The organism is Peribacillus sp. YIM B13472, from assembly GCF_042788005.1.
Taxonomy (GTDB): domain Bacteria; phylum Bacillota; class Bacilli; order Bacillales; family DSM-1321; genus Peribacillus; species Peribacillus simplex_E.
In genome coordinates, this window is the sequence record NZ_JBHZPG010000014.1 from 1 (window position 1) to 57,671 (window position 57,671).

The 57,671-nt window shown below is 39.9% G+C and carries 55 protein-coding genes and 1 riboswitch (1 of these 56 running past the window's edge); of the genes, 8 read left to right on the forward strand and 47 right to left on the reverse strand.

Going from position 1 to position 57,671, the window contains the following annotated elements:
* Positions 1-234 precede the first annotated feature (234 nt).
* A complete protein-coding gene (locus tag ACFX4I_RS12665; RefSeq protein WP_377421020.1) occupies positions 235-2,025 on the reverse strand; it encodes a M3 family oligoendopeptidase in 1,791 nt (596 codons plus the stop codon).
* Positions 2,026-2,186: 161 nt separating this feature from the next.
* Between ACFX4I_RS12665 and ACFX4I_RS12670 the strand changes: the two genes are divergently transcribed.
* Positions 2,187-2,489 (forward strand): hypothetical protein, encoded by a 303-nt coding sequence (locus tag ACFX4I_RS12670; protein WP_230303718.1) that lies wholly within the window; start codon positions 2,187-2,189, stop codon positions 2,487-2,489.
* Positions 2,490-2,684: 195 nt separating this feature from the next.
* Here ACFX4I_RS12670 and sigK read toward each other — a convergent pair whose 3' ends face one another.
* Positions 2,685-3,407, reverse strand: a complete 723-nt coding sequence (sigK, locus tag ACFX4I_RS12675) for an RNA polymerase sporulation sigma factor SigK (RefSeq protein ID WP_034308596.1) — start codon at positions 3,405-3,407, stop codon at positions 2,685-2,687.
* A gap of 190 nt (positions 3,408-3,597) precedes the next feature.
* Here sigK and ACFX4I_RS12680 point away from each other — a divergent pair, with 190 nt between their 5' ends.
* Both ACFX4I_RS12680 and ACFX4I_RS12685 read left to right on the forward strand, forming a co-directional pair.
* Positions 3,598-3,786, forward strand: a complete 189-nt coding sequence (locus ACFX4I_RS12680) for a sporulation protein YjcZ (RefSeq protein WP_377421022.1) — start codon at positions 3,598-3,600, stop codon at positions 3,784-3,786.
* Positions 3,761-4,036: a hypothetical protein gene (locus ACFX4I_RS12685; RefSeq protein ID WP_230303717.1), complete on the forward strand. Its 276-nt coding sequence runs from the start codon at positions 3,761-3,763 to the stop codon at positions 4,034-4,036. The genes ACFX4I_RS12680 and ACFX4I_RS12685 overlap by 26 nt, the downstream gene beginning before the upstream one ends.
* Before the next feature lie 68 nt (positions 4,037-4,104).
* Here the strand turns inward: ACFX4I_RS12685 and ACFX4I_RS12690 are convergent, their stop codons facing one another.
* The 6 genes from ACFX4I_RS12690 to ACFX4I_RS12715 all read right to left on the reverse strand — a co-directional run bounded on the left by ACFX4I_RS12690 (position 4,105) and on the right by ACFX4I_RS12715 (position 8,616).
* Positions 4,105-4,245, reverse strand: a complete 141-nt coding sequence (locus tag ACFX4I_RS12690) for a YrzI family small protein (protein WP_076365157.1) — start codon at positions 4,243-4,245, stop codon at positions 4,105-4,107.
* Between the two features lie 484 nt (positions 4,246-4,729).
* Positions 4,730-4,996 carry a YrhC family protein gene (locus ACFX4I_RS12695; protein WP_230303716.1) on the reverse strand — a complete coding sequence of 89 codons (267 nt, stop codon included), beginning with the start codon at positions 4,994-4,996 and terminating at the stop codon, positions 4,730-4,732.
* Between the two features lie 113 nt (positions 4,997-5,109).
* Positions 5,110-6,246 (reverse strand): bifunctional cystathionine gamma-lyase/homocysteine desulfhydrase, encoded by a 1,137-nt coding sequence (locus ACFX4I_RS12700; protein ID WP_377421024.1) that lies wholly within the window; start codon positions 6,244-6,246, stop codon positions 5,110-5,112.
* 1 nt (position 6,247) lies between these two features.
* Positions 6,248-7,171, reverse strand: a complete 924-nt coding sequence (locus tag ACFX4I_RS12705; RefSeq protein ID WP_377421026.1) for a PLP-dependent cysteine synthase family protein — start codon at positions 7,169-7,171, stop codon at positions 6,248-6,250.
* A gap of 94 nt (positions 7,172-7,265) precedes the next feature.
* Positions 7,266-7,961: a 5'-methylthioadenosine/S-adenosylhomocysteine nucleosidase gene (gene mtnN / locus ACFX4I_RS12710; RefSeq protein WP_214789870.1), complete on the reverse strand. Its 696-nt coding sequence runs from the start codon at positions 7,959-7,961 to the stop codon at positions 7,266-7,268.
* A gap of 16 nt (positions 7,962-7,977) precedes the next feature.
* Positions 7,978-8,616, reverse strand: coding sequence for a class I SAM-dependent DNA methyltransferase (locus tag ACFX4I_RS12715; protein WP_377421028.1), 639 nt, complete (start codon positions 8,614-8,616; stop codon positions 7,978-7,980).
* Positions 8,617-8,773: 157 nt separating this feature from the next.
* On the opposite strand from ACFX4I_RS12715, the gene ACFX4I_RS12720 reads away from it, so the two are divergent.
* Positions 8,774-8,986, forward strand: a complete 213-nt coding sequence (locus tag ACFX4I_RS12720; RefSeq protein ID WP_048682770.1) for a DUF2536 family protein — start codon at positions 8,774-8,776, stop codon at positions 8,984-8,986.
* 67 nt (positions 8,987-9,053) lie between these two features.
* Here ACFX4I_RS12720 and ACFX4I_RS12725 read toward each other — a convergent pair whose 3' ends face one another.
* The 22 genes from ACFX4I_RS12725 to cymR all read right to left on the reverse strand — a co-directional run bounded on the left by ACFX4I_RS12725 (position 9,054) and on the right by cymR (position 31,760).
* Positions 9,054-9,761: a YrrS family protein gene (locus ACFX4I_RS12725; protein ID WP_230303713.1), complete on the reverse strand. Its 708-nt coding sequence runs from the start codon at positions 9,759-9,761 to the stop codon at positions 9,054-9,056.
* Positions 9,762-9,848: 87 nt separating this feature from the next.
* On the reverse strand, positions 9,849-11,600 hold the full coding sequence (locus tag ACFX4I_RS12730; protein ID WP_377421030.1) for a peptidoglycan D,D-transpeptidase FtsI family protein: 1,752 nt from the start codon (positions 11,598-11,600) through the stop codon (positions 9,849-9,851).
* A 122-nt stretch (positions 11,601-11,722) separates the two neighbouring features.
* A complete protein-coding gene (greA, locus tag ACFX4I_RS12735; protein ID WP_230301261.1) occupies positions 11,723-12,199 on the reverse strand; it encodes a transcription elongation factor GreA in 477 nt (158 codons plus the stop codon).
* A 305-nt stretch (positions 12,200-12,504) separates the two neighbouring features.
* On the reverse strand, positions 12,505-13,143 hold the full coding sequence (gene udk / locus ACFX4I_RS12740) for a uridine kinase (RefSeq protein ID WP_034308619.1): 639 nt from the start codon (positions 13,141-13,143) through the stop codon (positions 12,505-12,507).
* Between the two features lies 1 nt (position 13,144).
* The gene (locus tag ACFX4I_RS12745; protein WP_230301259.1) at positions 13,145-14,416 is read right to left on the reverse strand and encodes a peptidase U32 family protein; all 1,272 of its coding nucleotides are present in this window, start codon (positions 14,414-14,416) and stop codon (positions 13,145-13,147) included.
* 32 nt (positions 14,417-14,448) lie between these two features.
* On the reverse strand, positions 14,449-15,378 hold the full coding sequence (locus ACFX4I_RS12750) for a peptidase U32 family protein (protein ID WP_214789882.1): 930 nt from the start codon (positions 15,376-15,378) through the stop codon (positions 14,449-14,451).
* Positions 15,365-16,030 carry an O-methyltransferase gene (locus tag ACFX4I_RS12755; protein ID WP_081395487.1) on the reverse strand — a complete coding sequence of 222 codons (666 nt, stop codon included), beginning with the start codon at positions 16,028-16,030 and terminating at the stop codon, positions 15,365-15,367. Before ACFX4I_RS12755 ends, ACFX4I_RS12750 begins: the two co-directional genes overlap by 14 nt.
* 257 nt (positions 16,031-16,287) lie before the next feature.
* Positions 16,288-17,424, reverse strand: a complete 1,137-nt coding sequence (gene mltG, locus ACFX4I_RS12760) for an endolytic transglycosylase MltG (protein WP_230301257.1) — start codon at positions 17,422-17,424, stop codon at positions 16,288-16,290.
* A gap of 785 nt (positions 17,425-18,209) precedes the next feature.
* Positions 18,210-18,500, reverse strand: coding sequence for a DUF1292 domain-containing protein (locus tag ACFX4I_RS12765; RefSeq protein WP_063232962.1), 291 nt, complete (start codon positions 18,498-18,500; stop codon positions 18,210-18,212).
* 11 nt (positions 18,501-18,511) lie between these two features.
* Complete coding sequence (gene ruvX / locus ACFX4I_RS12770; RefSeq protein WP_034308633.1) at positions 18,512-18,937, reverse strand: Holliday junction resolvase RuvX; 426 nt, start codon at positions 18,935-18,937, stop codon at positions 18,512-18,514.
* Positions 18,937-19,206, reverse strand: coding sequence for an IreB family regulatory phosphoprotein (locus ACFX4I_RS12775; protein ID WP_034311358.1), 270 nt, complete (start codon positions 19,204-19,206; stop codon positions 18,937-18,939). Before ACFX4I_RS12775 ends, ruvX begins: the two co-directional genes overlap by 1 nt.
* A gap of 66 nt (positions 19,207-19,272) precedes the next feature.
* Positions 19,273-21,909, reverse strand: coding sequence for an alanine--tRNA ligase (alaS, locus tag ACFX4I_RS12780; protein ID WP_377421034.1), 2,637 nt, complete (start codon positions 21,907-21,909; stop codon positions 19,273-19,275).
* A gap of 309 nt (positions 21,910-22,218) precedes the next feature.
* Complete coding sequence (locus ACFX4I_RS12785) at positions 22,219-23,295, reverse strand: AI-2E family transporter (RefSeq protein ID WP_283931953.1); 1,077 nt, start codon at positions 23,293-23,295, stop codon at positions 22,219-22,221.
* Positions 23,296-23,522: 227 nt separating this feature from the next.
* Complete coding sequence (locus ACFX4I_RS12790) at positions 23,523-23,738, reverse strand: hypothetical protein (protein ID WP_063233024.1); 216 nt, start codon at positions 23,736-23,738, stop codon at positions 23,523-23,525.
* Entirely contained in the window at positions 23,728-24,186 is a 459-nt protein-coding gene (locus tag ACFX4I_RS12795; RefSeq protein WP_377421036.1) for a PRC-barrel domain-containing protein, read from the reverse strand. The genes ACFX4I_RS12790 and ACFX4I_RS12795 overlap by 11 nt, the downstream gene beginning before the upstream one ends.
* Before the next feature lie 147 nt (positions 24,187-24,333).
* Positions 24,334-25,104, reverse strand: a complete 771-nt coding sequence (locus tag ACFX4I_RS12800; protein WP_283931955.1) for a TPM domain-containing protein — start codon at positions 25,102-25,104, stop codon at positions 24,334-24,336.
* Positions 25,104-25,670 (reverse strand): LemA family protein, encoded by a 567-nt coding sequence (locus tag ACFX4I_RS12805; protein WP_098369726.1) that lies wholly within the window; start codon positions 25,668-25,670, stop codon positions 25,104-25,106. Before ACFX4I_RS12805 ends, ACFX4I_RS12800 begins: the two co-directional genes overlap by 1 nt.
* 90 nt (positions 25,671-25,760) lie before the next feature.
* Entirely contained in the window at positions 25,761-28,166 is a 2,406-nt protein-coding gene (recD2, locus tag ACFX4I_RS12810; protein WP_377421038.1) for an SF1B family DNA helicase RecD2, read from the reverse strand.
* A 36-nt stretch (positions 28,167-28,202) separates the two neighbouring features.
* Complete coding sequence (locus ACFX4I_RS12815) at positions 28,203-28,868, reverse strand: tetratricopeptide repeat protein (RefSeq protein WP_230301251.1); 666 nt, start codon at positions 28,866-28,868, stop codon at positions 28,203-28,205.
* 121 nt (positions 28,869-28,989) lie between these two features.
* On the reverse strand, positions 28,990-30,105 hold the full coding sequence (gene mnmA, locus ACFX4I_RS12820; protein WP_377421040.1) for a tRNA 2-thiouridine(34) synthase MnmA: 1,116 nt from the start codon (positions 30,103-30,105) through the stop codon (positions 28,990-28,992).
* Between the two features lie 29 nt (positions 30,106-30,134).
* Positions 30,135-31,280 (reverse strand): cysteine desulfurase family protein, encoded by a 1,146-nt coding sequence (locus tag ACFX4I_RS12825; RefSeq protein WP_377421042.1) that lies wholly within the window; start codon positions 31,278-31,280, stop codon positions 30,135-30,137.
* A gap of 60 nt (positions 31,281-31,340) precedes the next feature.
* Positions 31,341-31,760, reverse strand: a complete 420-nt coding sequence (gene cymR, locus ACFX4I_RS12830) for a cysteine metabolism transcriptional regulator CymR (protein WP_034308657.1) — start codon at positions 31,758-31,760, stop codon at positions 31,341-31,343.
* A gap of 644 nt (positions 31,761-32,404) precedes the next feature.
* Between cymR and ACFX4I_RS12835 the strand changes: the two genes are divergently transcribed.
* Positions 32,405-33,676, forward strand: coding sequence for a replication-associated recombination protein A (locus tag ACFX4I_RS12835; RefSeq protein ID WP_377421044.1), 1,272 nt, complete (start codon positions 32,405-32,407; stop codon positions 33,674-33,676).
* Between the two features lie 764 nt (positions 33,677-34,440).
* On the opposite strand, the gene ACFX4I_RS12840 is transcribed toward ACFX4I_RS12835, so the two are convergent.
* The 3 genes from ACFX4I_RS12840 to ACFX4I_RS12850 all read right to left on the reverse strand — a co-directional run bounded on the left by ACFX4I_RS12840 (position 34,441) and on the right by ACFX4I_RS12850 (position 35,675).
* Complete coding sequence (locus ACFX4I_RS12840) at positions 34,441-34,782, reverse strand: hypothetical protein (RefSeq protein WP_230301247.1); 342 nt, start codon at positions 34,780-34,782, stop codon at positions 34,441-34,443.
* A 116-nt stretch (positions 34,783-34,898) separates the two neighbouring features.
* Positions 34,899-35,144: a hypothetical protein gene (locus tag ACFX4I_RS12845; protein ID WP_377421046.1), complete on the reverse strand. Its 246-nt coding sequence runs from the start codon at positions 35,142-35,144 to the stop codon at positions 34,899-34,901.
* Between the two features lie 357 nt (positions 35,145-35,501).
* A complete protein-coding gene (locus ACFX4I_RS12850; protein WP_377421048.1) occupies positions 35,502-35,675 on the reverse strand; it encodes a hypothetical protein in 174 nt (57 codons plus the stop codon).
* 418 nt (positions 35,676-36,093) lie between these two features.
* Between ACFX4I_RS12850 and tagU the strand changes: the two genes are divergently transcribed.
* Positions 36,094-37,023: a polyisoprenyl-teichoic acid--peptidoglycan teichoic acid transferase TagU gene (tagU, locus tag ACFX4I_RS12855; RefSeq protein WP_377421050.1), complete on the forward strand. Its 930-nt coding sequence runs from the start codon at positions 36,094-36,096 to the stop codon at positions 37,021-37,023.
* A gap of 949 nt (positions 37,024-37,972) precedes the next feature.
* Here the strand turns inward: tagU and ACFX4I_RS12860 are convergent.
* The 4 genes from ACFX4I_RS12860 to ACFX4I_RS12875 form a co-directional block, all read right to left on the reverse strand.
* Positions 37,973-38,068: a VanZ family protein gene (locus tag ACFX4I_RS12860; RefSeq protein WP_377421128.1), complete on the reverse strand. Its 96-nt coding sequence runs from the start codon at positions 38,066-38,068 to the stop codon at positions 37,973-37,975.
* Positions 38,069-38,133: 65 nt separating this feature from the next.
* Positions 38,134-38,265, reverse strand: a complete 132-nt coding sequence (locus ACFX4I_RS12865) for a YwzD family small protein (protein WP_309518703.1) — start codon at positions 38,263-38,265, stop codon at positions 38,134-38,136.
* A gap of 273 nt (positions 38,266-38,538) precedes the next feature.
* Positions 38,539-38,676 carry a hypothetical protein gene (locus tag ACFX4I_RS12870; protein ID WP_179890977.1) on the reverse strand — a complete coding sequence of 46 codons (138 nt, stop codon included), beginning with the start codon at positions 38,674-38,676 and terminating at the stop codon, positions 38,539-38,541.
* Between the two features lie 489 nt (positions 38,677-39,165).
* Positions 39,166-39,270 (reverse strand): anti-repressor SinI family protein, encoded by a 105-nt coding sequence (locus tag ACFX4I_RS12875; protein ID WP_230155129.1) that lies wholly within the window; start codon positions 39,268-39,270, stop codon positions 39,166-39,168.
* 18 nt (positions 39,271-39,288) lie between these two features.
* Positions 39,289-39,372: riboswitch (cyclic di-GMP riboswitch) on the reverse strand.
* Positions 39,373-40,395: 1,023 nt separating this feature from the next.
* On the opposite strand from ACFX4I_RS12875, the gene purF reads away from it, so the two are divergent.
* Complete coding sequence (gene purF, locus ACFX4I_RS12880; protein ID WP_377421052.1) at positions 40,396-41,766, forward strand: amidophosphoribosyltransferase; 1,371 nt, start codon at positions 40,396-40,398, stop codon at positions 41,764-41,766.
* 1,128 nt (positions 41,767-42,894) lie between these two features.
* Here the strand turns inward: purF and ACFX4I_RS12885 are convergent.
* The 6 genes from ACFX4I_RS12885 to ACFX4I_RS12910 all read right to left on the reverse strand — a co-directional run bounded on the left by ACFX4I_RS12885 (position 42,895) and on the right by ACFX4I_RS12910 (position 48,863).
* Positions 42,895-44,694 (reverse strand): ABC transporter ATP-binding protein, encoded by a 1,800-nt coding sequence (locus tag ACFX4I_RS12885; RefSeq protein WP_377421054.1) that lies wholly within the window; start codon positions 44,692-44,694, stop codon positions 42,895-42,897.
* Positions 44,695-44,917: 223 nt separating this feature from the next.
* Positions 44,918-45,400 carry a lasso peptide biosynthesis B2 protein gene (locus ACFX4I_RS12890; RefSeq protein ID WP_377421056.1) on the reverse strand — a complete coding sequence of 161 codons (483 nt, stop codon included), beginning with the start codon at positions 45,398-45,400 and terminating at the stop codon, positions 44,918-44,920.
* Positions 45,401-45,431: 31 nt separating this feature from the next.
* Positions 45,432-45,716, reverse strand: coding sequence for a lasso peptide biosynthesis PqqD family chaperone (locus tag ACFX4I_RS12895; RefSeq protein WP_377421058.1), 285 nt, complete (start codon positions 45,714-45,716; stop codon positions 45,432-45,434).
* Positions 45,713-46,648 carry an HPr kinase/phosphorylase gene (locus ACFX4I_RS12900; RefSeq protein ID WP_377421060.1) on the reverse strand — a complete coding sequence of 312 codons (936 nt, stop codon included), beginning with the start codon at positions 46,646-46,648 and terminating at the stop codon, positions 45,713-45,715. The genes ACFX4I_RS12895 and ACFX4I_RS12900 overlap by 4 nt, the downstream gene beginning before the upstream one ends.
* Positions 46,649-46,775: 127 nt before the next feature.
* Positions 46,776-46,907: a paeninodin family lasso peptide gene (locus ACFX4I_RS12905; protein ID WP_141489635.1), complete on the reverse strand. Its 132-nt coding sequence runs from the start codon at positions 46,905-46,907 to the stop codon at positions 46,776-46,778.
* A 15-nt stretch (positions 46,908-46,922) separates the two neighbouring features.
* Positions 46,923-48,863: a lasso peptide isopeptide bond-forming cyclase gene (locus tag ACFX4I_RS12910; protein ID WP_377421062.1), complete on the reverse strand. Its 1,941-nt coding sequence runs from the start codon at positions 48,861-48,863 to the stop codon at positions 46,923-46,925.
* Between the two features lie 1,076 nt (positions 48,864-49,939).
* Here ACFX4I_RS12910 and ACFX4I_RS12915 point away from each other — a divergent pair.
* Positions 49,940-51,082, forward strand: a complete 1,143-nt coding sequence (locus tag ACFX4I_RS12915) for a nucleotidyltransferase domain-containing protein (protein ID WP_377421064.1) — start codon at positions 49,940-49,942, stop codon at positions 51,080-51,082.
* A gap of 1,598 nt (positions 51,083-52,680) precedes the next feature.
* On the opposite strand, the gene ACFX4I_RS12920 is transcribed toward ACFX4I_RS12915, so the two are convergent.
* The 4 genes from ACFX4I_RS12920 to ACFX4I_RS12935 all read right to left on the reverse strand — a co-directional run.
* Positions 52,681-54,015 (reverse strand): UDP-glucose dehydrogenase family protein, encoded by a 1,335-nt coding sequence (locus ACFX4I_RS12920; RefSeq protein ID WP_377421066.1) that lies wholly within the window; start codon positions 54,013-54,015, stop codon positions 52,681-52,683.
* A 422-nt stretch (positions 54,016-54,437) separates the two neighbouring features.
* Complete coding sequence (locus ACFX4I_RS12925) at positions 54,438-55,760, reverse strand: lipopolysaccharide biosynthesis protein (protein WP_377421068.1); 1,323 nt, start codon at positions 55,758-55,760, stop codon at positions 54,438-54,440.
* A gap of 240 nt (positions 55,761-56,000) precedes the next feature.
* Positions 56,001-57,035 carry a glycosyltransferase family 2 protein gene (locus ACFX4I_RS12930; protein WP_377421070.1) on the reverse strand — a complete coding sequence of 345 codons (1,035 nt, stop codon included), beginning with the start codon at positions 57,033-57,035 and terminating at the stop codon, positions 56,001-56,003.
* Positions 57,036-57,140: 105 nt separating this feature from the next.
* Positions 57,141-57,671, reverse strand: partial view of an O-antigen ligase family protein gene (locus ACFX4I_RS12935; RefSeq protein ID WP_377421072.1) — the final stretch only. It continues 801 nt past the right edge of the window; 531 of the gene's 1,332 nt are visible here — the last part of the coding sequence; its start codon lies beyond the right edge, outside the window — the gene reads right to left on this strand; its stop codon occupies positions 57,141-57,143.

Genomic DNA, 57,671 nt, shown 5'->3' on the forward strand with positions numbered 1-57,671 from the left:
TTTCGCTGCCATTAATTTAAAGAAGATGGCCAATTGGACATGGCGAGGTCCAAAAATGGCCTAACATAGTGGGCTCGCAGAGCCCCAATCTCTTAACTTTAGCCGAAAATTCAAAGGGAATTTCAAAAGGGTTTCAGAATTTTTTAATTCCGAACCCCTTTTGTCTACAAACTGAAGCGGATGTCCTATACCGACATCCGCTTTTTTCGTTCATATTCCATCCGAAATCCCATCTTAAGCTTTTCGGACCAGAGGGTCGGTCAAACGCATGAATTCTTCTACATCCTCCATACAGGCATTGACCGCTTCTTCCCAAAAATCCCGGGTCTTCAAATCGACGCCTAAATGTTTCTCCGCCAAATCCTCGACCTTCATGGAACCGGTATCCTTTAACAAAGCAATATATTTTTCTTCGAATCCTGCTGGTTCTTTCAGGGCATTCGCGTATATGCCTAATGAGAATAAGTATCCGAATGTATACGGAAAATTATAAAATGGTACACCTGTTATATAAAAATGGAGCTTTGAAGCCCAGAACGTTGGATTATAATCACTTAAAGCATCGCCATAAGCTTCTTTTTGTGCATCGATCATCAGTTCATTCAACCGTTCGGCACTGACATAACCTTGTTTCCTCTCATCATAAAACCTTGTTTCGAATAAGTAGCGGGCATGGATATTCATCAATAATGCCACGGAACGCTGAATTTTATCTTCTAAAAGCACCAGCTTTTCTTCCTCACTTGCCGCTTCCTTCACAGCTGCATCCGCTACGACCATTTCAGCAAAAGTAGAGGCCGTTTCCGCCACATTCATGGCATATGACCGATTCAATGGATGGATATCCCTCATCGCATATGAATGGAATGCATGTCCCAATTCATGGGCCAATGTCGATACATTGGATGGGGTGCCCGAATACGTCATGAAAATTCTTGACTGCTTATTTAATGGAAAGCCCGTGCAAAAACCGCCTGGTCTCTTACCTGGCCTGTCCTCCGCTTCAATCCAGCTGTCTTCAAAAGCTTTTTGGGTGAAGTTTGCTAATTGAGACCCGAACTTAGAGAATTGCTGTATGATGAAGTCTGCACCTTCTTGATAATCCATTACTTTGGACTCTGCTGTAACAGCGAGCGGCGCATCCAAATCCGCCCAACTTAATTTATCCAAATCCAGTAACTCCGCTTTCCTTTCCAAAAACCTCACAAGCGGTTCCTTATGATCGGCAATTACATTCCACATGCTTTCGAGGGTTTCTTTTTTCATCCTCCCTATTTCAAGAGGCTCTTTCAAAATATCATCCCAGCCCCTTTTTTCATTCACACTGAGACGGAATCCAGCCAAGTGGTTCAAAGTCCGGGCAAAAAGGTCACTTTTTTCCTCCCAAGCCTGTTCCCAGGCCGTAAATAATTCTTTCCGGTTCCTTTCATCAGGCTCAGAAAATTTATTCGCCGCTTGGCCTACAGAAAGCTTTTCACCCTTATAAGGGATAGTCATTGAACCGACGATCGTATCATACATTTGGCTCCAACCTTCGAAACCGTCCATGGCCAATTGGGTGATTAATGATTCTTCCTTCACGGAAAGCTTTTCCTTTGCCTTTTCCCGACGTTCATTCAATACGAATTTCAATTCATTCAATGGTTCTTTTTCGAGGATTCTTTTAAAAAAAGCATCATCAAGCTGTATCAACTTTTCATCCAGCTTGCTTAACACCATTTTTAGTGATGCGACTATCTTCATTTGTTTGATCCGCAGCTGACCAGCCTTTTTATCCTGCGCATTTTGAGCTTCCAGGCATCCAATGAATGCACGGGCCTGCGTGGATTTCATATTTGTATTTTTAAAAAGATCAAATGCCTGGATTAAACCGCTCTCATCATTTCCTTCTGGATTGATATTGCTTACAAGTCGATCTAATTCTTTTACCTCGTCGTTAATTTCATCTAAAAAAACCAGGAACTCCTTAGAAGAGCTTCCTCCTTTAAAAAAGATATCCAAATCCCACGTCAAAGAATATCCCATACTAAATTGCCCCCTTTTTATCACTAATCCCATTATAGTGGTAAATTCGATATTTTTCTAATTAAAATGAATTTTCAGTATTTTTCAGAACATTTTTCTATATCCCAGATTAAAAGCATGTTATGATGAATATATTCTAGGGAAAGGGGTGGTTGATTCATATGAAATTCTTTATTCACATGTCTGCCATCATCCTGCTCCTTTGGACACTGCCCATACAGTTCCATCATGATGCACAGCAGCTAACCATTGAAGAACATACCGATGTTCACCATTGGGATAAGGCCGACAAGAAACAGCCTTTCGTGCCTTCCTTTAGTTCCTGGCAGTCTCTTATCATTATTCTCTTTTTCGAATTTTCCATTTTAAGTTTTCTTTATTTTCACTCAGATCTTCGCCGACGATATCTCGGCCCGGTTTTTTTTCAGGCGAATTACGTAGCCTTACGCTCTGACATTTTATAAAAAAATAAAATGGAGGAGTGATTCATATGTGGTTCCGATTAATTATGGTAGGGGTCTTTTCTTTAACCGCTTCACGCCTGTTCCTTTTTCAGGGAATCGAGATTTATCACGCATTTGCAGATATGATCAGAAATAAATATTAAAAAAAAAGAGTGCGGGGAAATTTCCCCGCACTCTCTTTGCCTTTTACCATTCCTATCCTTTGGCCTTCTTTTCCTTCTCTTTTTCTGCTCTGTAAAATTCGTGGAACATCTTCATTAAAGCACGTTTTTCGATCCTTGATACATAACTGCGGGAAATGCCAAGCTCTTTAGCGATTTCCCTCTGGGTTTTTTCCTTTTTCAAATCCAGTCCGAACCTGCCTACAATGACTTCCTTTTCGCGTTCATCCAAAATATCAATATACTTTTTCACTTTTTCAATTTCCATATTGAGCTGAATCGTATCGATGACATCTTCCGATTCCGATTTCAGAACATCGATTAAACTGATCTCATTTCCTTCTTTATCTTGACCGATCGGATCATGCAGGGAAATATCTTTCTTCGTTTTCTTTGTCGCCCTTAAATGCATCAAGATCTCATTCTCAATACATCGCGCCGCATATGTGGCCAGCTTCGTACCCTTCCCATCCGAATAACTCTCAATGGCCTTTATCAAACCAATTGTCCCAATCGAAATCAAATCCTCTGTATCTTCGCCCGTATTCTCGAATTTCTTGACGATATGGGCAACAAGCCTGAGATTATGCTCGATCAGGATGTTACGGGCATCACCGTCTCCCTCACTCATAAGCTTCAGATATTTCTTTTCATCCTGAGATGACAAGGGCTGGGGAAAAGCATTGTTTTTCACATAGGAAACGAATAAGTAAAATTCTTTGATAATATAACCGACAACTGTAAGTATTCCGGGCATTGGTTTCATCCCCCGTTTCTTTGGCTTCCCTATTCATACCTATGCAACAGTGGGCTTGTTCGTGCCTGTCCCACTAAAAGAAATCATGAAAGTGTTAAATGTTCAAATCAGTCTGGATGAATTCCCAAACGAACGAAGGCAAATATTCATATAATGATAGGGAATTTTTTAGGGAAAGGGGGTTTTTACGATGGGATATAACTATGGACCATACGGATGCAGCTATGGTTATCCGGCTCCTGCGCCTTGTTATGCAGGGTCCGGTTACGGCTTTGGTTATGGCCTGTTTATTGTCCTCTTGATACTATTGCTCATTTTCGGGTTTTGCTGGTTGCCGGGATGTGGATTTGGTTATGGAGGATCAGGTCCGTGCTGCTGATTCAGGCAAAGAAAAAAACTCGGCCCGAGTGCCGAGTTTTCCCATTTTACATATTCATTTCAAACGTTGCAGTTCCGAGTTAAGCAGCGTCATAACCATTAATCACCATATCTTCACTTTATCATGTTTCCAATGGCCTGTTGCGCTGTACATATATACAAACCATGACAATGCTCGAGATACACCGGCAGATCCGTTAGCCGGTATCCTTCTCCTGCCAATAGCAACGCTTCTCTCCTTTTACGTATAACAAGTTCAACATATTAACCTCCACCTTTCTTATTTTTTTATGAACGGGATACCAACCTCGTATATTTTTTAGAAAAAAGGACGATGCTTCAACGCTTTATCTAGATGTTCTTCTCGTATCTTGTGGATTCTCTCCTGTTGCAAACATTCCTCGGCAGTCATTTTTTTCATTTTAATCGTGATTGTGAAAAAAAGCATATTCAGTGTCATAATATCACCTCCTTTAAGGGAGCGGCCCAACAAAAAGGCATAAAAAGGCCGCAGAAAGTTACGTCCTCCTGCGGGATTTTTTAGAAAATATAAAAAGGCCGCAGGATAAAACACTTCTCCCTGCGGCCGCTATGTCTGAATGATTAATAAAGCCAAATTGCTTTAGAAATATTCCGCTTGGCACAGGTCGAATGTTATGTGATTGTCAATTGAAACGGACCGGCTAATAGTGACGACTCCATATAGATACAATGTCATTTTCCTCGACCTCCTTTGGAATATTTTTTATTACTTGGTAAGTATATCCATAAACCGGATATTTGTAAACGGTTTTTGCCTATTTTTTTGAAATTTCCATCTTTTCCCCCATTTTCAAGGGCTATTATTACCTAAAGAGGCAAGTAGTATGATTAATCTGCCCCTATTGGGCAACAACGTTAAAAAAACAAAAAAACCTGATTCCATTAAAGAATCAGGTTTGCTTCTATTGGTGTAAAGAGTCCTGGTCATCCATTTCGGCCAAGATCTTTTTGTATTTTTTGGATAATGAGAAAAATACGATCGACATGCCCAGGAACATTATTGTCGCTCCCATATAGACAAATGTGTCAATCATCGCTTTGTCGCCAGAGGGAAGGATGGTTCCTAAATAGAAGAACGAACCCACACATAACAAAGTGATCGCAAATTGTTTAAAATCGACCATTTTCGAACGCAGCAATGCAACCGTTTGTTTTTTGCGGTTTTTCATGCCATTCCACCTTCTTTCAAGCTAATAAGATATCGATATCTCATTCTACCATATTTATTCCAAATGACAGGGTGTAAATAATGGCAGTCAGCTATGAAGCGGTCCCTCTCCGATTATCCTTGCAGCGCTTGTTCCAAGTCTTCCAATAAGTCTTCAACATCTTCCAGACCTACTGAAATACGAATTAACCCATCCGTTATTCCAAGCTCTGCACGGCGCTCAGCCGGAATCGAAGCATGTGTCATCAATGCCGGAATGGAAATTAAGCTCTCCACTGCCCCCAGACTTTCCGCAAGTGTAAAGAATTTCACTTTATTCAAAACGGATTCTGCTTTTTCGGCACTGCCGACATCAAATGAAACCATACCACCGAATCCACGCGATTGTTTTTTGGCAATATCATGATTTGGGTGGTTTTCAAGACCTGGGTAATAGATTTTCGAAACGTCTTTATGCCCGGATAGGAAACGGACGATTTCAGATGTATTTTTTTCATGCTCTTCCATCCTGATTCCCAGCGTTTTAATGCCTCGCATAAGCAGCCATGAATCCTGGGGCCCTAGCACGCCTCCTGTAGAGTTTTGGATGAAATGAAGGTCATTGCCAAGATTTTCATCATTCACCACGGCAAGACCCGCTACAACATCGCTGTGTCCCCCCAGGTACTTCGTAGCGCTATGAAGCACGATATCGGCTCCAAGTGAAAGCGGATTTTGCCAGTATGGCGTACTGAAGGTATTATCCACAATGGTGAGGATGCCGTTTTCTTTAGCTATTTTCGATACTTCTTCCAAATCGGTGATTTTCAATAATGGATTCGTCGGGGTTTCAATGAACAATGCCTTCGTATTGTCCTTTATCTCTTTTTCGATCGAGTGTATGTCACTCGTATTGATGAACGTAGCTTCCACCCCGAAGCGGTTAAGCACTTTAGTGATGACCCGGAAAGACCCTCCATAAACGTCATCGGTCATCAATACATGATCACCTTGACTGAACAGCATCATAACCGCGGTCATCGCTGCCATTCCTGATCCGAAGGCGAAACCTCTTTTTCCTTCTTCGAGATCTTTGATCAATTCTTCGAGAGCATGTCGGGTTGGGTTGCCCGTACGGGAATATTCATATCCCCGATGGTTCCCCGGACCATCCTGTTTATAGGTGCTCACTTGATAAATCGGCACCGAAACCGCTCCTGTTTTTTCATCACCAAAAATGCCGCCATGGATCAATTGTGTTTTTTTTCTCATTTTATATACCTCCCTGATAAATTTTTTTACTTAAGTATCGTTCACTGGAATCCGGAAATATGACGACGATATTCGACCCACGGGGAGCCTTTGCTACTTCTTTCATGGCCGCTGCAAATGCCGCACCGGAAGAACTGCCGACAAGGAGGCCTTCTTTAATCGCCAATTCCTTTACCATATGGAAAGCGTCAAGATCGCTTACCGTATGGATTTGGTCAAAATACGTTTCATCCATATAGGCAGGTAAAAATTCCATCCCGATCCCCTCTGTTTTATGGGATCCTGCTTTGCCGCCGTTTAAAATCGATCCTTCTGGCTCGACAATGACCGTTTTGACAGCAGCGTCCTTTTCTTTTAAATATCGCGATGTTCCCATGAATGTCCCGCCCGTCCCGGCACCGGCTACAAACACATCCACATCGCCTTCCATCTGTTCCCATATTTCAGGTCCCAGCGTTTTATAATATGCATCAGGATTGGATGGGTTGGCGAACTGCTGGGGACAATATGATCCCGGAATTTCAGCCAGCAGCGCCTTAGCCTTGGCGATTGCTCCTGTCATTCCTTCCTCTGTCGGGGTCTGGATCACATTCGCTCCAAGGGCACGCATCAATTCCTGTTTCTCGGCACTGAATTTCTCCGGAACACAAAATATCACGTCCACTCCACTGTTTATCGCAGCCAACGCCAAGCCAATCCCAGTATTTCCGGCAGTCGGTTCGATGATCGTCCCGCCCTTTTTCACCTTCCCAGTCTGTAACGCTTGGGCTAACAGTTCTTGACCAAGCCGATCCTTCACACTGCCTCCCGGATTAAAGTATTCCAGTTTGGCAAAGATACGGACCTCATCCGGAAGCGGGAAATGGGTGATTTCCATCATCGGCGTTTTCCCTATCAACTCATGAATGTTTTGAAAGACTTTCATATTCGGACACCCTTTCATAGTTATCCTACCAATTTAATAAGAATTATGCAATAAAGAATGATCAGCAGAAAGGCTTCCGCTGATCAATTACCATTCATTTCATTTTTTCAACCATTTTCAAAATCAGTGCCGCTGAATGAAGAGCCGCAGTTTCCAGGAATTTATCAAAGGAAATATTGGACTCCTTACCTGCGATATCCGAAAGGGAACGAATGATGACAAACGGTGTCTTGAATTGGAAGGCTACCTGTGCAATGGCAGCCGCTTCCATTTCCACCGCGTATAAATCAGAGAATTTCCCTCTGACGAATTCAACCCTGTCAGGATCATTCATGAAAGAATCCCCCGTCACGATCAACCCTTTTGCCACTTGTATATCCTCGATTTCTTTTGCTGCTTCTTCCGCTATTGCGAAAAGCTTCTCATCCGGGATGAAAGCTGCAGGCAGCTGAGGGACCTGACCGTATTCATATCCGAATATCGTCACATCGACATCATGGTGGCGCACTTCCGAGGATATGACCACATCCCCTACATTAAGTGCTGGATGATAACCGCCGGCAGAGCCAGTATTGATGACCGCATCCGGTTTGAATTTTTCTAACAGGATCGCAGTGGACATTGCCGCATTCACTTTACCGATGCCCGATTTAAGCAAAATGACCTCGACACCATTCAGTGTGCCTGTATTGAACTCGGAACCGGCAATGGTCACCTGCTCCAAACCTTCCAATTTATCACGTAAAATCGTAACTTCTTCTTCCATTGCTCCGATTATGGCTACCTTCATTAGTAAAAACCTCTTCCTATAATTTTTCCGCCTCCATAATCCAGACAAATTTATTGCAGCGCTCGAAGTTCACTTTATATCCATTTGCTTCAAGCACTTTTTCCAAAAAAGGAATCGTAGTATAATATTCCGTTTGCAAATCGTTCGCCAAATTATGAAAGCCTGCCTGCCTTGCATCAGAAATCGCTCGTTCATGCGCTTCCCTTGATTGATACATCGTATCCGCAAACACTATTTTACCACCAGTATTCAGTAACTTTCCATAGTTGGCTATAGCTTTTTCTTTTTCTTCATCTGTTAAATGATGAAACGCGTACGTACTCACGATCGAATCTACCTGTTCCGGCTTCGGAAAATCGATAAAATCGCCATCCACAATTTCTGTTTTTCCGCCCAGCTTGCTTACCGCTATTTCCCTCATCGCAGGTGAAGGTTCTATTCCCGATACCTTCAGGCCTTTTTTCAAAAGCCTTTCCGTCAAATTCCCGGTACCTACTCCGAACTCCAGCACATGACCATGAGCTCGATCCGTGACGCTGTCCAATATGCCATCATAATGTTTAAAAACCTCTTGATACTCAATATCGTGTCCACCAACCGTATCATCATACGATTTCGACCACTCTTCAAATAAATCTATAAATTCTCTGCCCATTTTTAATCACCTTTTATGATAAGATAATAAAACCTATAAGCATAATATGAAATGAAAACAGAAACAGTTCTTGTTTTTAGGCAAATCATTGATTCGGTTCAGATTCGGCTAAAATGGTGTTAAACTAACAGTATCTAAATGTTGGAGGGGAACAATCATGAGTTTTCAACTCGACTTAAACTTATTCGAAGATAAAATAGAATTTTTCGAGGCAGAAAGCATTAAGAATCTAGAAGAAAAAATCCAATCACAAATTGAAATCAATAAAGCGATCATGCTTCAGGTGGAATCCGTGTCACACCAAATGTATGTAAGTGAAGAAGGCAGACGTTTTTATAGTGCAGTCGTCCACTTTAAAGCAAAAAAGTGATCACCATGAAAAACCCCCGAAAAGTGAAATTCCTTTCGGGGGTTTTTCGTTTATAAATTTTTGACCATTACCTTTTATCATTTGTCTTCAGCTCTTCGACTTTTACAGGTTTCCAACCTGATCCGTCCACCCATTCAATATAAACGCGGAAGGTTTTAGGATTATCGCCTTCAGAAACGGTACCGATTGCCGTGCTGGGCGAACCGCCGTTTTGCAGCCACCATAGCTTCATGCTGCCTTCATCGATTCCAGCTCCGCTTGCTAAGGCTTTACTCATTTCATTCCAATCGACCGAGCCCTTTTCAAAGCTTGTAGTGTGATCCCCGGATTGCTCAGTTCCTACTGGTTTCCAGCCCTCACTTGTATATGTAGCCGCAACATTGCCATCGCCGCTGCCTTCCACTTCCACAAGTTCAGCATCTCCTGCTTTTTCTGGATCTGCACCATCTTCAGCCTTCTCTACTGCATCTTCCTCTGTTGCTTTACTATCTACTTTTTCTGCATCTTCTTCCGTTGCTTCACTATCTCCTACTGCGTCTTCCTTCTCTGAATCCGTTTCTTCCTCTTTGCCAGCAGGTTTGTCCACTTCTTTCCCCTTATCTGTCTCGGCGATTTGCTTTGGTTCAGTGGTGGCTTTTTTTGTTTCGGTGCCACCATCACTTAAGAAAATCGTGACTGCGACAATGACGATTAAAATGGAAACGATGGTGATTGCAATATTATATATTTTATTTACTTTTCTTTTTTGATCTCTCTGATTAAAACGTGAGCCCAAGGTCCATTCCTCCCTTACCATTTCTTACTGACTCATTTTAACATGATTTAGCCAGAGATAGAAGGGAAGGGTTTCCTACACTTTTCGTCAATTCTCGATTTTGTCCTGGTCCTTGGAGTACAGGACTTTTACAATATCTGAAAAAAGAGGCGTCATGCTGGTACTGTTTTCCTTCGTTTCAAAACTTACGGTAACAAGAGCATATTTGGGATCTTTATATGGAAAGTAGCCCGCAAACCATTTATTCAGCTGCCCTTTTTCGATATTGGTCTGAGCCGTTCCAGACTTGCCCGCGACTTCCACAGGCAAATCTCTCAAGGAAGCGCCCGTCCCTTTCTCTTCCGTCACGACCTTCCTAAGAAGATGCTGCATCTTCATCGTTGTATATGGAGACAGTGTCTCGCCGCCAATACTCTGATTGGGAAAATCGACTACGGTCGTACTATTGTTAAATTCGACCTTGGAAACGGCTTTGACCTGTTCCTTCTTGCCGCCGCGGGCAATCGTTGCCATCATATTCGCTATCGCGAGCGGTGTCGTTTGGACATCCTGCTGGCCAATTGCTGTTTTGGCTATCATTTTAGGATCTTTTTTTAAATCGTCATCATGCCAGACCTTCCCGGTTTGTTCATGATGCAATTGAGTGACTTCAGTGTGATAGACGTCCCCTTGCCAGCCCGTTTCACCAACAAGCCCTAACATTTTTGCATATTTGTCCAAAAACTCCGGATCCTTCTCTGCTATTTCCTGTGACAATTCGGCAAACGTCCTGTTGCAGCTCTGGGCAAAGCTATTTTCAAAATTAAGCATGCCCAGTTCCCTCTGTTTATCCGTTTTGCCGTCTATAGTCAAATTACAATTAAATGTCCGGGTGGGACTAGCCGCTTCATAATCGATGGCCGCTGCTGCCGTGACCGTTTTAAAGACGGAACCCGGCGTTTTTTGAGTCAGCATCATATTGACGGCCCCCTCGCCATTCGGATCTTTTATATTAAGCGCCGGACGTGATACCATTGCGACGATTTCACTTTTTTCGATATCGATCAGTACGAGACCGCCTTTTTTTATCCCGCGTTCATCGACGAGCTTCTCCGCTTTCTCCTGAATTTCTTTATCGATCGTCGTCACGACCTTCACCGGGTAAAGCGGATTTGCAGGTTCAACATATTTAACATCGACACCGAACATTGGGCCTCCACTGGCGTCCACGTGAAAAACGAGCTTCGATTCCCCACCGGAAAGCAAGAACTCATCGAAGGTCCTTTGCAGTCCCGTATTGCCTATTTTCGTTTCAGGAGATAAATTCATGTCCGGATAACGTTTTTTCTTTTCTGCATCTGATATATTCGTCGTTCCGATCAATTGCGCTGCAGGGGTTTGATCAGGATATAATTTCTCATTCACGGCAAAGACCCCTGGAATCTTCAATTCATTGATTGCCTTCGATTGGCTGGACGTCAACTCTATCGGTTCATCTCCGCCAAATGCGAATGGTTCATCCGCTTGTTCTATCGCCCGTTTTAACTCCGCTTCCGATTTGCCTATTATCGAAGCCACTTCATCTATAGGCCATGTCATTTTTTTTAAAAATGGAAATAGGACGAGCGTCGGGATTTCTTCATGTGCAAGCGGTTCTCCATTTCTGTCATAAAACTTTCCGCGTCCATCATCAATCTTTAATATCTGTGAACGCTGATTCACGCTTGCTTCTAACAGGTTCACATCATGCTTTGAAAAAGATTCTGTCGATACAAGTTGGATATAGGCAAGCCTGCCTATGAGCATCAGCATGAAAGTGGTCAAAAAAAGAGCCAGCAACCTCATTCGTTTCTTTTTCATAAAATACACCTCGTAACCATTGTTGACGAGGTGCGAATTTTTAAACAATTATGAACAAATTTAACGCGGCACTTTTCCGATAAAAAAGAGGATGCCCCATGGACATCCTCTTTTGCTTTTATTTAGTCGATGGATACAATCTTCACGCTCATTTCGCCGCCAGGTGTCATGATCGATACCTTGTCGCCGACCCTTTTCCCTATCAGGCTTTTCGCGATTGGCGAATCATTGGAGATTTTCCCTTCGAATGGATCCGCTTCAACGCTTCCTACGATGGAATATGTTTCTTCGTCACCATTTGGAAGTTCCACGAATGTTACCGACTTTCCAAGTGAAACTGTATCTGTATTCGTATCATTGCCTTCAATGATTTTTGCATTACGGATCATGTTTTCGATTGTTGTAATGCGTCCTTCAACGAAAGCCTGCTCTTCTTTTGCGGAATCGTATTCTGAGTTCTCGGAAAGGTCCCCAAAACTGCGGGCGATTTTGATTCTTTCCACCACTTCTTTACGTTTAACCGTTTTTAACTGTTCCAGTTCCTGTTCAAGCTTTAACTTACCTTCTTTAGTCATTGGATATTCTTTTTCAATTGCCAAAACCCTTCACTCCTTCTAATTCTTTACAGCAAGCTTTCGCTGTGACAAGTTTATGTACTATATAGTGCTTAACCCTGAAATCGAGTCAAAATATATAATTGCGCGACTTAAAAAGTACGCGCTTCGATACTAAGAAACAATCCGTTCCTTAGTATATAAACCGACTGCGGTGAGCAGCCGGTTCGTTCTGTATCAAGAATAGAGTATTGCGTTTTCCAACATTTGTCCAGTCTTTCCCAATAAATAAATGGGATTATTTAAATTAACGGAGGAAAATGGCACCTATCATTATTTATGCTATGTTATTACAAAAAAGACTTTTGTTCAAGGATTGTTTGAATTTTTGTCACCATAAGGTCAATCGCCACATGGTTCTGACCGCCTTCTGGAATGATGATGTCGGCATAACGCTTCGTCGGTTCTATGAACTGATTATGCATCGGACGGACGACACTGATGTATTGTTCGATGACGGAATCTATGGAACGGCCGCGTTCTTTAATATCACGGGTCATCCGACGAAGGATCCGCAAGTCTGCGTCCGTATCAACATAAAGCTTCATATCCATCAGGTCCCGGAGGCGCTCATCTTCCAGCACAAGAATCCCTTCAAGGATGATGACATCCTGGGGCTCAACTGTGATGACTTCTTCTGAACGCGTATGGATCGAATAATCATAAACGGGTTTTTCTATCGTTTCATAGCGCAGCAATGCGTTAATGTGATCGATTAGCAAATCATTATCAAATGCAAGAGGATGATCATAGTTCGTTTTCAAGCGCTCTTCAAAAGGCAGATGACTTTGATCTTTATAGTAATAATCTTGTTCGATCATCAAGATGGAATGTCCTTGAAAGAATTCAAAAATGGAACGGGTAACACTTGTTTTACCTGATCCCGACCCTCCGGTAACTCCGATGACCACTGGTTTCTTTCTTGTCATATCAATTCTCCTTCCGCATCATATTGTTCACATGGACTCTATTATCTACTTGAATGCGGACAATTTGAAGCGGATGGCGGGCTGCCTCCAGCTCTTTACCTGACTCATCCCAGATCGTACCGATTTTTTGGGTGAAGTTTTCGATTTCCGGTCCAAAAAACTCCACTTCATCACCAGGCTTGAAGAAATTACGTTGCTGCATGGTAACGATTTTAGTTTCCTCGTTGTAATCAAGCACCAATCCTGCGAAGTCGAAGCGAGTCTTTACGGTATGATTCCCGAACATTTGCTGTTTATACCCAGGAATTTCCCCTTCCATGAACGATGATGCCGTCTCACGATTCGCACACTTATCAAGCTCTTCCAGCCATTCTTGTTTAATCTTGAAATTGTCAGGATCGGCACAATACGCATCAATCACTTTTCGATAGACGCTGACAACTGTTGCAATATAATGAATCGATTTCATTCTTCCTTCGACTTTTAAGCTGTCTATGCCAATTTCAATCATGCCTGGCAGTGATTCAATCAGCTTCAAGTCTTTTGGACTCATTGCGAATGGAGCATCTTCTTTATCGAATAAAGCCTTTTCCCCGCCTTGATCCAACTCATATAAATCATAATCCCAACGGCAAGACTGACAGCAGCCGCCGCGGTTCGAATCACGTGCCGTCATATGGTTCGAAAGGGTGCAGCGTCCAGAATAGGCAATGCACATGGCCCCATGAACGAAAGCCTCGATTTCGATATCGACCTTCTCCTTCATTTCACGGATTTCATCAGCACTCGTCTCACGTGCCAAAACAACACGCTCCAAGCCCTCTTCTTTCCAATACTGAACAGCCTTCCAGTTCGATAGCGATTGCTGCGTGCTTAAATGGATCTCGACGTTCGGAGCGACCCTTTTACAGGTTTCGATGATTAATGGATCGGCGACGATGATACCATGAACCCCAGCCTCCTGAAGACCTTCCAGGTATTCATCCAGACCATCGATATTTTCATTATGTGCGAAGATATTTGTGGTTACATATACTTTAGCACCATACTTATCAGCGAATTCGACGCCTTCCTTCATTTCCTCAAACGTGAAGTTGCCTGCATTTGAACGAAGACCATATTCCTGGCCGCCAATGAACACGGCATCCGCGCCGTAATGGACGGCAATTTTTAATTTTTCAAGATTACCGGCCGGAGCCAGCAATTCCGGTTTTTTTACAATGACTCTCTTTCCATCAACGATCTTGGAAATTTTATCAGCAATAGCATTCAAGGCTATTCCTCCTCTTTCTCTTACCCTTTTCTTTAATAAACCGATTCTTTAAAGAAGAATCCGGTATCCAACTCACGGTTATCCGGCTGAATCGCTTTGACTTTTTCAAAAAGTTCCGATTTCATATCATCATAGCGGTCAGGGTCTTCAGCACATACGTCAATCGCTTCCCGATATAACTTTGTCATTTCAATGATATATTCCGGTGTTTGTAATAATCCTTCGATTTTCAGTGAATCAATTTCCGCTTCAATCAATTCCTGAAGTTCATCAATCATGCACATATCATTCGGACTCATGATATGTGTACCATTTTCATCTTCATAAATCGGATATTTATTTTCACGTTCCTTATCATGCAAGAACATATTTCTATGTTCCTTCCGATTTTCCACTTCCAATGCCTTACCTTGGTATTCAAAGTAATTACCAAGGAGCGTACGCTTCGATTGGAACATGCATGTCATGCCATGCACTTGGACTTCAATCTCCACTTCGGCATTTTCCTTCATTTCCACTATCTCGTCCAGACTTATCTCACGGGCAGCAACGGCACGGACAGCACCGCGTTTCCCCCAATAATTACATGTGTACCAGTTCGTTACCGTCATCTCTGTATTCCAGTGCAGGGGCATATCAGGTGCCACGGCACGGACAGCCATCAAGACTGCGGGATCACCGAATATGATCCGGTCGGCACCGGCCTCTTTAAGGAATGTGACATACCCTTCAAGCTCGTCCACTTTTTCATTATGGAATATGGCGTTCATGGATACGTACACTTTCTTGCCCGCGGCATGTGCAAGCTCAATCGCCTTCTCTACATCTTCACGTTTGAACTCCCCTGCCAGCCTTAGCGCATAACGTTGTTCGCCAATGACGAAGGCGTCAGCGCCAGCATCGATGAGTTCTGTTATATGGTCGACACTTGTCGGAGTCACAAGTAATTCAGGCTTTTTCATTTTTGTCACCTCTATGTTTACTAATGGCCACACCATCACCAATCGGCAAAATTACGGTATCGAAGTTGGGATGGTCATGTAACCAGATGTTAAAGTCTCTGATTTTTTTAATAAGAGCTCGCTTTCTTCTCGTCATTTCCATTTCTTCAATGTTTTCGGCAACCAAGCCTTTGAATAAAACATTATCAGTAATGATAATCCCAGCACCAGCAAGGAATGGTTCAAACAGTTCAAAGAATCGCTTGTACTGCCCTTTAGCTGCATCAACGAAGATGATATCAAACGGACCGTGTTCCATCACTTTCGGTCCCGCTTCAAGGGCATCCCCTTCAATGAGGGTGATCCTTTCCGACAGTCCCGCCTTCTTGAAGTTAGCCCTCGCCTGCTCAATACGGGCTTCATTCCGTTCAAGTGTGACGATTCGAGCTTCCGGAAGGGTCTCAGCCATCCTAATGGCCGAATAGCCAATTGCCGAACCTACTTCCAATATCGCCTTTGGCTGATGAAGCCTTAAAATCTGAAGCAGCACCTCAATGCCTTCGGGCTCCATGATCGGCACATTATTTTCCATCGCAAAATCTTCCAACTCCTTAAGCAAACCCGTACGCTCCGGAATTAAGGAATGAAGATATTGTTCTATTTTTCCGTTCAAAACGTTTCCTCCATTTATAAGGAAAACAAAAGCGCTTGGTCAGTAACATGAAAAAATTGATTGGACAATTTCCTCACAAGGAGCTGAAACAAGTATGCTTGACGATCTATATTTCCTTATCTTTCAAAATAAAACTCGGCATTCGCCGAGTTACGTCACCGATAAGAATCGGATCAAAAATTCACTTGTACTATTCTATCATAAAAACAAGGGGAAAGTAATATCTCTCCCCCCACAGTCTCATTGCTATTTTTCATTTATTTATTGGAAATATGCTCTGCCTTTTTGTTATTGTGGTCATCCAAGGTCTTGGAGTAAAGGACTTCCCCTTCAGGTGTGGCCAAAAAGTACAGATAATCCGTTTTCTTAGGCTTCAGTACCGCATCGATCGATGTCCTTCCGGCATTGGCAATCGGTCCTGGCGGCAGCCCCTTGTTCTTATACGTATTATAAGGGGATTTCACCTCAAGGTCTTTATAATACACCCTGCTTTTATGTGAACCCTTCGCATACAAAACGGTCGGATCCGTTTGAAGCGGCATACCTTCCTCAATACGATTGTAAAAGACGGAAGCTATTTTTCCGCGATCGACTTGCGCAGTCGCTTCTTCTTCGACAAGCGAAGCGAAGGTCAGCATCTGGTGTACGGAATAATCGTTCTTGTCCATTTGGCTCTCGTAAGCCTGCAAAGTTTCATCGGTTTTCTTCAGCATCTCCGTGACGATCGCTTCCAGGCTCGGCTTTTCCTCATAAAAGTCATAAGTAGCCGGGAAAAGGTACCCTTCAAGCGGATATAAAACCTTTTCATTTTCAATTTCCGAGGTCAAGAGCTGCGGGAATTTCTCTTGCATGGAATTTACGAACTTCTTATCATTCAATTTCTTAAAGACCTTTTTCGGATCCTCACCCGTCTTCACTGCAATGATATCGGCAATTTGGATAAGCTGCTTTCCTTCAGGAATCGTTATCTTCATTGCAGCTTCCTTCATGAGTTTTCCGGTTTTGATGCTTGTGACGATATCTTCAATTGACATGGAAGGTGATAATTTATACTCCCCTGCCTGAAATCCGGATTCATTGCGGAATTTAATATAATATTTGAATACGCGTGCGTCCTTGATTATTCCCTGCTCTTCAAGCAGCGTTGAAATTCCGTTAACGGAAGAACCGATTGGGATTTTCACTTTCTTGATGGTATCATCATCCGGATCGACTGGTTTCATGGCTGAGTTGATATATAAAAAGCCCACAAGACCAACTATCCCAATTAGTAAAATAAGCGAAGCTATCGTAATCATGATGATTTTACGAACCAACTTGGCTTCTCCTTGCTGTTCTAACAATTTCATTCGGATATGTTCCTTTTTAGATAAATTTTTATCTTTTTCATCCATTTTCAGTTCCCCCTGCAAACTCACACCAACTACAGAATGGTTTCTAGATGATGCTTTCTCTAATTAATCTTCGCTTCGAACATTATACTAAAATCAACAAATAATTACATGTTTTTTGCAAAACTACATTCATCCATACTCTATTTATGGCAAAAACGCACTAGTTTTGTCAATATACAGGTGTAATTTAATAGGAAAATAGTGATATCTTATTTCTTCAGGCTTTAAAAGTTCACTCTACTTTGCTTCCTGCATTTGTTAGGCATTTCAGGAAACTTCAGGAATATTCACGTAAGAATGGTATTATTAATTTAAGATGAAGAAAGGTGTGAAGGAGTTGGATAATTCTTATTTTGTAGGTTGGGGGACATTGGCACTCATAAACGCCGGACTTGCTCAAGGTAAAAATAGAACGGCGTTGAATTGGTTCTTGCTATCATTATTTTTAGGTCCGCTCGCTACTTTTATGCTTTTATTCGCAGAGAAAAGATAAGGCGTTACTGGTACATAAATGAAAAAATCGTCCTTAATGTCTACAGTTTTTTAAGGGTTTGTACAATTTTAAGGGTTTGTACAATTTGAACGTGGATTTCCTTTCCTGGCACTCGCTTTCCGCGGGCGGTCCGGGAGCCTCCTCGGCGCCTTTGCGCCTGAGGGTCTCCCCTTGACACGCTTTTCTAAGCAGGAGTCTCCCACACCCGCTCCAATCAACTTTGTTTTAAAATTTAGATTGAGCCCCTTTTCAAAAAAAGAACCGACCTTTAGGGGCCGGTTTTTTTCTAATCTTATTCTTCTTCTGCTTCTTCTTGGTCAAGGAATGTATTTAACATTTCTTCGACAAGATCCCATTCTTCTTCTGTTTCGATCGGTGTAAGTTCACCATCTTTATTATCTTCGCTTGGTACGAATGATGAAGCGTGGATTTCAATTTCTTCCTCATCATCTTCTGCAGACATCGGATAGTAAAGTACATAAGATTTGTTGAATTTATCTGAATCGAATGTGAAAAGGATTTCGCAAAGCTGCTCGTTTCCGTTTTCATCTACTACTGTAATGTTATTTTCGCCGTGTTCCATTAGTATTCACCTCATATTGAATTTGTTTGTCTGTCCAAGAATCCTTGCAGAATCATGACAGCTGCCATTTTATCAATGACTTTCTTGCGTTTGCTTCGGCTCACGTCCGCCTCAAGAAGGACACGTTCAGCCGCCATAGTTGTCAACCGTTCATCCCAGAGAAACACCGGCAGCTTGAATTTGTTTTCTAATCGTTTAGCGAAATCTTGGCTGATCTCGCCTCGCGGTCCAACAGTCCCATTCATGTTTTTAGGTAAACCGAGGACAATTTTAGAAACATCATGTTCTTTTATAATTTCATTGAGGCGTTTAAAGCCGAAGTCATTTCCAGCTTCGTTAATTTTGATCGTTTCCAATCCTTGTGCAGTCCAACCCATCGCGTCACTCAGGGCAACGCCGATGGTTTTTGAACCTAAATCAAGTCCCATTGTGCGCATTAGTATTCCTCTCGATGGTTCTTAAGATATGACTTAACCAATTCTTCGATGATTTCATCGCGTTCAAGCTTACGAATAATGTTCCGAGCATCCATATGGCGCGGGATGTAGGCCGGGTCACCAGATAATAGATAACCGACAATCTGGTTTATCGGGTTATAACCTTTTTCCTGAAGTGCAACATATACTTGAGACAATACTTCTTGTACATCTCTTTCGAATGGTTCTTCGGGAAAATTAAATTTCATCGTTTTATCAAAGGAACTCATTAACATGCACCTCTCCTCAGCGTCCAGAATCCACTATTACCTTCATTGTACAACACTTTCCATTGATTATGAAATCGATAAGACCCATTCTTCAACAAAATTAAGTGCTGCATCCAATTTTTCAGGGTCTTTTCCGCCGGCTTGGGCCATATCTGGACGTCCGCCACCGCCACCGCCGCAACGAGAAGCAACTTCTTTGACCAATTTACCAGCATGGAAACCGCGATCGATGTAATCCTTGGTCACCCCGGCAATCAAATTGACTTTATCACCTTGGGCCGAACCTAATACGATAATGACAGAATCGAGCTTTTGTTTCAAATCATCCGCCATGGCACGCAGATTATTCATGTCGGTAGCTTGAACCTTTGCCACCAATACTTGAACCCCATTTATGTCTTTTACGTTAGAAACAAGGCTGGTTGCTTCGATATTACTTAATTTTGCAGTAAGGCTTTCATTCTCACGATGAAGATCCTTCACTTCAGCCAGTACCGTTTCAATTCTTGAAGGTACGTCTTTCAAGTTTGTTTTCAATTTAGCAGCCGCGTCTTTCAAGACACCGATTTGCTCAGTCATCAATTTGTATGCCCCGGCACCCGTTACCGCTTCTATACGGCGGGTTCCTGCACCGATGCCGCTTTCGGAAACGATTTTGAACAAGCCGATTACCGCGGTATTCGGGACATGGACACCGCCGCAAAGTTCTAGACTGTAATCGCCTATTTGAACGACACGGACAATCTTGCCGTATTTTTCGCCGAACAAGGCCATTGCACCCATAGCTTTGGCTTCTTCGATGTTTTTATAGTCCGTATTCACTTGTAAGCTTTGCCAAATCTTTTCATTTACAATCGTTTCGATTTGTTCAATCTCTTCCGCCGTTATCTGACCAAAATGAGAGAAGTCGAAGCGAAGGCGCTCAGCCTGTACAAGTGAACCAGCTTGGTTGACATGTGTACCGAGCACATCTTTCAAAGCCTGATGCAGAAGGTGCGTCGCTGTATGGTTTTTCGTGATATGGATCCGGTTTTCTTGATTTACCGCAGCAACGATATTGGAATCTGCTGTTAAAGTGCCGGCAGTAACTGTTACACGGTGCAGGTTTTGGCCATTAGGAGCTTTTTGGACATCATGGACATCAACCTTCACGGATTCACTGGCCATCGTTCCCATATCGGCTATTTGTCCGCCGCTTTCCGCGTAGAAAGGAGTCTTGTTCAGTATCACTTGAACTTCTTCTCCTTCTTGTGCCTCCGTTACAAGCTCCCCATTTTTTATGATGGCAGCAACTTTGGCTTCTACAGCTACTTGATCATAGCCGACAAATTCACTTTCAACTTTTATATCGCCCAATACCCCGCCTTGGATTTGCATCGAATCCACATCTTGACGCGCTGAACGGGCACGTTCACGCTGTGCATCCATCTCTTTTTCAAATCCGGCTTGATCGACCGTCATGCCTTCTTCTTCTGCATATTCTTCCGTTAACTCAATCGGGAAACCATATGTGTCATATAAACGGAATGCATCACCGCCCGGAATGGTCGTACCGCCTTTTTCCTTTTCCTTTTTAATGACTTCAGATAGGATTGACAGTCCATCATGTAAAGTTTCATGGAAGCGTTCCTCTTCATTTTTGATTACTTTTGCAATGAACTCTTTATTCTTGAGGACTTCAGGGTAGAAGTCTTTCATGATTTCGCCTACGACCGTCACAAGCTCGAACATGAATGGTCGATTGATGTTGATTTGCTTAGCATATCGAACCGCTCTGCGGAGTAAACGGCGCAATACATAACCGCGTCCTTCGTTGGATGGAAGAGCCCCGTCACCTACTGCAAAGGCTACCGTACGAATATGGTCGGCAATGACCTTGAATGAAACATCTTTTTCTGTATCAATACCATACTTCACATCGGAAATCTCTTCGACTGCCCGGATGATTGGCATGAATAAATCTGTATCATAGTTCGTCGCAACATCTTGAACGACGGAAGCCATACGTTCAAGGCCCATGCCTGTATCGATATTCTTCTTTGGAAGCGGTGTGTAAGAACCATCAGGATTATGGTTGAATTGAGAAAACACAAGGTTCCAGACTTCCAGATGACGTTCATTTTCCCCGCCTGGATATAGTTCCGGATCATTCGGATCATCTCCATATGCCGGTCCGCGGTCATAGAAAATCTCTGTATTCGGGCCGCTTGGACCTTCACCGATATCCCAGAAGTTTTCTTCCAGGCGAATGATCCTTTCAGCAGGAACACCGATTTTCTTATTCCAGAGTTCGAATGCTTCATCATCTTCAGGATGGATCGTCACAGCCAATTTCTCTTTGTCGAAGCCAATCCATTTTTCATCCGTCAAAAACTCCCAAGCCCATGTGATGGCTTCTTCTTTGAAGTATTCACCAATGGAGAAGTTTCCGAGCATTTCGAAAAACGTATGATGACGTGCCGTTTTCCCCACGTTTTCAATATCGTTCGTACGGATGGCCTTTTGGGCATTTGTAATCCTTGGATTTTCAGGAATCACCCGTCCATCAAAATATTTCTTTAACGTCGCCACCCCGGAATTGATCCAAAGCAATGATGGATCTTCATGAGGAACCAATGACGCACTTGGTTCGATGTTATGGCCTTTTTCACTAAAAAAATCTAAATACATTTGGCGGATTTGAGCACCAGTTAAATACTTCATATATATATCCTCCTTTTAAAATTATGTAATTTTGAGCACACAAAAAACCCTCATCCCAAAAACAGGGACGAGAGTTGACTCGCGGTACCACCCTGATTATGGACGCAGGAATTCACCCAGGCCCATCACCTTCATAAAAGCCTTAACGCGGCATGACGGCAGGTATTAGCTGCTCTCAGGACTAGCTTTCTGCTGCTCTTCACCTGGCAGTCCCTTTCAGCCTAGAGGACCCCTCTCTTTTAGATGGACTTCAGCATACTTCATCCTTCAACGAATTATCTTATGTAATGGATTATATTCACAAGACTTTTATTTGTCAATAAGGGGCGGCTTCTTTCTAAAGTGAACGCGGGCATGAAGTACAAAAACTTTCAACACAGCCAAGATGGGAATCGAAAGGACCATGCCCACGATACCGCCTATTTCGCCTCCGGCCAATAATGCAAGCATGATGAACAGCGGATGCATATGGAGGCTTTTACCGACTATTAACGGCGATAGGATATTTCCCTCAAGAAATTGAAGTACGAGCACGATGACCGCGATGATCAACACCATTTTAACTGACATGGTCGCGGCGATGACCACAGCAGGAATGGCCCCGATAATCGGCCCGAAATAGGGAATGACATTCGTTATTCCGATTATCGCCCCCAATAGAAGCGGATATTTCATTCCGACTATCCAGAAGAGCAGCGAGGAAATCAAACCGATCACGACACAAACGATGATTTGTCCGCGGATATAGCCGCCAAGCGACGCATCCACATCACGAACGAAAGCCCGTCCCTGCTTGCGCCATTTTTTCGGGGTCATATACCAGGCCATCTTTTTTAACACAGTGAAATCTTTCAGGATATAAAAAGCAATGAATGGAATCAACGCAATCAGGAAGATGAAATCAATCATCTTCATTGCATACTCCATCGCCTTTTCAGGTATACGCTTCAGCCAGCCTTCGAAAAGGGTGACACCTTCTTCGAATCTTTCATGAATTCCGAACGGCCAGGCCGCCGTTTGATGATTGAGTTTATCAATCCTGCCCCGGTATTGTTCAACAAGTTCCGGCACGCTTTCCGACAGCTCGCGAACCTGGCTGACGATCACTGGAATACCTTTATAAACAGCAAAGCCGATCCCTCCGAAAAACAACAAATAGATGATCGTAATCGAAAGCCAGCGACGCATCCCTTTCTCATTTAAATATTCCACTACAGGGTGCAGCAAGTAACTGATGAAAGCACCAATCAAAAAAGGCAGCAGCACCGTCACGCATACAGCAACGGCAGGTCCCCACATGGGCTTAAGTTTCATAAAAATATAGATAACGAAAAATAAGAGCAATAAAAAACCCAGGCGATAAAACCATTTTAAACGAATACTCACAATAAACACCTCCCGCTCATTTATTCTTCGAAAGGCGGAAGGTTTTCATACATAAAAAAGAGTGCCCTATTAATTCAGGACACCCATTCCTGCTATAATAACGACTTTAATCTTTTGCGTATTTTCTTCATGTTCCGTTTGATCATCTTCGAGTTCATCAAGTCCGAACCCATATTCATTAGAGTATTGCGTGAACGTCTAGCCATTGCAAACACCTCTTCCGTTAATTACATGCTGAAGCGGCGGTCATTTTCCTCAAACAAATCGTCCAATGAGCTTAAACTTCCATCTTCCTCGACCTGATGCGTATTAATGAGCCCTTCGGATAGAGTCATTTCAATAAAGCAATTCCAACAATAATATTGATTTACGCCAATCTTCCCGACATCTTTACTGCGGCAATTCGGACATTTTATTTCCAAAATGGACACCTCACTGTTCATAAACTGAAACAATGATGGTATCCTTCCCTAATGCAGGCGGCTGTTTTGATTCTATCACTGTCGACTCAGAGAAAAATCCATCGGTTGTTTCATACGCTATAATCGTGCCCATTTTCTCCTTGAAATATACATCCTGCAGTAAACCAAGTTCTTCGCCCATTTCTGAAAAAAGCATGCGTCCCAATAACTCGTCCTTCGAAAGGCAAATGGAATCCGCAGGCACTTTACTTAAGGCTGAATCTTGTTGCCTGATGACGATCCCATCTGGACCGAATGAAGAAATACCGTCAAGTCTCAAATGAAAAGCTCTTTTGAATAATGCTTGTTGATGAATGACCAACCCTGTTACCTGTCCAGTTTCAGAAATTGATAAATCGTGGACCGTGCCAATTCTTTCTCCTTTAATTGTAAAAACCGGCATTCCTTTCAATAAAGAAAACGTCCGCAAGGTCATCCCGCCTTTCCGAACATTTTTATTATCTCTTTACTACTGAAAATAGATGTGCTGAAAGGTTTTCCATTGTTGGTCCAACTTCCTTAAAATACAGGGACCATGCATAAAAAAAAGACCGGTTTCCCGGTCAGACCCACTGCTTTACCATCCTCTGCTGGCACCTCCGCCACCGGAACTTCCTCCGCCGCCGCCCCGTGGACCGCCGCTTCCGCCTCCACGGCCGCCGCCGCCGCGACTGATGAATATCAAAAGGATATTGATTAGCGTTTGAAGGAAAAATCCTTTAAAGAACTTGGCATCCAGGATGAATACGATGATGACAACGATGATGATCAGGAAAATCTGTAGACCTGATGGCTGAAAGGTTTCTGACTCGGGCTGAACGGAGAGATCTTGATAAAACTCGTCACCTAGGTTGTATTCTTTCGTGACATCGTTATATACGGCCTTATAGGTTTCCGTCAGGGCAAGATCATATTTACCCTCTTTCAGCGCAGGGATAGCCACATCATCCAAAATCTGTCCAGATTTTATATCGGTAATGGCCCCTTCCAAACCGTACCCCACTTCAATACGGATTTTCTGTTCTTCCATGGCCAGCACAATGAGGACTCCATTGTTCAGCTCGGCATCCCCAAGCTTGAATGATCTCAATGCCTCGACCGAGTAATCCTCGATTTCGGATCCTTCCATCGAATCAACCGTCAAAACGGAAATTTGTGCCTTTGTGGCATCATCCAATCGTTTCCCAAGTTCGATGAGTTCGGATTTTTCCTGTTCACTCAGGACTCCGGCAAAGTCCTGAACATATATATCCCCAACTGGTTCAGGAATGTTAGGTTGTGCTGCGGCCACGTTTGCTAAACTGAACGTGAGAATGAAGAATAGCGCAAACACAGCGAGTTTTTTCATTATTTATCGCTCCCGAAATCAACCTTTGGCGTTTCTTTTTCTTGATCGGTCACTTCAAAATATGGTTTGGCATCAAACCCGAACGCTCCTGCCATCATATTCTTCGGAAAGCGTTTAATCATCTTATTATAGTTGGTAACTTCATCATTATAGTCTTTTCGTGCTACCGTGAGCCGATTTTCCGTTCCTTCCAAACTATCCATGAGACCCTTGAAGTTCTCATTGGCCTTTAAATCCGGATAGTTCTCGACAACCACCAAAAGCCGGCTCAACGCCCCGCTCAATTGTTGATCGGCTGCAATCGCATCTTCAGTCGAATTGGCACCCGCCAGCTTCGAACGTGCATCGCTCACTGCTTTAATGGCTTCCGTTTCATGGGAAGCATAACCCTTAACCGTTTCGACAAGATTCGGAATCAAATCCGCTCTCCGTTTTAATTGGTTATCCACCTGTGACCATTTATTGTCGACGTCTTCACTGGCACTTACAAGGCCGTTGTACGAAGATGCACCAAAAATGACAAGTAAAACGACTACGACTATCCCTATTATCCAACCTTTTTTCATCTAATTCCCCCTACTCTTTCACATATAAGTTATATTCTATAGTTCCACCAAAACTATGGATTTTAAACAACATTCATCAAATAGAACCAGCTACATAAAATCATATGGCGTGACATTCTCCATCCCGATCATCGGATCAGCATGCATGAGAATATCAAGATAACTTGATTGTTGTTGTACCTCTTCCTTTACCACCGGTATTTCTTCTTCACTCAAAACCTCTTGCAGCTTTTCACGCAAAGTCGTTTTCCGGCGCATCTCATCATTTCGCTCGATCCCTAAACGGAATGCATCTTCTTCACCGCAAAGGATCAAGAAATTTTTACTGCGGGTAATCGCCGTATACAATAAATTACGGCGGAGCATCCGATAATAGCTTTTCACTACAGGTAAAATGACAATGGGGAATTCGCTTCCCTGCGACTTATGGATGGAGCAGCAATAGGCATGTGTAATCTGGTTCAAGTCCTGTTTCGTGTAAGTCACTTCGATGCCTTCGAACGAAATGATTACTTTATCGACATGATCGGTATTTTCTTTAGCGAACAATATGGACACGATTTCACCCATATCGCCATTAAAGACACCCTCCTCTGGCTGGTTCACCAATTGAAGCACCTTATCTCCCGTTCTGTATATCACGTCTCCGAATTTAATTTCCCGCCGCTTTTCATCCGCATTGCTATTGAACACTTCCTGAAGCATTTTATTCAGTGAATCAATCCCGGCAGGCCCTCTATACATGGGAGCCAGCACCTGTATATCCTTGGCCGTGAAACCCTTCGTCCTGGCATTGGCAACCACTTTCTCGATCACTTGGGGGATTTGCCCGGTCTGGCAGCGAATGAACGATCGATCTTCTTGCTGCTTCGTCACATCATCCGGAAGCCTTCCTTTTTTGATATCATGGGCTAATTCAATGATTGATGAGCCATCAGCTTGACGATAAATATGTTCCAGACTGACAGTAGGCACACAATTCGACGCAAGCAAATCCTTTAAAACCTGCCCAGGTCCGACAGATGGCAGCTGATCTTCATCACCAACCAATATCACTTGGACACTTTCCGGCAAGGCCTTAAACAATTGATTGGCCAGCCATGTATCCACCATGGAAACCTCATCGATGATCACGATCCGGCCATCCAACTGATTATCCTCATCATGGGAAAAGCCTTCACTCCCGTTCCACCCAAGCAAACGGTGGATCGTAACAGCGGGGAGTCCAGTCGATTCGGCCATGCGTTTCGCTGCACGGCCAGTAGGAGCCGCAAGAACGAATGGAAATGGATCGCTTCCCTCTTTTTTATAATCATTAATGTCCATGGATACACCATGCAGCTCTGCATATAGCTCAACGATGCCTTTGATGACAGTCGTCTTCCCAGTACCAGGCCCCCCCGTCAAGATCAACATGGGCGACTGCAGGGCTGTTTGTATCGCCTCTTTTTGAGCTGAGGCATAAGAAACATTTAGACGCTCTTCCAGCTTCCCAAGGGCCAGTAAAAATTCCGATTCCGGGAACTGGTCTTCATACTCGGTTTGTGTGAGCAGCCGCTTGATGCTCGTAACAATTCCCTTTTCAGAATAGTAAAGTGAAGGCGGATAAATTCGTTGATCCTCGACAACGATTTTCCCCTCTTCCGTCAATTCGATTATTTCCGAGGAAATGTTCGTGAACTCAATGCGATCCCGTTTATTTTCCTCCAGCAGACGTTTGACCGCTTCCAAAAGCTGCTCGGCTTCTATGTAGATATTTCCGTCCTGAAGGCATTGTGATTCAAGAGTATACAAGCACGCAGCCTTAATTCGATCGGGATGGCTGCCGGAAATGCCCAGCTGATGCCCAAGCTCATCCGCCCGTCCAAAACCAATCCCTTCAATATCCTCAACGAGCTTATACGGATTTCCCTGAACCATCGTAATCGTATCCTGCTTATACATTTGATATATTTTCATCGACAGCTGCGGACCGAAGCCATATTGATTCAGGGCGATCATTACCTGCTCCAGACCTTGATGCTCGACTAATGTATCATAGAAGCCCTTTGCCTTTTCCCCGGATAGCTTCGGGATATCATCAAGTAACGAAGGCTGAGCCAGAATTTTGGAAATTGCCTTTTCACCCAGTGTCTCAACAATGCTCTCGGCTGTTTTTTTTCCAATGCCCTTGAAAAGGTCACCCGATAAATAACTGACGATTCCTTCCTTGGATTGGGGCAGATCCTTGCGAAAATGCTCTACATGGTATTGAAGGCCAAAACGCGGATGTTCCTTCATGGCCCCATAAAAAATATAGATCTCATCCTCATGCATCCTTGGAAAATAACCTGTTACGACCGCTTCCTTCTCTTCATAATTCAGATTCGTTTCATGTACGCGAATTCTTACAACCGAGTACATGTTTTCTTCATTATGAAAGATCGTCACTAAATGACTTCCTTTCATGAACATTTTCTCTTCTGAAAACAAATCCAACGAATCTTGCTGGCTCAACGCTTCTCCCCACCTTTCCATGCATATGCCGTTTATTTACTCAGCATTCATTTCTTCCAACAGTTTCTTTCCGTGCGCAGCAAGCATATGGTCTGGCTGTGCTTCCAAAGCCTTATCAAAATAAACCATCGCTGCTTGCGCATCCTCACGGTAGCCTGCAAACGCAACGCCTAAATTATAATAAGCATCCGCATGGCCCGGATCCTGTTCCACAACTAAATTCAGTTGATTGATCAATTCATCATACAATTCCGCATTGGCAAGACAAAGCGCATATTGGAATCTCGCATCAACGTCCTCAGGGCTCAGCTCCACCGTTCTCTGTAAATAAGGCATCGCCAATTTCGGTTGATCTAACGCCATCAAGGTCAATCCAAGCATGAAATAAGCATCGCTGTTATCCAGTCCCAAACGGATTGCCTTTTCAAACATATCCTTCGCTTCGACTAGTTTAGAATCGGATTCATAATATAAGTTTCCTAATGAATAGTAAGCCGCTGCTGCATTTTCATCCAGCTCAATCGCCTTTTTGTAAAACTTGACCGCTTTATCCGTTTCACCCACGGCAGTCAATACATTCCCAAAGTTTATGTAGGCAACAGGCTCATTCGGATTTTCCTCGATCGCCTCATTAAAAACTTTCGCCGCTTCTTCGTATTTCCCTTGCTGCATAAATTCAATTCCTTGTTGATTCTTATCCATATCCATTCACACTCCATTTTTATATTAAAAAGTATAGCATAAGCCAGTGGTCGAATTCAGGCGGTCACCCGCAATCCAAAAGAAGTCCCCAACCGCAAACACAGCTGGGGACATGCTTATTTTACCCTACGTAAGTCAGTTTTTCACCTTTTTTAAATACTTCATCAATCGTACCGCCGCCAAGGCACACTTCACCATCATAGAATACGACTGCTTGTCCAGGCGTGATCGCGCGGACTGGCTCGTCAAAGATGACTTCGACATCACCATTTTCCAATACCTTCACCTGAACACCGCTATCCTCTTGACGGTATCTGAACTTTGCCGTACATGTAAATTCACCAGCCGGTATATGTTCCGCTACCCAGCTGACATTCACTGCACGAAGGGAATTGGAATACAGCACATCATTATCGAAGCCTTGACACACATATAAAACATTGCGCTTCAAGTCTTTTCCCGCAACAAACCAAGGATCGCCGCTGCCGCCAATCCCTAGACCGTGACGCTGACCGATGGTGTAATACATCAATCCGTCATGCTTGCCCATGACCTTGCCATCCATCGTGACCATATCTCCGGGCTGAGCTGGGAGGTAATTGCTTAAAAACTCTTTGAAATTGCGTTCACCGATAAAACAGATCCCTGTAGAATCTTTTTTCATTGCCGTGGCAAGGCCCGCTTCTTTCGCAATTTCACGGACTTCCTTCTTATCAATGTGTCCAAGCGGAAACATGACTTTTTCCAACTGTTCTTGAGTAAGCTGGTTCAAGAAGTACGTTTGATCTTTATTATTATCGACACCGCGAAGCATTTTGTATTCGCCATCCCGGTATTCAACCTGTGCGTAATGACCTGTAGCCACATAATCGGCACCAAGGCTTACGGCATGTTCAAGGAAGGCCTTGAACTTGATTTCCTTATTGCACATTACATCCGGATTCGGGGTACGGCCCGCTTTATACTCATCCAAGAAATAAGTGAAAACTTTATCCCAATACTGCTTTTCGAAATTGACCGCATAATAAGGGATGCCGATTTGATTACAAACGGCAATTACATCATTGTAATCTTCCGTTGCCGTACAAACTCCGTTTTCATCTGTATCATCCCAGTTCTTCATGAAAATCCCGACCACATCATAGCCTTGATTCTTCAATAGCAGGGCTGACACAGAAGAATCCACGCCTCCTGACATACCCACGACGACGCGGGTGTCCTGTGGTGCTTTTCTCATTCTGTCACCTCATTTATTTAAAGTGAGAATTATCTTCCCACTAATCTATTAACGATTTTCACGGTGGTTTCAGCTGCCTGCCTTACTTCCTCTTCCGTGTTGTTCAGACCGAAGCTGAAACGAATCGAATTCTTCGTCCGCTCCGAATCTTTCCCGAACATCGCCACAAGCACATGCGAAGGATCGATTGACCCAGCAGTACAAGCGGATCCGCTCGATACAGCAACACCTGCCAAGTCCATATTGACGAGCATCGATTCCACATTCGTACCCGGAAAACTGACATTCAGCAAATGCGGCAGCGACTGTTCCATAGATCCGTTAATTTCATATTGTACATCCGCCTCATCAAAGACGGCAAGCAATACGTCTTTAAATCGCTTGTATTGCTCCTTTTTCTTTTCCATCGTGCTTTGGGCAATTGAAACAGCTTCTGAAAAACCGGCAATGGCCGGCACACTCTCCGTACCAGCACGGCGCTTGCGTTCTTGTTCCCCGCCATATAATTGCGGATTCAGCTTCAAGCCTTCACGCATATAAAGAAAGCCGATTCCTTTGGGACCGTTGATTTTATGCGCGGATACACTCAGCAAATCCACACCCAACTCACGAACGTCGATAGAGATCAAACCATATGCCTGAACCGCATCCGTATGGAAAATGGCCTGATGCCCCTTAAGCAGCTGTCCAATTTCAGCAATCGGCTGGATCGTTCCAACCTCATTATTGCCGAACATGATCGAAACCAAAATCGTGTCGTCCCGCAATGCCGCCTTTAAATCGGCAATTGAAATAAGCCCCGCTTCATTCACAGGTAAATATGTGACCTCAAAGCCAGACTTCTCAAGGTATTGGCATGTATGCAAAACCGCATGATGCTCAATCTCCGTCGTAATGATGTGCTTTCCTTTTTCTTTATAAGCATTCGCAACACCAATGATCGCCGTATTATCAGCCTCGGTTCCACCGCTCGTGAAAATGATTTCATTCCGCCCCGCACCGATGCTCGCCGCAATACTCGAACGCGCCTCATCCAAAACATGGCGCGCCTCCCGCCCGAAAGCATGAATGCTCGACGGATTTCCGAAGTCATGGCTCATGACTGTCATCATCCTATCGATCACCTTCGGATGCATCGGGGAAGTCGCAGCATGATCTAAATATATTCTGTCCACTTTTTTGTCGCCTCCATTAAAAAACGCAAGCGCCTACATAATAGGCGCATTGCTAATCACTTAAATATAGTACATATAAGAATCGATTTCACCCGTATCCTTGTAGCTCGCCAAATCCATAAGCGTCGTATTATCCAATACATCCTTCACGGCATCGCGAATCCGAATCCAAAGCTGGCGCTTCACCGGCTCCTCATCCTCAATTCCTTCAACAGGGGTAATCGGCCCTTCCAATACACGAATGACATCTCCCGAAGTAATCTCCTGAGGATCTTTAGACAGGACATACCCGCCATACGCACCGCGGACACTCTTCACCAACCCCGCATTACGAAGCGGTGCAATCAACTGCTCCAAATAATGCTCCGACAGATTATGCGTTTGGGCAATCGATTTCAAACTCTTTGGGCCTTCTCCATAATGTTTAGCAAGCTCGATCATGATCGTCAAACCATAACGGCCTTTAGTAGATATCTTCATACATATACACCTCAAATTATTTATCCGTTTCTAAATTCTTTTGAAATTATAGCATATTCCCGCCGGAAATGCATTCACCCGCCCTCCATTTGTCAAATTATCCTAATTGGAGAGGTAGGAAAAATGAAAGAAAAGATTGGAATGCTTTTTAATTTGAGAATTTAAATAACAAATATAGCAAAACGGTCCTTTCTACTAGAGCCATGAAACGATAATCGAATTTATTTCCCGATGGTCACATTCCTTATATCCCCAAACCGCTAGAGAATGATAGAATTCCGATTACCGCCCTCCAAACCGGAGTATTCCGCCACAAGTGTCATGCATTTTCCCTGGAGCGGTAAACAAAAAAATGGATATGCCGTACCTATTTGAATATTTCCCTTGATGCTCACATTTAGGCACTTCATGATTTCTATACCTTCTTAAACCTACCATTACAAACCAGCCCACTTCGGCCAGACTAAAGGCAGAGTTTTATCTATTAAATTCTCTCATAGAAGGGGAGGTCGATTCATCAACCTTACAGCACAATATAAATCCCCAAAGGAACTGCCATAATACGAATTCGCCTTCTTTTACAGCATAATCAGCGCATTTCCCCCATCAGTTGTGATACCTTATATAAAAAGGAGAGGTGCGCAATGAATATAAAACCGCTTGCTTTCCGGATGCGGCCTCGGTCGATTGATGAGATCATCGGGCAGGAGCATCTGGTCGGTGAAGGAAAAATTATCGCAAGGATGGTGAAAGCCAAACAGCTTTCTTCCATGATCCTGTATGGTCCGCCGGGAATTGGCAAGACATCGATTGCAAGTGCGATTGCCGGGAGCACGAAGTTTGCTTTCCGGACGCTGAACGCGGTGACCAATAATAAAAAGGATATGGAAATCGTGGCAGCCGAGGCTAAGATGTCCGGGAAAGTGATTCTGCTGCTTGATGAGGTTCATCGACTCGATAAGGCGAAGCAGGATTTCCTATTGCCTTATCTTGAAAACGGGATGATCACCTTGATCGGTGCAACGACCAGCAACCCCTATCATGCCATCAACCCGGCCATCCGAAGCAGATGCCAGATTTTCGAGCTCAAATCATTGGAAACCAATGATATAACCAAAGCCCTGGAACGGGCACTTCATGATGAAGAACGGGGGCTTGGTGCGTATAAAACCGATGTCAGCCTTGATGCCCTTACCCATTTCGCGACCGCTTCGAACGGAGATGTCCGCAGTGCCCTTAACGCTCTTGAGCTCGCCGTCATTTCCACCGAACCCGATGAATCCGGAACCATTCATATAGATCTGCAAATTGCCGAGGAATGCATGCAGAAAAAAAGCTTCTCACATGACAAGGATGGAGACGCCCATTATGATGTTCTGTCGGCTTTCCAAAAATCAATTCGCGGCAGTGATGTGAATGCAGCCCTCCATTATTTGGGGCGCTTGGTCGAAGCCGGTGATCTTGTCAGCATTGCCCGCCGCTTGGTAGTCATCGCTTACGAAGACATAGCTCTTGCCAATCCGCAGGCTGGTCCCAGGGCCCTCGCTGCAGTCGAAGCCGCTGAACGACTCGGTTTTCCCGAAGCACGGATTCCACTTGCCAACTCAGTGATCGAGTTATGCCTATCACCCAAATCAAACACGGCCATTGTCGCAATTGATGCAGCGCTTTCCGACATTCGCAGCGGCCATAGCGGAGATGTACCGGATCATCTTAAGGATGCCCATTACAAAGGGGCCACAGATCTCGGACGAGGCATCGGCTACCTTTATCCGCATGACTACGAGAATGGCTGGGTGAAGCAACAATACTTACCGGACAAACTGCGCAGCAAAAAATATTACAAACCGAAAAAGAGCGGGAAATTTGAACAAGCCCTTGCCTCGGTCTATGAAAATATCGAGAAAAAAAAATAACTTCGGATCACTTCAGATCCGGAGTTTTTTTTTGGAAAATGAAAACTTTTAACATCCCTCATGTTGACAAAAACCGCTTCCCCTTGAGCATTCACTTTTTTAAAGATGCCTCACCGTATCATTTCGGCACATTAAAGATTTCTCCTTTTCGAACATAATTTCGAAACTTTCTTCTATTAAAATCCCAACTAGATGAATATTTCCAGAGAGTTCTAGTTATATTGACCAATAAATTTAGCTATCATTTGGTGACCGTAAAAAACAACCTATATCCCAACAGTAAGCCATTGTGTCCAAATCATCCACAAGCAGTATGTACAACTGTCAGCCAAACACTCCGGCTAGGTCTTTCTTAGAAACCGGAACTCTTAGGCTAAATTCCCTTTGAATCGCCTTGCTTGGCCAATCTTTCCCGGAAATTAGTCCGCAATCTGATTCTTTAAATTGTTGGCCCTGGCGCCTTTTATCACAATTTTATCCATTGCCATGTTTCGTCACCCTTCCGCTTTCAACTCTAGTAATAAATCACGCAGCTCGGCCTGTTAAGGTTTCATCAAGGGCAGAAACAACATTTCAAAATATGATTCTTGCCCGATAATTTTACAGCATTTAAATTCAGATTATACCAGACTGCAATCCGTTTACTTTTAGCAGAAAAATTAGACTCCTGTATCCAGTAAGAGGATATGTCAATTACGACTGCTGGCTGCATGTCCCTTTTCATAAGAAGGCACAACAACTTTTTAGTTGCTGTACCTGTGTGGTCAATCTTCTTCTTTATAGATACCCTTCGAAGCTTTAATCATATTTTCCAGCCACATTTTCTTAAATACATTCACACGGCGAGGACTGCCATTCTCTTCAGCCTCAGTTGAATTTTCAGTTTCTTCTGCGGCCTCGGAAAGGATTTCATTTGAACTCCCTTCATCTGATGAGCTTTCCGTTGAACTGCTTTCATCTGATGAGCTTTCCATTGATTCACTTTCGTACGATGAGCTTTCCGTTGATTCACTCTCGTTCGATGAACTTTCCGTTGATTCACTCTCATTCGATGAGCTTTCCGTTGATTCACTTTCGTACGCTGAACTTTCAGTTATATATTCCATTTATTCTTTAACCTCCAATATTTATTTATCCTTTAGGGATATCCGTACTGCATTTCTAATAGGGACTTTCCTTATCAACCATTTTTAAGAAATCTTCGTTCTAATTTAAATATTTGTTAAATCTGATTAGCTTTCCGTTGAATCACTCTCGTACTCTGAACTTTCCGTTGATTCACTTTCGTACGTTGAGCTCTCCCCTGAATCACTTTCGTACGTTGAGCTCTCCGTTGATTCACATTCGTACGATGAGCTTTCCGCTGAATCACTTTCGTACGTTGAGCTCTCCGTTGATTCATATTCGTACGTTGAGCTTTCCGCTGATTCACATTCGTACGTTGAGCTCTCCGCTGATTCACATTCATACGTTGAGCTCTCCGTTGATTCACATTCGTACGATGAACTTTCCTCTGAATCACTTTCGTACGATGAGCTTTCCGTTGAATATTCCATTTATTCTTTAGCCCCCGATATTCATTTATTCTTTAGCCTCCGATATTCATTTATTCTTTAGGGATATCCGTACTGCATATATATGCGCCTTCTTTCTAATAGGAACTTTCCTTATCACCCATTTTAAAGTAACACTCCATCCATTTTGAAAAATTCGGCAAATCCATTTTGACTGGTCAAATTCATTAGATTCAAAAACTTTTCTCCTTGCAAACAAAAAAATAACCTCGGAATCTTTTCCGAAGCTACTTTATTATTTTCCCTTCATATTAGCTATGATGTCCCTTAAGCCAACCGTCCACCGATTTCCCGCTACTTTCGCGAAGGACCTCGACATTTTCCTTTGCGATGATCTCGCCATCCTTAATCAGAATGACTTCATCCTTATAAACTGAAGTGACCCAAACAGTCGTTGAATCCTTTCGAGTTGAAACACTCCCCATAAAAACACATAAACATGGTAATGACAAAACTTACCGACGTCACAATATTTTACTTCCAAGCAACATCGCTGCAGACTGGGGATTGTACATCCACAATTGCATCTCCCTTCATAATTCAAACGTTTAAAAATCACCTAAAAAGACTTGCAATCTCTAAATATCCGGATGTAAACAAAAAAACAAACACTAGGCCAAATTACACAACCATCAACGAAAAAAATGTAGATTTCCCAATCAGTCATTATATTAAACTTTTAATGAATCTAACTTCCTACCCCCTCAGATTTGTTCTAGTTACTAGTAATCAGCACACCAAAATATGTCAAAGGTATTATAAAATAGTAAAATATACTATTCTTTTATTATGAAATTAAATATAATAGATGAAGTGGTTACAAAATGAGGAAGGAAGTAAAATATGAGACATGAAAAAAAGAAGAAAAAGAAACGGACGTGGCTGAAGGTAGTCGGGATAATTGTCCTACTTTTCATATTAGCCGGGGGCGCTTTTGCCTACTCCGTATGGAATTCACTGACAAAAACCGTTGACACGATGCATACACCAATAGACCGTACCACGGATAAACGAACGAAAGACCTTGCACTATCAGATCAGGAGCCATTCTCGATGCTCATGCTTGGTGTCGATGAACGTGATGGCGACAAAGGCCGTTCAGATACAATGATCGTCTTGACAGTCAATCCACAAAAGAAATCGGTCAAAATGCTAAGCATTCCGCGTGATACACGGACCGAGATCGTCGGTCATGGTACACAGGATAAAATCAACCATGCATTTGCCTTCGGCGGCGCGAAAATGTCCATGGATACCGTTGAAAACTTCCTTGATATCCCAATCGACTATTATATGAAGATCAATATGGAAGGCTTTAAGGATATCGTTGACGCAGTCGGCGGCGTAACCGTTCAAAACGATCTGGACTTCACTTATGAAGGCGTCCATTTCGCAAAGGGAAGCATTAATCTAAATGGAGAAGATGCGCTTAAATATTCGCGAATGAGATATGATGATCCGAATGGTGATTATGGCCGTCAATCGAGACAACGTTCCATCATCGAGGCTGTCATCAAAGAAGGTGCTAGCCTTTCCTCCCTGACAAAATACGATGATGTATTCGATGCATTAAGTAAAAATATCCAGACGAATTTGACGTTTGATGACATGATGGACATCCAAAAGAACTACAGGGACGCAAGCAAAAGCATAACCCAAGCGACCATTCCAGGAAATGGAACTAAAATCGACGGAGTCTACTTTAATATTGTGTCGGATGAAGAAAAAGAAAAGGTTCAATCCGAATTAAAAGAACATTTATCCATCAAATAAGAAAAAATGAAAGAGCTGTCCGGACCCGCATCCTGACAGCTTTTTCATTTTCCCCGTCCAATATTCTGACAAAAAACGAACACCAATTGTAGAGATTTGTTGGAATTTTTGTTGTTTACTAGGCATCAAAAGACGGTATAATCTAATATGAGCTGACAATTCCATCTTCCCCTTGCCCCTTTCATCACTAGACACCATTATTCTTTGGACCCGGAATTCCATCAACCACCATTCATCAACTATAATAAATAATCCTAAACAAAAGGAGTGGATTTAAATGAAAATCAAAGCAGGCAGCTGGGCTATGCTAAGCAAACAGGACAAAATGTTTATTCTGAAAGCCATCAGTGATCGTTCAAGAATGAAATATGTTTCATGAGAAGTAAATCTATTCGGCATTACATGAGAGCATCGCCTCTCCCTTTTCAATAAAACGAACCTGAGCCTGAAAAAGGAGAGGAATCTATTCAAACTGATAATCCCATAACAAACAGCATTCGCCTTTTTATTTTACGACATAGCAATTATGTTCCAAAGTAAACACCCCATAGCGAGAATTGAAGACCTGTGTAACTCTGGTATTTCATAGGCTGATTTATGCTGCCTTCCACCCTTATCCAGACCCCAGTTCTTCACTTTCTTAAGAACCGGCCTACATCATACTGAAAGGTCTCCACATCCATATGCTGTAAAAATACAAGCTTCTACACCAGGAGAATACTTGCCAAAAAACGCCTAAAAGAATCTTACTTTTTCTCCTCCATCTCATAGAATATCTTTCATTTATATATATGGGAAAACCATAAAAAAGAAGCATGTTGTAGACATGCTCCTAAATTATATGTATCGAATTGAGTTCTTCAGATTCAATGACGCCTCTCCATCGATAAAAGAAAAGAAAACAGAAGATTCCCAGCAAACCTCCAAACGTGTCCAGCATGACATCCTGTCACAAGGGAGTTCTGCCACCGGTTAGTTTTTGATGCATTTCGTCTGCACTCGCATAAAAAAGGACACATATCAGAGCCCCTGAAAACGAAAGAATAAAATTCTTTACAAAACTGCGCTAAACACCCAACGTCAATAAGCCCAGGACGAAGTAACTACGGATCATATACTATCAGGTTCTTTAATGATCCCGCTTAATTTCTCCTTAATCTCCTCCACAAGTTCATTTACAGTAACATCTTGACCAGACTCACCCTTGGCAAAAGTGTCTTTTAAAATATCAAAAAAATCCATTCGAAATTTCCACTCCAATATATAATTGAGCCACCATTTCATACTGTTGTCCTAATCCTTTTTTAAAAAATAAGGAATATAGCTCATTTATTTGATAATCACATATATTGTAGGAATTGGCAAGCGGAAACTAGTTTAATAACCAAAAATTTACCCAATTTTAACATTTCTGAAATATCCCTTAGGAATGAATACTAGAAAGTTTTGGGTAAATACGTGTGGATATAAGAAAACAAAAAAGGAGCGATTCCTCAGCCCCTTTGATAATACATATTATGCTTGCCCCATAAAATAAGTCATTAATGAAATTAATACTAAAGTAATAGCGATATAAGTCCCAATAAAAATTTTCTTGTTTCTTTGTTTCTTTTCATAAACTTCCTCGAACGTAATGAATTTGTTTTTTGTCATCAAATAATCTCCTTCTATTTTGATGGCAGCTATCTGACATCGCTTTTTGCGAAGTCCCTTTGCTTTAGCTCTATATGTAGTATCGGCACATTACCAAAAATATTTAAGTATAAATAACTATTTTTTTATAGGCTATATTTCTTACATATGTAGTAGGTTGCGACTAACGCATTATGTACATTAACTAAATTCTATGATTATCATGTTAAATCCTGCCTAGGTAAAATTTTAATTAAGCGCTTACTTTATAAAATTCATGATTATTTTTATCCAACCGAAAAATGACAACCATAACGGTACACTGAATAAAGTTCCCCATATTAACCCCTTCATAAAAGCATTAAGTACATCCATAATAAAAATCCCTCTCAATTAGGTTGTATTTTTATTATTGTCCCCATGTTCTTTATTCTAGATACCTATACGGTAATTTCGTGTAATGAAAATAAAAAAAGAAGACTGTATATCAGCCTTCCCTAAGATAATTTTTCATTTTCCTTTTATGAACTCCCGCACTTCTTCAATAGATAATCCTAAACTTTTAGCCTCTGAAATTAGATAAACCCATTCTTCCCGTTCATTGTTAGCTTCCATGATAAATCCCACCCTACTTGTGGTAACACAGCCGTCTTAGCATTTAGCCTTAGACCTGTAATTTTGCGTCCCTACTTTTCAATAGGTTTGCCTTTCTCAAGAATATTTCACATTAATTATTCTCCAAGATTAATAAATCCCTTGAAAAAGTCTTTCGATTCCCTAGTTCCATGGTGCTAAGTAAACCATCATGCCCTCAAAAAATTCACCCATAATTAAAACTATATTAATGTTAATTATACTTAAAAACGTAATAATAGCTCATAATACTATTCGTTTTTTTATGTCATTTTTCAACATCATTCATCAAAAAGTGACATTGTAATGGAAAAACACTGATATAGTACGCTTTCTTTACAACTCTTTTATTAAAAGTAGATTTATAATAACATAAATAAGTTCGAATTTGCTATTTCACAAAAATATTTTTTTGAACTATTAATTCAGTTTTTAAATATTTCTCCTAAGAAAAAAAGCCAGTATTACAAACCATACTATGGCTGTAACCTGACTGTTCGTGAACTTCCTTCTTAACACAAAAAAGGACTGATTTCTCAACCCTGTTTGATAAACTCCCGTTATAATTTACCAAGAAAAAAAGTCAATAATGAAATCAAGATTAAAATAATAGTAATATAAGACCCAATAAACATTTTCTTACTTCTTTCTTTCTTTTCATAAGCTTCCTCGAACGTAATAAATTTGTTTTTTGTCATCAAATATTCTCCTTACATTTTGATGGCAGCTATCTGATAGCGCTTTCTGCGAAGTCCCTTTGCTTGATCTTCATATTAAAGTATCGTCAAATCGGCAAAAATATTAATTGTATTATTCACTATTTTTATAATGGGCTAGTTCTTATAAATTAATATCTGTTCTTTACTATATAGTTTACTATAAATCATACAAATTACTTACATTCAAAATATTCCATTATACCCAAATGTCTTTTATAGCAAGGTTTTATTCATTGATGCTAAGCAATTATCCCTATCTGTTCCATAGAACTGTTTATGGCTGCAATTTGCTTAATCCATATCCATTAACCGATTAATAAATAAAAAGGATAGAAATTCACCTTTTGCCAAAAATAACAAAAAGGATATCAATGAGAGGAAGAGAAAAATGGATTCAGAAATGCAAGAGAAATGCGGGGTATTTGGAGTATTTAATCACCCCAAAGCAGCCGAATTAACTTATTACGGACTTCATGCACTTCAACACCGTGGTCAGGAGAGTGCAGGAATTGTGGCTAGTGATGGGAAATCATTCAGGAATCACAGGGGGATGGGATTAGTTACCCAAGTATTTTCCCGGGACATCCTTGATGGATTAAGCGGAAATATGGCCATTGGTCATGTACGATATTCGACTTCTGGTGAAAGTTTACTGCAAAACGCACAACCCCTCGTTTTTAAATATATCGAGGGGGACTTGGCTGTTGCTCATAATGGCAACCTCGTAAATGCAAGGATAGAACGGGATGTGTTACAACAGCAGGGAAGCATATTTCAAACAACTACCGATACTGAAATTATTGCTCACTTAATAGCTCGTTCAAGTAAAAAGCATTTCGCAGAAAGCGCACCTGATATGCTCAAACGTATCGACGGTTCATTTGCCTTGATTATAATGACTGAAAAACAAATGCTAATTGCCCTGGATCGTCATGGGTTACGTCCGCTCAGCCTTGGAAAAATTGGCGAATCAATCATCGCCTCCTCAGAAACATGCGCTTTAAATGCGGTTGATGCTAAGTTCTGGCGGGAAGTTGAACCGGGTGAATGGCTTCTTATAGATGAAAATGGAATTCAAACTGGAAGATTTGCGGAAAAAGGCAAGGTTTCCCTTTGTTCCTTTGAATTTGTCTATTTTGCCCGTCCGGATAGCGTTATTCAAGGAAGAAGTGTCTTAACAATCCGGAAGGAATTAGGTAAAATTCTGTCAAAAGAACATCCGACACAAGCAGATGTTGTCGTTGCCGTTCCCGAATCAAGCGTCCCTGCCGCCATTGGTTTTTCCCAACAATCAGGAATTCCATATGAAATGGGGATTATTAAAAACCCTTATGCTGGTCGTTCATTTATTGAGCCCACACAAGAATTGCGCGACTTAGCTGTTCGACTGAAATTAAGCGCTGTGCAAGAAATTTTGGAAGGAAAAAGGGTGGTATTAGTCGATGATTCGATTGTTAGGGGAACAACAAGCAAGCGCATTGTCGAATTGATTCGGCAAGCAGGTGCCAAGGAAGTCCATGTAAGAATTAGTTCACCTATGGTTAGAAACCCTTGTTTTTATGGAGTGGATATGCCGACTAAGGAAGAACTATTTGCCAACAAACACGAACACGAACGAGCTATGGGACAGGTTATCGGGGCAGATTCCTTAGCCTTTTTAAGCACCGATGGGTTATTAGAGGCAGTAGATGTGGATCTTGGAGACACTAGCAGTCGCTGTATAGCCTGTTTTAGTGGTGCATACCCAACTAATATTTGAAGTTACAGCTTAAGTAGGATAAAAATGGCAGGCACCACACAAAAACAACTGTCTTTGTGTGATGCCTGCCATTTTCTACTATTAAACCTTGGATTTATGCTTCTTAAGCCTAATCCAAACCAATACTGATCCGCATTACGAATCGTCTATAACCGATGAGCAATGACAATAATGGTCATGGTTCCTTAGAGTTCCTCGGGCACTTGTTGTTTCATCTAGAACAAGGATCGATGGTTTATGTAAAATCCCTTGGGCTAGTACACGAGCTGGCTTTCTACCAATGAGTGTATCTTTTTACCGAGTCTTTAATTTCTTAACTTATAAAATTCATTATAATTTTGATCCAACCGAAAAATGACAACCACAATGGTAAACTGAATAATGTTCTCCACAATAGTCCCCTCACAAAATTGCTGGGTTTATTTATTATAAAATATCACTCATTTTATGATTTTTTATTATTGTGACCTTGTTCCTGTTTTAACACGCCAATTAATTCGATTTAAACAAAGGGAATAGAAACAAGTTTGTGGTTGATTAGAAAACAGTTCATAAAAAAAGGCTGAATAACAGCCTTCCCCATGTACACTTATTCTTATATTTCCATTGATATCAAAACATATTACTTTAACCTTCTTCGATGTTGGTTAAAAACCTTGATAAAAATACTATTATCATCGGATTTAAAAAACTTAACTCCAACTAATTTTAAGGGTGTCCATATTTCTCTCATTTGGTATAAAGGCATTTAAAAAAAATTCACCCTTTCTTAATTAACCCAGTCAATAGAGCAACCGCTCTCTAGATAGGATTCATAGCTTTTAATAGTTTCTCTTTCTTTAATTATATTTAATAATACCCAATATTTGATTGATTAATCGACATATTAGAGATTCATTTTTTTATTTCTATTCTTTTCTAACTATGCATTGTAATGTCATATAATCCTGATATTAGAACTATTCATAAGAAATAAGCTTGTTACTTCATAACATTCAACGAACCTTTCGTTCTTTATTACAATTCCGGATATACCATTTATTCATTATAATATTAATTAATCCGATTTTTATATAGTATCTACTCAATGTTAAAAGAAAGGTCAGCAAATCGGCTTTAATTAGAGAATCACACACTTGATTCTATTTGAATTCCTAATAAATTGCTAAATATTCCTCTTTTTTCATTAGCTAATTGGTTATATTCACCGACCTGTATGATTTCTCCCTGATCCATGACCAACACTTGATCGGCATTGCGAATCGTCGATAACCGATGAGCAATAACAATAATGGTCATGGTTCCTTTTAATCTTTCGATAGCGGCTTGGATCTTCGCTTCGTTCTCCGTATCCAATGCACTTGTCGCTTCATCCAAAACCAGGATGGCCGGTTTACGTAAAATCGCTCTGGCTAACACTAGACGCTGCCTCTCTCCTCCCGATAGTCGGACACCCCGATCGCCGATGAGTGTATCCAAACCTTGAGAAAGCTTACTGACAAAATCAGCAGCTGCCGCGAACTCCAAAGACTCCCATATGGATTCATCACTTGCATCAGGGTCTATGATCAGCAAATTTTCCCTTATAGTTGCATTAAAGAGAAATGGATCTTGCGGGATATAACTTATGGACCGCCGCAGTGATAATAGTCGGTCATTAGTAAGGGCAATATCATCTATTCGCACTTCGCCACGATCAGGTTGATTCAACCCCATTAATATATCTATTAAAGTACTTTTTCCGGCCCCCGATCGTCCTACAATGGCCGTCATACGGTTAGATGGTATGTGTACATTTATATTTTTAAGGGCATAGGTGCTCTCATTTTGATCATAACTAAAATAAACATTACGGCAATCCAACCCTTGTTCAATTTCAATAGGCTTGATATTTTTATAATCGGATTCATATAACTCTCTTTCAGCTCTACATTCGTTTTGTAAATCCGACAATGCTTTAAAAGATGGTAGCGTAGATCCTATTTGCTCTAAATTAGATTGAATGCTAGTAAACCTTGGCCATAACCTCGAAAAAATAACCGTGATCAGCATTAATTGTGCTGGCTGGGCCATGAACATCTTTATCGAAAAAAATACAAAAATGGCAATTAAAACTGAAGATACAATTTTGAAGATCATTTGGGAAGTAGTATTTAAAGTCGTTAACTTGATTCTGTTTTTTTCCATTCTCTCACTTAAAGACAGAAACCAATTCAAATGAGATTCCTCTAGGGAATTACTTTTGATATCTTTCATTCCGTTAAGGTGATCAGTCATGCCCGCTAAATAGGTTTGTGTTAGCTGAAAGGTTTCCTTCCCAATAGACTGAGACTTTTTCACAAATTTCCGTGACGAAAAAATGAGAATGAACCCAAAGGCTATTATAAAACTCGTCATTGGAACAGATAAATAAAAAGCTATACCGATTTGAATGAAAGTAAAAATAAGGGAGGATATAAACTGTAAAAATAAATTTATCCCTGCACTTACATTGAAGGTTTCATTAGTCATGATGTTGATAATATCGGATTTCCTCTTTTTTAAGTAGAACCCCCAATTGACTTGCAGCAGACTTCCATACGCCTCATCCCTTAACTTTCTAACAAAACCTTGTTGGATTTTCACTCCCAAAATTGTTTGATTCCGCTTAAATACACTTTGTCCCACCATTAATATCACATACACTCCAAGTATTAATAAAAGGCTTAGCGTTTCCGGAATTCCCAAGAATAATTCATTAACCCAGCTTATGAAAGGCACTTCATCCGTTTTTATATCCATTACACCGGTCAATCCAATCAATGGGATCAATAAGAAAATTCCCACACTTTCTAAAAAACCTATCAAAATCATACAAACAAGATTGATATATAATGTTTTTCCCGAATAGTCATGTATTCGTTTTGTAAAAAGTAACAGATGCTTCATAACCATATCCTCCATTCGGAGCCCATATTTAATCGTTTTCCTCCATGTTACCGGTGATGCCATATTGTTATGTGGTAAAAGCGCGAAAATGGAAGGAAAGGTATCGGGTATCCACTTTTCTAAGATTATTTTTCACAATGAAGATAGTAGGGTGGGGTGGTGACGCGTGGACTCCTGGATAAACCTTGGAGGGTTTATTTGGTTCAAATAGACTGTTTTCAGATTAACTAGATTCTTGTTCTTTCAGACCCCTAACCACGTTCTCTTTAGAGAACTTAGAAACAACAGTGAACCTATCCATCACTTCAGCTCCGGTTATATAAAAAGGTCCACTGCGCAGCCAAGCATGTGCAATGAGCCCTCCATTCTCATCTTTGGCTGTACCTAAATAAAGAGTGCTATCAATCTTTCGTTTTTCCAGCATCTTCATAGCCGCCATTGCCTTCACAAGACACTGGCTTTCCCATATGGTGTAGCGGCTCATAATATTTATAGCTCGCGATACATTTGCTAAAATCTCTTTATCAGCGGCAATCAATTCATATGATGACTCTTTCATCTGTTCACCAAGTGTTGGGGCAACTTTTGAAAAGGAAATGCTTTTAAGATAACGGGCCCTGCCTAAATGTAAAAAGGCCTCGATATACAGCAGCTTTGTCTTGAAATTTAATCGAAGAAAAGTCTGAGCTTTCTTTGCGATATTCATTGTTTAGCCTCCTAGACTAAGATTCATGATACTAGGAATGGATGCTAACTAAGCCTTGTTCTAACAATTGACTTAAAAAGTCAGTGACATGTGACTGACAATCGATTTGGTCGACATTGTATTGTGACTGTAATGTTGTAACTAACTCTTGAATCGTGATAGGCTCCTTCATTAACTCCCATATTTCCCCGCCCAGTTCACCTAAATTATAATATTTACCGTTAGCAACGCTTAACATGACCTTTTCCCCATCCATATCACTTACTATGTTTCCTGGACTTTGGCTATATTTCGTATCAAGTTGATTAGTAATCATGAACTCTTTCCCCCATTTTTTAATACATGTAAAATAATTTCCGATAAGTCTGGCGCCGTGAAGCGATTCGTTGGTCTACGTAATTGGAAAAACCCGATTTTCTTAATCATTTTGGATGAAGTATTAAAATGCCAATCCATCAATCCAGATTTTTGGATAAAAAAATTACGGTATGTATGATGATACAATTTATAAAATCTTTGAAGAGATGGTATAGGCTTAATATCTATCTCGTCATTTTCTCCCTTGATCAATTCAAATACACCTGCAAGCGGGAGTTGTTCGGTAGTAAACTGATCTTGAACCGGAACAGCGAATTTATCTTCTCTAACAATGAGTGGCTGATAGTTATTTGAATCCATTTCAAAATGATTTAAACTTTCCAGCCATAATTTTTGTTGTGGATACGAAGGTGTTACAATGGGTATATTTTCATCATTTAGTGTTACTGGTATGACATCATCACTCATGAGCTTATAGCCCCTTTTTAAAAAAGCTGAAGCAAGAGTGGATTTCCCAGCGCCAGAATCACCAACGATTGCATATGCCTTTCCATCTATAGCTACCGCACTTCCGTGTATAGGAAGGATTTTTCTTTGCATCAAAATGGCTCCCATGCATGTTCCGAGGATATAAAGACGAATCTCATCCTCTTGTGCCGCATCAATTGGACAAAATTCTATTCTATTTCCGCTTTGGATCAAGAATATGGCCGTCTTTGAAACATGGAACATGATCCAGTCTTTCTTAATGACAAAATCATCATCAGGAACTGAATGCTCAGACCATAAAGCATGGAGATCAGCTCTTTCAATGACAATATCAGCTTTATCATTCTCTATATTAATAGGAAGCAATTCAGGTAAAGCTATATCACTTGTAACGGTTAAACCATAAGCTTCATAAACAGTCCTTGTTTTGATACCGATCATATAAATACCCCCGCACATAAATAACGTCTCTTAATTAGACTAGTTCTAATGTATAAGTCATACCCCTATTATCTGGATAAATAGGGGCTTAGGGGAATCCTAACAGACTTGGTAGCGTATAAAAAGCTTAACTAAAAGTTATATCACCTTTAGGTGTGCCTGCTGGAAAAGCAGCATCTGTGTAATCACCATCTGTTCCAAGCATTGTTTGATTAACATCAAGAACTTCCAATTCAGGTTTTTTCCATTCCTTTTTCATAGTATTCACCTCCTTTTAATTGAATCGTCTTAAAAATCGATACACGATTAAACTCCGCATTAGGAATTTATGGTCAGGATTTGTAGCAAGTTCAGGACTAGTTCCTTTTCTAATTGTTCCTAAAGCATTCTTGATTGCTTGACCATCCAGGAATTCCAGAGCTTTTTCATCTGTGCTCAGCTGCTCAATCTCCTCTATGAATTCACCCCATTTAGGAAGCATACGGTGTACCCAATCCGCTCCTTGGACACCTCTGTACCGTTGGTTTAGCCGTACCTTATCGGGTAAGACATTCACTGTTGCATTTCTAATCAGGGCACGATCCATCCCATTCTGTACATATTGATCTTCCGGGAGGGATAAACAAAAGCGAATGACACGGATATCATTGGTCGGATCTCGCTTCCACATCTTGTATCGTAAGGAGAGCTTTGTGGAAAGCGTATTCCCTGCATTCCACTGAAAGATATCTTCAAAGTGCTTTTTTCTTTCATTAAAAATATCAGAATTTGAATACCAGCCTGTTTCATCCATGCCGAATTCTTTAAATTTGTCATATACGCCTATTTCTTCTGCAAATCTTGGATTAATTAAGGAAGGGATTTTATATGGAGCACCTTCCGGAAAGAGCCGATCAATCATTGGAAAGCCGATTCTTGCAATAGTTTTCGCCCTTCGCAATCTAGATCCGCCAACATTCCTCCTATATTGTTCCAACTCTTGATAAAGGCGAACCCACTTTAATCTTTTTAATAGGAGGGAGTAATACTCTAAGGGGAATCCCCAGGAAATTGAAAAGTTCCCTCTATCTCCATTCAGCAAAACACCTATGTCATCCTCATGAGCTTTTTCAAACATTCCTTTCAACCAGAAAGAATTTTCAAAAAACTTATATGGCATCTCCATGATGTCAAGGAAGTCTTCCATTTCAGAATAGGAGTCTTTTCCCTTAAAGTCACAATAATGATCAATAATGCCGCCAACATGTCCCACCGTCGATTTGATGAAAGGGCGTTCGTCAGCCAATAAGTATTTAGGAGTAAAATCTTTAAAATCTTCGGGAGGAATATAACTATATGTATGTAATGCAGTGCTTTCCCGCTGCAATTTATTCACAGCAAAGCCAACAACAGCTCCGGAATCCAACCCACCACTCAACTGGGCGCCAACCTTCCGATGTGTCCTTAATCTAGATGTAACGGCTTCCTGGAAGACACCTTGAAATGCTTCTATATAATCTTCATTAGATTTAAGTTTTAACTTATCCCCTTGAGTTAAATAGGAATATCGTTTTAAAGTCACCCTATTATTCTCTATTGTTAAGCTATGGGATGGTGGTATCTGATTTATGGTTGTATACGGCGTCAATGAAGAATCTACTGCATCAATCATTCCCGATACCGCCAAATACTCAGCAAGCCACTGCTCATTCAACTTTTTTTCAATAAAAGGTAATGATAAAAGTGGATCTATTGTAGTACAAAAGGCAAATTTCTGATAGTTTTGGTAGTAATATAGGGTTCTGCTTCCCGAAAAATCCCTTGCCCCAAACAATTTCTGTTTCTTTTCATCCCAAATGGCAAAAGCAAAATCTCCTATTAAGAACTTGGGGGCCTCTTCACCCCACTTATAGTAGGATAGTAGAATCAGTTCACTATCCGTCATGCCCTTTTGATTGGATGGCTTAACTTGTAACCTCTGGAATAACTCTTCACGATTATCAATAATAGCATCAGCAGTAATCGTACAGCGCCTTTCAAAATCATAAAACGGTAGCTGCTCACCAACAGATTCAGGCGTGATCCATTGGGCATGACAACCAAGAAAAATCTTTTCTGAATGCCACATTTGGATAGAATCAGCAGGGTACTTTTGTAAAGCCGTCATCAAATTATGGCATTGTTGAAGATTTATAGGCTCTTCATTAAAATGATAAATACCGGCTATAGCACTCATGTTTTCCTCCTGCGTGTTTTGTATAAAATTATATTATCTTCCTTCGGTGTTGATTAAAAACTTTGATGAAAATACTTCTATCATCTGATTTATAAAATTTCACCCCAACTAGTTTTAAGGGTGTCCATATTTCTTTCATATGTAAAAGTGGCATTTATTTTCATCCTTTCTTCTTTAATTTTTATTTAAAGTTGAAATCCTTTAACAAATTATTAATATCAGCTGAAAAAGTTGAGGAATATTACGATTAATGGTATTAACAGCCATATAGGTAAAAATAATAAGTGGTTAAAAATTCACAAAAATATTAATATACTTATCGATAATTAATCTAAAGATTACAAGGTTCGTTATAAAGAACTACATGAATTGAATTTACCAGCTATTTTTACATGTGTCAATGAGTTTAATTGTACTTTGGTAATTTTTTATTAATTAAATTTGGATTACCTTGAGACATTGAAATTAAAGAACTCATTTATTTTATTAAGTTGAATTTAGTTATTATTAATTATTTATATCATAAAATAAGCATTCTGTTCTGGAACATTATATGGTAAGGATTTAGTTCAAAAGTATGTAGAGGTCTGATATAATATAATTACTAATATTTAAAAAACCAAATTTTTCTTTAATTCTTATTTAGTACATTTAATGTTAATCATGCTTTTCAAAGCCGATATTTATTGATTATACGTAAATAGTTTTGTAATATGTAAAAGGAAAAAATTATGATTAATTGTATGTAATTAACTAAACTTTGGGATTAAACGACTAGTTGTTCGTTATAAAGAATTGGTAAATTAAGTTACTTCCTTGCTCTGACACACCAAGAAAGCACTACATTATTATTATTATTATTATTATTATTATTATTACCACTTACGATTTTTCCCTTTCACTACCTTGTTTACATTAATAAAGATAATTGCATTTATGAGTTACTAAATTCCTAGAATGTTATACATAATCCTTTAGATAAGACAATAGTTATCTTACTAGTTTGAAAATTTGTTAAGCATAATTATTGTTGATATTAGAAAAAACATGCAATAAAAAGCAGGAAGGAAAAGACTATGGAAAATAAATTTGGGCTTGATAAACATCTACCTAAGGAATTAAGATTGTTACTAGAAATTCTTAAGGTTGAAAACGAGAGTCAATTTTGGAAAATAAGAGAAGAGTTGTTTATTAATATTGATTGGGAATTATTCCTGCAAATAGTTAGACATCATCGTGTCCATCCTTTAATTTATTCAAAGATAAATAAGATAGGTGAAAAATTGATTCCAGCTTATGTTATTGAAACCTTGAGCCAAGAGTACAAAAAAAATACATTTCAGATGCTTCAATTAAGCGGAGAAATGGAACAATTGAGTAAATTGTTTACTGAAAATCAAATTCGTATCCTTTTTTTGAAAGGCCCAGTTATTGCTGCAGACTTGTACGGTGATATTTCTCTACGTACTTCGAAAGATTTAGATATTTTAATTCCAATACGTGATTTACAAAGTGCTGAAAAACTTCTTTTAAATTATGGATACGAGAAAGAGGAATTTCCATGGGATGAGTGGAAGTGGATGAATCACCACGTTACATTTTTCCATCCTCAAAAAAGAATTCAAATTGAAATTCATTGGAGACTTCATTCTCCTCCTTCGGAAGAACCCAACTTTAATAATCTATGGGAACGAAAAAGGTCTAGTTTACTAACAACATATCCAGTTTTCCTATTGGGAGAAGAGGATCTATTTTTATTTCTTGTCGCTCATGGCGCTCGGCACGGTTGGTTTCGACTTCGTTGGTTGATTGATATTGATCAAATGATTAAAAAAGGTCTACAGACAGAAAGAGTTCACTTTTTCTTATTGGATTACCAGTATCATCATATGGTAGGACAAGCGCTTATTTTAGCAAATCATTTATTAAATACTACAATCGACGAAGGCTTTAATAAGTTAACAACAGAAAAGTATTCACAAAAATTAGCACAAAGATCGTTACCCTTTATTAAAGAAATGAGTAATTTTAATTACCAAAAAGACTATTTATTTTTATTAAAGTCAAAAAAGCAAAAATTCCTTTATATAATGAGGATTTTATTTTTCCCTAGTTCTCAGGATACTAAGACATTAAGGTTACCTAAATCAATTCATGTTTTATATTTTCCATTACGCCCATTTTTATGGGCTTGGAGAAAGACAAATAGGTCCACTTAACAGCTATTGCTGGAAAGAAAGGGTTTAATCGTAAAATAGTTAGGCCAAAGGAAAGATTATGTGCCTTGTCTTAATTAACTTGGATTTTTAAATTTTTCTTTAAAAATTACCCTAATTAAACCGAATTGGAAAAGAATTTTTATTCCGATGAAAACTGGAAAGAAAAATTAATAAAAGGAAAGATGAATAAGGCATTCTTCTGTAATTTATTATGGATGCCTTTTATTATCAAAAATCACTTTGATACCAGTCTAGGTACTTTCAATAGATGTTAGTTTATTAGGATAGAATACTAACCCCCATTGCACAAAAGCCAAACAAGATTTCACTCTAGTTGCGTTTTTTAGTATCACTTTACGTGTAATAATATAGTAATCCCTTGTTGTATTGTTTGTGGCTAACCCTTCGCTGCCTGAACAGGACCCTTTTCTTCGAGTGATTGCTCTTCCTTCGATTATACTCAGTATGTCAGGTAATTCCGTTCCACTTGATAATCAGGAACAAAAAATTGTGATGAACAACATGAATTCAGAGAGTTTCAAAAGTGACGCTTTTTACCACTGATTACTGTTTCTTTTTCTACATTAATGGGCGCAGGTGAATCAGGGACAGTTGTTACCTGATGTACTTTTTCAAGATAAAGTTTGCGTTTTTTTCCTATAGCGTCTACTCTGTCATATCGTAAACACAAAACTTATATCAGATGATAGTTGTTTTTCTAAAATCACATTGCCTAACTATTGTATGAATTATCCTAACTTCCACAAAAATGGCTACGCTTGTCGGGTTGTTTTTGAACGAGATTGTCCTATTTTCCATTTCTTCTTTTGTTGTGTCCAAAAATGATATTTGCATTTGCTTCTAGGTAAATACAAACTAGGATTCTTTTTTTCGTATGAATCCCCTTCTAGCCCAAATGCTTGTTGTCATTTGGGTGAACTTGATCAGATAACTCATCGTTAGCACTTAGTATTACAATAAGCAGATAACTTACTCCATTTCGTAGTTTCGAAATAGACTGTCTCGATAATCATGCCTTAGATATTACATTTGTTTACTGGTAAATCTCCTTCCTTCTATGACAATTTCTCCGTGGAGATGAGGATATTCCCAATTCCCCGATTGGTCCTTCAGAGATTTGATAATAAAAGTCTGTTCCGATCTCTCAAAATTCTTTCTTGAGAAAGTGGTCAACGCTTTAAAATCGTCATGGTTTATGCATCCCTTAGGGGTGTAATGAGAAAAAAGGAAGCGGATGATTTCCTGCTCCTTTATTTACGGGCTGATTATGCTTCTATTGTTGCTAGTTAATCATAAATTTCATCAACATTTGCTTAATCCTTTTCAAACATCTGCAAGAAGGTAAAGGACGAGTAAGTGTTCTTTTCCTGAGCTTCTCTGTCACATAAATCATGAATATAAGCTTAACTTAGGAGCGCCATCTTACTCAATTTTATTTCCCCACCCAATAGGACATAGAAAAACCCCGAATAAGGGACTTTTTTTATGTGTCCATTATTCGGGGTATAGTTCAGAGTTTTCTACAGAGCGTTTCTTTTTCTTTAGATGAATTGTAAGGAGTAAAGTAACAGAAAAAATTATATTTCCAATGATTTTTTTTCAGTTTCTGTAATTCCATCTGTCGCTTTTCTACCTATAGATTCATAAATCACTCCGGTACTTTTCATATTTACAACACTATAGCAATTTCTACCATCAATAATTAAAGGATTTTTCATTAATCTGGCGTATTTTTCAATATCAAACTCCTTAATTTCAGACCATTCCGTAAAAATAAAGCATAAATCAGCATTAGTTATAGCTTCTTCTATTGAAGAGCTGTAGGATACATCATTAGAGAAGATTTTTTTAAAATTCTCCATTCCCACAGGATCCCAAACATTAACCTTTGCCCCATCTTCAAGTAAGATAGGGATATTTGTAAGAGAAGGCGCCTCTCTTAAATCATCCGTTCCTGGTTTAAACGTAAGTCCAAGAATTGCTATCGTTAGCCCATTAAAACTATTAAAATACTTTCTAGCTTTCTTAATCAATTTAATTTTCTGGTTTTCATTCACATCAATTGTTGCTTTGATTGTTTTGATTTCATAATCATTATAATTGGCAAGCCAATGTAAGGCTTTAGTATCTTTAGGGAAACAAGAACCACCATATCCAATTCCTGCATTTAAGAACTTGTCACCTATTCTAGGATCCATCCCCATTCCTTTAGATACATCTTCTATGTTAGCACCAACTATCTCACATAAATTCGCAATTTCATTTATATAAGAGAGCTTTAAAGCTAAAAAATCGTTAGCGGCATACTTTATCATTTCAGCACTTTTTCGATCAGTAATGACATAAGGAATATTGAAATTTTTATAAACTTCTCTCATTACTTTCTCAGCGTTTTCTGACTCTACACCAAGGACAATTCTTGTAGCCTCAAGAGTATCTTTTACGGCTGATCCTTGTGCAAGAAATTCGGGATTTGAAACTACATCTATATTAACGTCATATTTAAGGTTATCTTTTATTAATTTTTCAATTTTATCATTAGTACCAATTGGGACTGTTGATTTAATAACCACAACACTATCTCTTATAGTTGTATTTGCAATATCTTTAGCAACTTCTTTGATAAATTGAAGGTTAGCTGAGCCATCTTTTCTTTCTGGTGTCCCAACAGCAATAATAATTACATCAGCATCGCTATAAGCTTCTTGATAATCACTTACATACTTAATCTTATCCCTATTTTTCCACATTAATTCTTCTAGTTGTGGTTCATAAATTGGAGATATTCCACTATTTAATAGTTTTACTTTTTCTTCATTTATATCAACACAGGTTATGGTGTTACCATTTTCAGCAAGACAAACCGCAGTAACCAGACCCACATAACCAGTACCCGCAACAGTAATTCTCATTTTTCTACCACCTTTATATTTTAAACAAAAAAAAGGGAACTAAGGTTTACCTTAAAGAACTAATAACAAATTAGTTCTGAAAAATACTAATAATACTTCTTAAACAATGTTCACTTTGTATATATTTAATAGTGCGCAAAATATCGACTGTAACCTAATTTAAGGAACCCCAACCCTACAATCTACCAAATTTTACCCGGCGTCCAGTTACGGCTCACACGTGTTAAGCTCTTAAAAAGAATACATATCTTAAATTCACTTGCTTTTGAAAAATCCTCCAACATATACTCAAACATCCACTGAGAATAATCATATGGATTAATAGGATTTTTCTCGGATTATTCCATTAAAAACTATCTTCTGGAATCCGTATGTTGCACCGCTTGAAGAGAAAATTTTTACATCTTGAAAAGACTAACAATTTAATCTTTTAATTGGGAACAATCTTTATCACTTTTGTTCTTATTATCAAAGTTCTTACTTTTATGAAGGGTTATTAAAATTAAGCATATATTAAGTATAGCTCCTGTCACACCAAAAAAGGAGATAGCGGCCAAATCATTTGAAAACAAATAATAGCCAATTGCTAAAGCAGCAACACTTGAAAGCAACATCAAAAAAGTGAATTTTAATTGAAAAGCCTGTGCCGATAAAACAGGCAAAGAAGTAACACTAGGTCTATTCAAAAATCCAAAAAACGACAATAGTGCTATCCACCTTGCATATTCCCCCGCAGTCACCCATTCAGATCCAAATACAAAGCTGAAAAGCCATGGGCCAAAAGCCACTATGATTCCGTAAGGTAAAATCCCGATTATCCCCAAAGATATAGTAGCCTTTTTAATCAAAGGTGTAAGGTTTTCCCCATTGTTTGCTGCCTCCGAAATTCTAGGATAAAATACATCCCCTACAGATTTACCTAAAAGCATAGACGGCATAGCAAGAACAGTTCTGCAAATTGAATAAAATCCTGCTGAAGCAGGTCCAAAAAAACTTGTCAACAATAAAACAGGTAAACTCTGAGAAATCCCATATAAGAAAACTTCAGGAGCCCTAAATAAAGGGAAGTCCTTATATTTCCCAGAAAGTTCTCTAATTGATATCGGTACCTCATCTATCGCAATTGAAGATTTATAGACCGATCTCCTTGCATAGATAATCATCATAATAGCCTTCAGTCCCTCACTAAGAGCTGATAGAATAATTAGTACTACAGCCACTGGATGAAAAAAACCAAGACTTACTTTACTCCCTTGCAATATTAAGGCATGAAGGAAAGACACTTTTGCAGTAATTCCAAATTGCTTGGTACGTATTAACCATTGCTCAACAACTTGCAAAAAACCTGAAAACAAAATAATGATTGGAATAAAATATAGGTATGGCGCAACATCTTCTATTCGAAACCATCTAGCAATAAGTTGATTAAAAATCAGAAAAATTAGAGCAACAAAAATCGATATCCCAGTGGTAATATACAAGGAAAGCCTTATTATCCCTTTAGCATCTCTATCATTTTTTGGAAGAACAATAGCCAAAGGATATGTTAGTGCTGCAATAGGAGTAAAAACGCCTACAATAGCTATGAATACACCCACCAATCCAAAAGCTTCTGGACCATATAGTCTTGTAATAACAGGTGATAAAGCCATGGTTACTGCTTGAGCTGCCGCAGTTCCACTGATCATTATTAATACATTCCGAACAAAATTATTTTTACTTAATTTCACAATTTTACTTTTCATTCATACTCCTTATAAACCTTGGTTTTCAAAAGGTAGGAATTAAATGGCAATTAAATTCACCCCACCTATTAAAAAAACAAAATCAAATATTCAATTTAACAAGTTTATTGAAACTAATAAAATCATCATACCTATTAATAAAAATGTATAAGAAGGTACTTGAAAAATCTTATTCGAATTTAAAAAACTAAATTTTGATTGATTATAATTACTACCTTTTTCTAGATTTTATTATTTTAATTATTTATCGACAAAATTTTTCAAACTAAATAACCTATTGTAAACTATTGGTGAAAATAAAAATAATCTTATCTTTATTTTCATTTTCACATTATTTCCTTTATAATTTTTCATTATTGATAGTACTTCATTACTTAATTTTGGATAATACTTATCTATCTCCCTATAAATTATGTTGATTTTAGCTTTCATACTTTTACCTGTTTCTATAAAATTTAAACAAGAGTTAAAATTAAACAAAAAAGAGCCTATGATAAATTCGTTTTTTATTGAATTAGCTATATCTATCAACTTCTTATTATTACCTTTGGCTTCCATATAATAAATTGTTCTATTCATTGCATTTATTACATCAAATCGTTTTATATCGTAACTATTAGATATCGATCCAATTCTTTGTACATAGTATGATAATACCTCATTAACAAATAATACATGATTTACCTTAGATAAAAACTTATAAGTAAACTCTTGATCTTCTCCATTACTACAACCTTCTGTATACTTTATATTATATTTTAATAACGTTGACTTTCTATAAGCGGCACTTCCTACAGAAATGAACATAGCTCTCTCTTTAATTATATATTTTAGGGTGTCTATACCTGACATAGTTTTTAAATTTGAACGATACTTATCAAAATAATTAGTGATATCCATTTGGTGTGTGTCTACTTTATTAAATCCCCAGCATACAACATCATTTTCATCGTCAAGAAATTTATCAATCCTTTCTACTAACTTATGACTGACATAATCGTCCCCATCTAAAAACATCACATACTTGCCCATAGATTGATACAAACCTATATTTCTTGCTGTACTTACTCCACCATTCTCCTTTTCAATTATTTTATATTTAAAAGTAGCAGATTTACCCAAAATCTCCTTTACAATATTTAATGTATCGTCCGTAGATCCATCGTCCACAATAACTACTTCGAAATCAACTTTACTTTGGGAAACTAACGAGATTAAAGTAGTTTCTATATAGGAGCCCACATTATAAGTTGGTATAACAATACTTAATTTCATTCAAAAAATCTCCTCTTGTTAAATTAACCTATTGAGTTTTATAAATTATTCCAAAAGAACAAATCATCTTAGCATTATACTTGATTGACAATCAAGAAAACCACCTTATAAGCTGGTTTTAGTATTTAGAGAACTAAGAGCAGAAATATAAAAACAAAAAGGTACAATAAATTGTATTGTGGAAAGAGTATTGTCAACAAAAGAGTATATTAAAAAACTCAATATGAAACTAAAGTAATAAATGTGGATTTTTTTTTGTAACCGAATTCCAGTATTAATTAGTACAAACAGAAGAGAACCGAAAATTAATATTAAACCTATTATTCCATTATCGAAAAAGAATCTTATATATTCATTATGAGGAACAGTAAATCCTTTATAGAGACTCCCATCATTTGCAACCAATACTGCTCCTAAGCCTTGCCCAAATATTTCCGCACCTTTTGCCTGAGAAATAAAATATCGCCATGCAATATCTCTACCTGAAAGGTTAATTCCAATATCAGTAGTATTTGAATTAAATGATCTTAGGATAATATTCTGCCACTGAGTGATTAAGAACGTAGTTATAGTAATTAAGAATAAACTTAAAGGCACAATAACAAATATTCTACCCTTCACAATTTCTTTTATATT

Excerpts from the sequence above, each read along its gene's own strand:
- mltG (WP_230301257.1), bottom strand. The coding sequence starts at position 17,424 with ATGGATGAAAAAGATAAAAATTTATCTAAAAAGGAACATATCCGAATG.
- ACFX4I_RS12835 (WP_377421044.1), top strand. The coding sequence starts at position 32,405 with ATGAATATAAAACCGCTTGCTTTCCGGATGCGGCCTCGGTCGATTGAT.
- mnmA (WP_377421040.1), bottom strand. The coding sequence starts at position 30,105 with ATGAGAAAAGCACCACAGGACACCCGCGTCGTCGTGGGTATGTCAGGA.
- ACFX4I_RS12905 (WP_141489635.1), bottom strand. The coding sequence starts at position 46,907 with ATGAAAAAGGAATGGAAAAAACCTGAATTGGAAGTTCTTGATGTTAAT.
- ACFX4I_RS12665 (WP_377421020.1), bottom strand. The coding sequence starts at position 2,025 with ATGGGATATTCTTTGACGTGGGATTTGGATATCTTTTTTAAAGGAGGA.
- ACFX4I_RS12670 (WP_230303718.1), top strand. The coding sequence starts at position 2,187 with ATGAAATTCTTTATTCACATGTCTGCCATCATCCTGCTCCTTTGGACA.
- ACFX4I_RS12730 (WP_377421030.1), bottom strand. The coding sequence starts at position 11,600 with ATGAAAAAGAAACGAATGAGGTTGCTGGCTCTTTTTTTGACCACTTTC.
- sigK (WP_034308596.1), bottom strand. The coding sequence starts at position 3,407 with ATGCCCGGAATACTTACAGTTGTCGGTTATATTATCAAAGAATTTTAC.
- ACFX4I_RS12890 (WP_377421056.1), bottom strand. The coding sequence starts at position 45,400 with ATGAATATCGCAAAGAAAGCTCAGACTTTTCTTCGATTAAATTTCAAG.
- ACFX4I_RS12815 (WP_230301251.1), bottom strand. The coding sequence starts at position 28,868 with ATGGATAAGAATCAACAAGGAATTGAATTTATGCAGCAAGGGAAATAC.
- ACFX4I_RS12930 (WP_377421070.1), bottom strand. The coding sequence starts at position 57,035 with ATGAAATTAAGTATTGTTATACCAACTTATAATGTGGGCTCCTATATA.
- ACFX4I_RS12900 (WP_377421060.1), bottom strand. The coding sequence starts at position 46,648 with ATGATCGGTATCAAAACAAGGACTGTTTATGAAGCTTATGGTTTAACC.
- ACFX4I_RS12750 (WP_214789882.1), bottom strand. The coding sequence starts at position 15,378 with ATGAAAAAGCCTGAATTACTTGTGACTCCGACAAGTGTCGACCATATA.
- ACFX4I_RS12920 (WP_377421066.1), bottom strand. The coding sequence starts at position 54,015 with ATGAGAATTACTGTTGCGGGTACTGGTTATGTGGGTCTGGTTACTGCG.
- ACFX4I_RS12800 (WP_283931955.1), bottom strand. The coding sequence starts at position 25,104 with ATGAAAAAACTCGCTGTGTTTGCGCTATTCTTCATTCTCACGTTCAGT.
- udk (WP_034308619.1), bottom strand. The coding sequence starts at position 13,143 with ATGACAAGAAAGAAACCAGTGGTCATCGGAGTTACCGGAGGGTCGGGA.
- ACFX4I_RS12885 (WP_377421054.1), bottom strand. The coding sequence starts at position 44,694 with ATGAAGCATCTGTTACTTTTTACAAAACGAATACATGACTATTCGGGA.
- ruvX (WP_034308633.1), bottom strand. The coding sequence starts at position 18,937 with ATGCGCACAATGGGACTTGATTTAGGTTCAAAAACCATCGGCGTTGCC.
- ACFX4I_RS12865 (WP_309518703.1), bottom strand. The coding sequence starts at position 38,265 with ATGGATTTTTTTGATATTTTAAAAGACACTTTTGCCAAGGGTGAGTCT.
- ACFX4I_RS12720 (WP_048682770.1), top strand. The coding sequence starts at position 8,774 with ATGAGTTTTCAACTCGACTTAAACTTATTCGAAGATAAAATAGAATTT.
- ACFX4I_RS12680 (WP_377421022.1), top strand. The coding sequence starts at position 3,598 with ATGGGATATAACTATGGACCATACGGATGCAGCTATGGTTATCCGGCT.
- ACFX4I_RS12690 (WP_076365157.1), bottom strand. The coding sequence starts at position 4,245 with ATGACACTGAATATGCTTTTTTTCACAATCACGATTAAAATGAAAAAA.
- ACFX4I_RS12850 (WP_377421048.1), bottom strand. The coding sequence starts at position 35,675 with ATGGGGAGTGTTTCAACTCGAAAGGATTCAACGACTGTTTGGGTCACT.
- ACFX4I_RS12715 (WP_377421028.1), bottom strand. The coding sequence starts at position 8,616 with ATGGGCAGAGAATTTATAGATTTATTTGAAGAGTGGTCGAAATCGTAT.
- cymR (WP_034308657.1), bottom strand. The coding sequence starts at position 31,760 with ATGAAGATATCTACTAAAGGCCGTTATGGTTTGACGATCATGATCGAG.
- ACFX4I_RS12685 (WP_230303717.1), top strand. The coding sequence starts at position 3,761 with ATGGAGGATCAGGTCCGTGCTGCTGATTCAGGCAAAGAAAAAAACTCG.
- ACFX4I_RS12775 (WP_034311358.1), bottom strand. The coding sequence starts at position 19,206 with ATGAGTTCCTTTGATAAAACGATGAAATTTAATTTTCCCGAAGAACCA.
- ACFX4I_RS12895 (WP_377421058.1), bottom strand. The coding sequence starts at position 45,716 with ATGATTACTAATCAACTTGATACGAAATATAGCCAAAGTCCAGGAAAC.
- ACFX4I_RS12705 (WP_377421026.1), bottom strand. The coding sequence starts at position 7,171 with ATGAAAGTCTTTCAAAACATTCATGAGTTGATAGGGAAAACGCCGATG.
- ACFX4I_RS12700 (WP_377421024.1), bottom strand. The coding sequence starts at position 6,246 with ATGAGAAAAAAAACACAATTGATCCATGGCGGCATTTTTGGTGATGAA.
- purF (WP_377421052.1), top strand. The coding sequence starts at position 40,396 with ATGGATTCAGAAATGCAAGAGAAATGCGGGGTATTTGGAGTATTTAAT.
- ACFX4I_RS12925 (WP_377421068.1), bottom strand. The coding sequence starts at position 55,760 with ATGAAAAGTAAAATTGTGAAATTAAGTAAAAATAATTTTGTTCGGAAT.
- ACFX4I_RS12790 (WP_063233024.1), bottom strand. The coding sequence starts at position 23,738 with ATGAACAGTGAGGTGTCCATTTTGGAAATAAAATGTCCGAATTGCCGC.
- ACFX4I_RS12805 (WP_098369726.1), bottom strand. The coding sequence starts at position 25,670 with ATGAAAAAAGGTTGGATAATAGGGATAGTCGTAGTCGTTTTACTTGTC.
- ACFX4I_RS12870 (WP_179890977.1), bottom strand. The coding sequence starts at position 38,676 with ATGACAAAAAACAAATTCATTACGTTCGAGGAAGTTTATGAAAAGAAA.
- ACFX4I_RS12910 (WP_377421062.1), bottom strand. The coding sequence starts at position 48,863 with ATGAGTGCTATAGCCGGTATTTATCATTTTAATGAAGAGCCTATAAAT.
- ACFX4I_RS12840 (WP_230301247.1), bottom strand. The coding sequence starts at position 34,782 with ATGGAATATATAACTGAAAGTTCAGCGTACGAAAGTGAATCAACGGAA.
- tagU (WP_377421050.1), top strand. The coding sequence starts at position 36,094 with ATGAGACATGAAAAAAAGAAGAAAAAGAAACGGACGTGGCTGAAGGTA.
- ACFX4I_RS12915 (WP_377421064.1), top strand. The coding sequence starts at position 49,940 with ATGGAAAATAAATTTGGGCTTGATAAACATCTACCTAAGGAATTAAGA.
- ACFX4I_RS12875 (WP_230155129.1), bottom strand. The coding sequence starts at position 39,270 with ATGGAAGCTAACAATGAACGGGAAGAATGGGTTTATCTAATTTCAGAG.
- alaS (WP_377421034.1), bottom strand. The coding sequence starts at position 21,909 with ATGAAGTATTTAACTGGTGCTCAAATCCGCCAAATGTATTTAGATTTT.
- mtnN (WP_214789870.1), bottom strand. The coding sequence starts at position 7,961 with ATGAAGGTAGCCATAATCGGAGCAATGGAAGAAGAAGTTACGATTTTA.
- ACFX4I_RS12845 (WP_377421046.1), bottom strand. The coding sequence starts at position 35,144 with ATGAATGTGAATCAGCGGAGAGCTCAACGTACGAATGTGAATCAGCGG.
- ACFX4I_RS12695 (WP_230303716.1), bottom strand. The coding sequence starts at position 4,996 with ATGAAAAACCGCAAAAAACAAACGGTTGCATTGCTGCGTTCGAAAATG.
- ACFX4I_RS12765 (WP_063232962.1), bottom strand. The coding sequence starts at position 18,500 with ATGGAACACGGCGAAAATAACATTACAGTAGTAGATGAAAACGGAAAC.